This is a genomic window from Weizmannia sp. CD-2023 (genome assembly GCF_036225245.1).
In the GTDB taxonomy this organism is placed as follows: Bacteria; Bacillota; Bacilli; order Bacillales; family Bacillaceae_C; genus Weizmannia; species Weizmannia faecalis.
Map to the genome: position 1 here is coordinate 1 of NZ_JARTJQ010000075.1, position 55,424 is coordinate 55,424.

Consider the following 55,424-nt stretch of genomic DNA (forward strand, 5'->3'; position numbering starts at 1 on the left):
GTCGATGAAGGGTTGCGGACGCTCATGGATTTCCGCTACAAGCGCCATTTTAAAGCGGACCATGGCGAAAACGGCATGAGCAAAGGAAAACACGGCCGCGGGGCGAAAGACATGATTGTCAAGGTGCCGCCGGGAACGGTCGTCATTGATGATGATACAAAACAAACGATTGCCGATTTAACGCGCCACGGGGAACGGGCAGTGATTGCCAAAGGCGGGCGCGGCGGCAGGGGCAATATCCGCTTTGCGACACCGGCCAATCCCGCTCCGGAAATTGCCGAAAACGGCGAACCGGGCCAGGAACGTTATATTGTTCTTGAATTAAAACTGCTTGCTGATGTCGGCCTTGTTGGTTTTCCGAGCGTCGGGAAATCAACCTTGCTTTCCGTTATCTCTTCGGCACGCCCGAAAATTGCGGAATACCATTTTACGACGCTTGTGCCGAATCTCGGTGTAGTCGAAACGGAGGACGGCAGAAGTTTTGTCATGGCCGATCTGCCGGGGCTGATCGAAGGCGCGCACGAAGGCGTCGGGCTCGGCCACCAGTTTTTGCGCCATATCGAACGGACGCGGTTGATCGTCCACGTCATTGACATGGCGGCGGTGGAAGGGCGCGACCCGTATGAAGATTATTTGACGATCAACAAAGAACTGAAAGCTTATCATGAACGCCTTTCTGAGCGCCCGCAGCTCATTATTGCCAATAAAATGGACCTTCCGGGCGCGGAAGAAAATCTGGCGGCGTTTAAAGAGAAGCTGGGCGATGTCGCACGCGTCTTCCCGATTTCCGCGGTGACGCGCAAAGGATTAAGGGATGTTTTGTTTGCGATTGCCGATCTGCTCGATGAAACACCTGCCTTCCCGCTTCATGCTGGCGAAGAACCGGATGCGGAACCGTCCCGTGTATTGTACAAGCATGAAAAAGAAAAGGCCGATTTTACCATTACACGCGATCCGGACGGCAGCTTCGTCATCCACGGGGAAAAAGTCGAGAAGCTGTTTAAAATGACAAATTTCAGCCATGACGAGTCTGTCCGGAGATTTGCCCGCCAGCTGCGCGGAATGGGCATTGATGACGCGCTCCGTGCACGCGGCGCGAAAAACGGCGATACCGTCCGCCTTTTGGATTTTGAGTTTGAATTTGTAGATTAACCGTGCTGGGCCGGGGAATCCCGGCTCCCGAGTGGAGGAAAGGGCACTTTGGAAAAGAAAGCAGAGCATAAGTTTATCTTGGTGCGTGAGGATGTTTTGCCGGAAGCGATGATCAAAACACTTCAGGCGAAAGAACTGCTGGAAAGGGGACAAGCGGTATCGGTCGGGGACGCGGCGAAAAAAGCGGGCTTAAGCCGCAGCGCTTTTTATAAATACCGCGATACCGTTTTTCCGTTCCATTCGGTTGTAAAAGAAAAAATTGTGACCTTGTTTTTTTATTTGGAAGACCGGTCCGGGACATTATCCGAAATTTTAAGGATTATTGCATCTTACTCATGCAATATTTTAACGATTCACCAGACGATTCCGATACAGGGGCGGGCAAATGTCACCGTTTCGCTGAATGTGTCCGGGATCAACAGGAGTTTAAATGATCTGCTGGAAGAACTGCAGGCATTTGAGTTTGTCAATAAAGTAGAAATATTAGGGTCCGGAGCCTAGAACTCCGGCCGGCGGGGGAGAGGAAATGAAAGCAGCTTTTTTCGGGCCGGAAGCGACGTTTACCGATATCGCGGTCCAGTCAGTGTTCCCGGAGGCCAGCCGGGTTGCGTATAGGACGATTCCGGAATGTCTGGAAGCCGTGAAGACAAAACAGGTGGATATGGCGGTTGTTCCGCTTGAAAACGCCCTGGAAGGTTCGGTAAATTTAACGGTCGATTACTTGTATCATGAAGAACTGCCGCCGATCCGCGCGGAAATCATCGTGCCGATCGAGCAGCATTTTATGGTTCATCCTGCAAATGCCGGCGCCTGGCGGGAAACGGAAAAAATCATTTCCCATTCCCATGCGCTTGCGCAGTGCCACCAGTTTCTGCGCCGGGAATTCCGGCATGCGGAAGTGGAAGCAATGGGCTCTACGGCCGCTGCTGCGAAATATGTAAGCGAACACCCGGAACTGAAATGGGGGGCGATCGCCAATGAAATGGCAGCGGAATTGTACGGCCTTGAAATCGTCAGGCGTGCAATCCATGATTATCCGTTTAACCATACGAGATTCATTGTCCTTTCAAATGAGGAGCTTCATATCGAAAAAACGCCTGATTTCCTGAAATCGACGATCATGGTCACACTGCCGACGGACAAGGCAGGATCGCTACACCAGGTGTTGTCTGCCTTTGCCTGGCGAAAGATTAACTTGAGCAAGCTTGAATCGCGGCCGTTAAAGACGGGGCTTGGAAACTACTTTTTTATGATTGACCTGAACCACTCCTTAGAAGAAAAGCTTGTCCGCTTTTCGCTTGAGGAAATCCACGCGCTCGGCTGCACCGTGAAAGAACTCGGGACCTATTATAGGTATATGGCGGATAAATGATGATCGCTTCTTCAAGAATGTTAGGATAAGCCCGGCTGGAACCCGGGCTTATTATTTTTTGCAAAACAAGCTTTAAACCCAGGTTTTTAGGCCGGATGGGTGATGAAAAAGAGCTGTCCTTTATGTTTAGGGCAGCTCTTTTTCATTTTCTGCAAATAAAATGCCAGCTTCTTTCAGCGCCTGTTCCGCTTCTTCAACCTGCCGCCCGCTTGCGGCTTCCACCGTATGCAGGTGGATGCCGCCTGTTAATTCGGATAAGTAGCTGGCATTTGTTTCTTCAATGCGGCGGATAAACCGGGCCACTTCTGCGCGGGTGGAGACCATGATCGAGGCGGTCAGATCGCCGTATACCGGATGCTCCACCTTGACATCTTTTACGGTCACCCCGTGGTCCACGAGCAAATTCAGCTCATGTGCGACCTGTTCGCGACTATGCATGCAAACAAGCGTTTTCTCCACTTTGTTTTCCGCACCGGCGGGGTGTATGTACAAATATCCCTGGCTCGTTGCCAGGATCGGTTCGTTTTTCGCTTTCAGGAGCGTAATATCATTTACTATAATCTGCCGGCTTACATTTGTCCTTTTTGCCAGTTCCCCGCCCGTAATCGGCTCCCGGCTATTCTGCAGCCATTCGAGGATCAAATGCCGCCTTTCATCCCCAAGAATTTTTTTCTTCTCTGCCAACAGCGTTTCCCCCCATTCATTCGGCCTCATTCGGATTTTATCATACGAAGGCGCCGGGATGAAAGAATCAACCCTTTAAAGGGCATAAAGGACGCGGGACGTTCATAAGTTTTTATGTAAAATCAATCGCATTTTGCCCGGCACCACATAGAATGTATGGACTTAAGCCTTGAGGAGGGGAAATGTGTGAAAATCCATATCGTGCAAAAAGGCGATACGCTCTGGAAAATCGCCAAAAAATACGGCGCCGATTTTGACGAATTGAAAAAATTGAATGCGCAATTATCCAATCCGGAAATGATTATGCCCGGCATGAAAATTAAAGTTCCGACAACGGGCGGCATGGTAAAAAAAGAGACACATACAGGCCATGCAGGTTATACGGGCCACGCGGGTGCAAAAGAAATGCCGCTCGTGACCCATCCGTACGAGCAAATGCCCGAGGCCAAGATGCCCGTCGCAAAAGAAATGCCGGTACCAAAAGAGGTGCCAAAAGCGCCAGCACCGAAAGAAACACAGGTGAAAGAAAAAGTGGTTGAAAAAAAAGAAACGATTTATAAGCCGGTGATGCCGCAACCGGTCATTCCTGAAATTGACATCCATAATTACTATGTGACCAATATGGCTGAAATCGAAACCCATACAGCTGCATCGCCGCCGAAGCACCATGAAAGCGAATCGTCGGAAAGCGTGCACTACACCATGCCGGTAAAGGAAGAGTGCCCGGAAATGTATGTACCGTATAATCCGTGTCCGCCCGTGATGCCGGTATACGATTGCGGCTGCGGGGGAGGGGACATGCACGCCGGATTTTTCCCGCCTCCTTACAGCATGCCATATCCGCAAGTCCCATATCCGATGCCGTACCCAATGGCCTATCCGCAAATGCCGGCGATGGCCGCGCCAACAGGGTTCACGCAAATACCGGCGATGGCCGCGCCGGCAGGGTTTATGCCGCAGCAGCAGCCGGCATGGCATGAGGGGCAGCAAGTGATGCCAGGTTATGAATGGGAAGAAGAATCCTCTTCGTCTTCTCCTTATCCGTATGGCCCCGGTATGCAGGCGGGGGTTTCTGCGCAACATCCTGCCGCCGCGCCGCAATGGGGAGCGCAGCAGGCTCCTTTATACGGCGCTGCTTCAGAAAGCTCCGCCTATATGCCGCAGTACATGCCGCCGCAAACGATGCCGCAGTACGCCCCGTATCCGCCGCACCAGCAGCCATGCGGGTGCCAGGAGCAACCTTACGGCGGCGTGCAGGAACCGTACGGGATGGCGCCGCAACCGTACGGCATGCAGGAACCATTTGGTGGCATGCCGCAACCGCCATACGGGATGTCGCAACCACCATACGGCATGCAGGAACCGTACGGGATGCAGGCCCCGTTCGGATATGACCGGGGCGAAAAAACGGACCAGCCGCAGGAAAAACGGGATCCTTCCGGCGAAGAAGAAAAATAATGGGCGGCCGGAGACAAGAGGGAGACGAAACCAAACGTCTCCTTCTTTATGCGGAAAACAGACTGCAGGAACCGATTGTTGACTGGCGCAGGTTGCGTGACCGGGTATGGCTTATCGGAACAAAGACAAAGAAAGTGATCATGAAGCAATATGGTTCCGATACGCGCCTTAAACGGCAAATGCTGCTTACATCGGAACTGCGGAAAAGCGGTTTCACCCAAACTTGCCGTTTTCTGGAAGATGACAACGACAGCCCCTTTCAAGGCAAAGCTTTTGGGTTTATGGCATACATTGAAGAAGACCCGGCCGGTTTTACCTTCGGGACGGAAGCAGACATCCGCGCCGCTTTCCGCCTGTTAAAACAGTATCACGAAAAGACCGCGCACTTTCCGCAAGCCGTAAAAATGGAATTTCCGCGCTTTTTCCAGCTGAGAAAATGGCAGGCGCGGTACCGGACATTTCTGGAAAACAAAGAACAAATTGTCCGGTATTTGCCGGAAACGTATTTTGCCGCGTACGAAAGATGGGCAGCCGAGGCGTTAAACCGGCTTGAGAAAAAACAGCATTTGCTTCACCGTCCGCCGTATTGCATCACGCACGGTGATGTTGCCCACCATAATTTTTTGCGTGCGAAAAACGGGGAACTGTATTTGATTGATTTTGACCTTGCCCGCCTTGCCCCGGCCTGGACCGATGATCTCCAGTTTTGCAACCGGGTTTTGCCCGCTGCTTCATGGTCGCTTGCTGCTCTTGAAAAGTGGGGAATGCTGGACGGTGCGCCGGACAGGGAAACTTTTCTTGAGGCGCTCCTTTACCCGACGGATGTTTTAAGAGAGTGGAACCGGTTTGTTGGAAGCGGCAAAAAAGAAAAAGAGCAGTACTGGCCGCATCTTTCCCTGCTTTCCATCGGGCAATTCGGGGAACGCGCCCGCTTTCAAAAAGAAGTAAAAAGGCGTTTGCAAGCATAACGGAAAAACCTGGACGCTTACGGCCAGCATAATGCTTTTCATCCTCCTTTCGGGCGAGTATGGTATAGTAATAGGGGACTGTATCAGCGATGTCAGAAAGGAGTGATGGCCATGTCCGGCCATTCCAAATGGAAAAATATTCAAGGCAGAAAAAATGCGCAAGATGCAAAGCGCGGAAAAATCTTTCAAAAACTGGCAAAGGAAATTTATGTAGCGGCGAAAAACGGGCCTGACCCGGAAGCGAACTCAAGCCTCCGCCTAGTCATTGAAAAGGCAAAGGCCGCCAATATGCCGAATGACAATATTAAACGCGCCATCGAGAAAGCAAGCGGCAGCCAAAACGCCGAACATTACGAGGAAATCACATATGAAGGGTACGGGCCGGGCGGCGTTGCCGTCATGGTCAAGGCTTTAACCGATAATAAAAACCGGACCGCTTCCAATGTCCGTGTTGCGTTTTCGCGCAACGGCGGAAATCTCGGCGAAAACGGATGCGTGTCTTTCCTGTTTGACCGCAAAGGCTATCTTGTCATTGAGCGGGAAGGGCTCGAGATAGATGAAGACGGAATGCTGCTTGCCGCGATTGAAGCAGGCGCCGAGGAAATGGAAACGAGCGATGAAGTGTTTGAAATTTATACAGATCCGGAGCAATTCATGGATGTGAAGAAGAACCTCGAGGAACAAGGCTTTACGTTTGCCCGAGCAGAAATTACCATGGTGCCGCAAAACACAATTGCTTTGGATGAAGCGCAAAAAGAAAAGATGGAGCGATTGCTGGACAGGCTGGAAGACGATGACGATGTCCAGGAAGTTTACCATAACGCCGAATGATAATGTCCCAGTCACTTTCCGCACCCGGTCCGGCCGGGTGCGGAAAGTGACTTTTTTGCAGCAAAGCCGGTTAGCCCTGTATCCAACCGGTTACACTGTGGAGAGGGCCCTTGCTGTTTTTAAACCGGCGCACTACGAGAGAGGACCATGCTGTTTTAGACCGGTGCACTGCGGAAAGGGGACCATGCCGTTTTTAAACCGGCTGCACTGTGGCTAAAGAATCGTGCCGTTAAAACCCGGACGATGGTTTCGGCTGGAAATCCGGGAAGGTCGTTAAGAGGCAGCGAGTATTCGAAAAAAAGTGAGCCCGGTATGCCACACGGACACGGATCTGTCTCCGGATGCAGGCGTTTCCTTTCGCCATGGAAACAGGAAAAGCGCCCAGCCTTAGGAATCATCCGGCCGGAAAAAAAGGAGGGACCGGACATTCGTTCCCAAAACGGTTGCATTCTGTGGTACAATATGGGATAGCAAGTTTTTGAGGAGCGTGTGGGAAGGTTGTACGAATATATTAAAGGCATCATTGATTCCGTGAGCCCGGATTACATTGTCGTGGAAAACGGGGGGATCGGCTACCGGCTGCTGGCGCCGAACCCGTATATTTTTTCAAAAAGCATCGGACAAGAACGAAAAATTTTTACATACCAGCATGTGCGCGAAGATCTGATCGCGCTTTACGGTTTTGAAACGGCGGAAGAACGGGCGCTGTTTCAAAAGCTGCTCAATGTTTCCGGCATCGGGCCAAAAGGGGCGCTTGCCATTCTTGCGTACGGGCAGCCGCAGCAGGTTGTTGACGCCATTGAGAATGAAAATGAATCTTTCCTTGTCAAATTCCCCGGTGTCGGCAAAAAAACGGCAAGGCAGATGATTCTTGATCTGAAAGGAAAGCTGCAAGGCCTCGTGCCGGAGATGCCGGACGAGGCAGGCGGGGAAAAAGCGGTGCCTGCATCCACCAACCAAAACCTCGAAGAAGCGATGCTCGCTTTGGCGGCGCTCGGCTATTCGGAAAAAGAAATCGCGAAAGTGGTGCCCAAACTTCCGGAAGAAGTGCTTTCTGCGGATGAATATATTAAACTCGCTTTAAAAGCAATGGTAAAATAATGGAGGAGGGGAGAGCATGGAAGACCGCGTAGTTTCCGGCGAGGCAAATGAACAGGAAGTTTCCTTTGAAATGAGCCTCAGGCCGCAAACCCTTGCGCAATATATCGGCCAGGATGAAGTGAAGCATAATTTAGCCGTGTTTATTGAAGCGGCGAAAGGGCGGCGCGAAACACTTGACCACGTGCTGCTTTATGGTCCGCCGGGGCTTGGCAAAACGACGCTTGCCACCGTGATCGCAAACGAAATGGGCGCGAACATCCGGACGACTTCAGGGCCTGCCATCGAGCGGCCGGGCGATCTTGCCAGCGTGTTAACCGCGCTTGAGCCGGGGGAAGTACTGTTTATTGACGAAATCCACCGCCTGCCGAAAGCGATTGAAGAAGTGCTGTACCCGGCAATGGAAGACTTTTGCCTTGATATCGTGATCGGCAAAGGATCGGGTGCCCGCTCCATCCGCCTTGACCTGCCCCCATTTACCTTGATCGGGGCGACGACGAGGGCCGGTTCGGTTTCAGCACCGCTGCGCGACCGGTTCGGGGTGATCAGCCGGCTCGAATATTATAACGAAGCGCAACTGGCGGAAATTGTGCTGCGGACAGCCGGCATCCTCGAGACGGCGATTGAGCCTGAGGGGGCAGCGGAAATTGCAAGGCGTTCGCGGGGCACGCCGCGGATTGCGAACCGGCTGTTAAGAAGGGTGCGCGACTTTGCCCAGGTCAAAGGAGACGGAAAGGTCACCCTTGAGATCGCCAATTATGCCCTTGAACTTTTGCAAGTTGACAAACGCGGGCTTGACCATATTGATCATAAGCTGTTAAAAGCGATCATAGAGCGCTTCCGGGGCGGTCCTGTCGGGCTCGACACGATTGCGGCCAGCATCGGGGAAGAAAGGGAAACGATTGAAGATGTATATGAGCCATATTTGCTGCAAATTGGCTTTTTGCAGCGCACGCCGCGCGGCAGGGTAGCGACCCCGCTTTGCTATGCACATTTTCATATGGAGGTACCGGAATGAGCGGATTTGGAAAAGTGCTGATGACGATCGCCGTGATTCTTTTTGCTATCGGCCTGTTGATGCAGTTTACGAAAATCGGCCGGCTGCCGGGCGATATCCTCATTAAAAAAGGGAACACAACCTTTTATTTTCCAATCGCAACATCGATCCTTTTAAGCGTGATCTTAAGTGTGTTATTATATATCATTGGACGGTTCAAGTAGCCGCAAATGGAATTCAAAACGAAGGGGAAGCAACAATGAAACTCGATTTATTTGATTATGACCTGCCGGAAGAGCTGATTGCCCAAACGCCTTTAAAAAACCGTTCGGACAGCCGGCTGATGGTGCTGGATAAAAAAACAGGGGAAATTGAACACAGCGTATTTAAAAACATTACGCAATACCTGCGCCCGGGGGACTGCCTTGTCCTGAACAATACAAAAGTATTGCCGGCAAGGCTGATCGGCATAAAAGACGAAACAGGCGCAAAAATTGAGGTGCTGCTTTTAAAACAGCTCGAAGGAGACCGGTGGGAAACCCTTGTCAAACCGGCAAAACGTGTGAAAACAGGGACGGTTGTCCGGTTTGGCGATGGAAAGCTTTCCGCCGTTTGTGCGGAGGAGCTGGACCATGGCGGCCGGGTAATGAAATTCCGGTACGAAGGGATTTTTTACGAAGTGCTGAATGAACTCGGAAAAATGCCGCTGCCGCCCTATATTAAAGAACAGCTCGAGGACCAGGACCGCTACCAGACCGTGTATGCAAAAGAACCGGGTTCTGCCGCTGCGCCGACGGCCGGGCTCCATTTCACGGAAGCGTTATTGAAAAAAATTGAAGCAATGGGCGTGAAAATAGTCTATATTACGCTCCATGTCGGCCTTGGCACCTTCCGTCCCGTCAATGAGGAAAATATTGAAAACCATGATATGCATGCGGAATTTTACCAGGTATCAGAAGAAGCGGCCCGCACGATTATGGAAGTAAAAGAAAACGGCGGCCGTGTGGTCTCTGTCGGCACCACCTCCACCCGCACACTTGAAACGGTGGCAAGCGCCCATGGTGGAAAAATTGCCGCCTCAAGCGGATGGACGGATATTTTTATTTATCCGGGTTATCAATATAAAGCAATTGATGCCCTGATCACCAATTTCCACCTGCCGAAGTCGACGCTTATTATGATGGTAAGCGCATTGGCAGGGAGGGAAAATATTTTGCATGCCTACGAGACGGCGGTAAAAGAAAAATACCGTTTCTTCAGTTTCGGGGATGCGATGCTGATTAAATAGTGGAAGGAGCGCATCACTTGGCTGCCATTACTTATGAACTGATCAAAACGGAAAAACATACAGGCGCCCGCCTCGGAAAACTCCATACGCCGCATGGCACCTATGATACCCCGATGTTCATGCCGGTCGGAACGCTCGCCACGGTGAAGACGATGTCGCCGGAAGAATTGAAAACAATGGGGGCCGGCACCATTTTGAGCAATACATATCATTTGTGGCTGCGCCCCGGGCATGATATTGTTAAAGAGGCAGGCGGGCTGCACAAATTTATGAACTGGGACCAGGCGATCCTGACCGATTCAGGCGGGTTCCAGGTCTTCAGCTTGAGCAAGATCCGTGATATTACGGAAGAGGGCGTCCATTTTCGGAACCATTTAAACGGGGACAAGCTGTTTTTGTCGCCGGAAAAATCAATGGAAATCCAGAATGCACTTGGTTCTGATATCATGATGGCATTCGATGAGTGCCCGCCGTACCCTGCTTCTTATGAATATATGAAGCAGTCGGTGGAAAGGACATCGCGCTGGGCGGAACGCTGTCTTCGTGCGCATCGGCGTCCGGATGTGCAAGGATTATTCGGGATCGTACAGGGCGGAGCGTATGAAGATTTGCGGCTTGAAAGCGCAAATGCCCTTGTTTCGCTTGGGTTTCCGGGCTATGCGATCGGCGGCCTGTCCGTTGGCGAGCCGAAGGACGTGATGAACCGGATGCTCGAATTTACAACACCGCTACTTCCGGCGGACAAGCCACGTTATTTGATGGGGGTCGGTTCGCCCGATTCTTTGATTGACGGCGCCATCCGCGGCATTGACATGTTTGACTGTGTGCTGCCAACCCGGATTGCAAGAAACGGCACGGTGATGACATCAGCCGGCCGGCTCGTTGTCAAAAACGCGCAGTACGCCCGCGATTTCCGCCCGCTTGATGAGCATTGCAACTGTTATACATGTCGGCACTATTCACGCGCTTACATCCGGCATTTGATTAAATGTGGCGAAACTTTCGGAATTCGTCTGACCACTTACCATAATTTATATTTTTTGTTAAAATTAATGGAAAATGTAAGGCAGGCGATCCGCGAAGACCGGCTGCTTGATTTCAGGGAAGAATTTTTTGAGCAATACGGATTTAACCGTCCGGATGCAAAAAATTTCTAATACAAGCAACTAAAGAAGGGAGGATTCAGATGGCGTGGGCTCAGTTACTGCCTTTGGTGATTCTGTTTGTCCTGTTTTATTTCCTGCTCATCAGGCCACAGCAAAAGAGGCAGAAAAACATCCAGCAGATGCAGAGCAATCTGGCGAAAGGGGACAAAATTGTCACCATCGGCGGCTTGCATGCAACCGTGGATTCGATTGATGAAAATAAAGTCGTCTTAAGATGCGATAACGGCACGCGGCTGACGTTTGACCGCTCGGCGATCCGTGAAGTAACGGAATCCGTTGCAGCGAAAAAAGCAAAAGTCGAAAGCCAGAAAGCAGACAAAACAGTGGCAGAAAAAAATGCCGGAGAAACGAAATAAAAAAAGCGCCGTGTAATGCGGCGCTTTTTTTCAGGATTCCCGTGACCTTCCTGAGAAGAGGTTGACCCCTAAAATGCCCCCCATTGCGGCGACAACAATATAGCAAGCATGGTAAATGGCTTGTTTCACCGTAAAGAGTTCATCATAACCAAGGTACTGGACGAGAAAAACAATCGCTGTGTAAAGGATCCCCGTCAAACTGCCGAGGAGCCACCCTTTCTTTTTTCCTTTTCCGCCGCCGACGAGCCCCCCGAGAAATAAACTGAAAAAAGAAATCATCGTGACCGCCGTATGCAATGCATGCTCCGTCATATCCGAAAACCGCAGAATCAGTGAAATCACGAGGCTTGATATGGCAAGCAGGACAAAAATGACGCCCAGCCCGTAAACAAGGCCGATACTGTATTTTTGCGCTCCGATTTTCATTCTCCCCCTTTGACAAGCTTTTTCCTCAGTACAAGCATATGCCTGGAAACAGCAAAAAGAACCGGGCAAAAGATTTTTAGATAGTTTTTTCGCAGGCTGCGCATACTAAACATGATTTTGACCTTGACCGAACGGGGGGATTGGCGTTGGAAAATTTATTGATTATTTTTTTTCGGACACTGCTCATGTATGTTGCCATTCTTGTTATTTTCCGGTTAATGGGAAAAAGGGAGATTGGCGAACTGAACGTTTTGGATCTTGTTGTGTTCATCATGATCGGTGAAATGGCGGTCGTCGCCATTGAAAATCACAGTGAGCCCGTTGTAAATACCCTTTTGCCAATGGTTGTCCTGCTCGGCATCCAAATCGCGCTGGCACTTTTCTCGCTCCGCAGCAGCCGGATCCGCAAGCTGATTGACGGCAAGCCGAGCATTCTCATCAATAAAGGAAAAATCGATGAAAAGGAAATGCGCAGGCAACGTTACAATTTTGACGACCTTTTAATGCAGCTCCGTTCAAAAGATATTGACAATATTGCGGATGTGGAATTTGCGATTTTGGAAACTTCCGGGCAGCTGTCAGTGGTGAAAAAAAACAAAAACAAAAACAAACCGGCATCCTATACGGAACCGCTCATTGTCGGAGGGAAGATCCAGCAAAGCAATTTAAAGAAAAGCAACAAAACCGAAGCGTGGCTGCGCAGCGAGCTGCAAAAAAGAGGATACGGGGATATCGCCCGGATTTCGTTTTGCAGTTATCAGGATGGCGCGTTTTATATTGATCTGGATGATGTGCAATAAGCCCGGCCGGAACATGCAGGGCCTATTGCTTTTTTATAACCATTTTTTGAGGATCGGAATATACATGAGATCGGACCGGCGGATCAATTTTGTCATCATAAGCAGCAGCGTATAGACGGCCACGGTCAAACAAATGCCCGCTAGAAGCCGCAGGAAAGATGCGTCGTGCGCCATCATACCGGTGAACCACCAGTGCCCGACCGCGCCGGAAACGACCGAAACGGCCAGAAGCTTGGCCCAGTCGTGAACATACAGGGTAAACTGGATTTTTTTCAAAACGGTTGCAAAATGAAGAAATGTCACAAGCACCATTCCCGCCATGATGCCGATCGCGGCGCCGTTGATCCCGAACTCCGGGCGGGAAGCAAGGACAAAAATGGTGCCCAGTTTCACGACGGCTCCGATGATGCTGTTGATCATCGCCGCTTTTGCCAGATCCATTGCCTGCAGTGCGGCCTGGAGCGGCGCCTGGCATGCCTGGAAAATAAAAAATGGCGCCATGATTTTGATAAACTGTGACCCGTTTGCCGTCCCGTACATCGCCTGCATGAGCGGTTCTGCAAAGACATACAGGATGACAACCGAAATGCCGCCGGTTAAAAGGGAAAAACGCAATGCCTGCTGGAGCCTGTGTTCAACAAGTCTGGCATTTTTCCGGGAATTTGCTTCGCTGATTGCGGGCACAAGGGCGGTTGACAAGGAAACCGTGACAAAAGACGGGAGCATCAACAACGGCATCGCAAAGCCGGTTAAAGAACCGTACTGTTTTGTCGCAAGATGTGAAGCGACACCGGCAAGAGCAAGGCAGTGGGAGACGACAATCGGCTCGAGGAACCAGGAGAGATTGCCGATCAGCCGGCTCCAGACGGTCGGAACCGCCACGCGCATCAGTTCGTAAAACGTGTCTTTCCCCGATTTTACGGCTTTGAAAAAATGTTTGCGGACGCGAATCTGCTTTTTCAGTTTAAACATCGTAAACATATAAAGAAGGGATGACAGTTCTCCCAATATCGATGCAAACATCACCCCTGCTGCCGCATATTCAATCCCGTACGGCAGAAGCAAATTGGCAAAAAATGCGATCAGCATAATCCGCACACTTTGCTCGATGACCTGCGAGACGGCATAAGGCTTCATGTTTTGCTTCCCCTGGAAATAGCCGCGCAATACAGCGGAAACCGCCACAATCGGGATAATCGGCGTGATGGCGGCAAGCGGGTAATAGACGCGCGGATCTGTGAATAAATGATCAGCCAGATACGGCGCGAGTAAAATCAGCCCGGGCGTAAAAATGGCCGATAGCGAAATGGTAACCGTTAGGGAGATGACAAGAATTTTTTTAATTTTCGCCCTGTCCCCGACGGCGTCTGCTTCGGCAATACATTTCGAGATCGCGACCGGCAGTCCGAGCTGGGTTACCGTAATGACGAGCATTAAGGTCGGAAAAGCCATCTGATGGAGCCCGACACCCGTTTCCCCGAGCGACCGGGCAATGACAATCCGGTTGATAAAACCAAGCACCCTTGTTACAAAGCCTGCGGCGAGCAATATAATCGTTCCCCTTAAAAACTTGGACATTCTGTTAACCTGCCTTCTCAAATCCGCAATTTTCCTATACAATGATGTATATGCACGGTAATGGACAAGAATACATCAATGCCTAAGGAAAGGGGCAGAGCGTGTGAAGGACCGCCATCCTTATGAAAAATACTATAAAAAACTTGAACCTGCCGTAAAAAGCAAGGCGGAAGAACTGGCCGTCTTTGGCTACGGCGCGATTGAAGCGAGGGATGTCTGGGAATATTTAATCCGGAAAGTGTGGAAAAATCCGGATCCGGCGCATGTCCGTATGTATGCGCTTGTTTCCGACGTTTTATCGGTTAAGCCCGGCGATTTGATGAGTTTTAAAACCGTGGAAGCTTACCGTTCGCCAAACTGGTTTGCAGAGCTGGACGAAAAGGAGCTGGATGCGCTTTTTAACGGGGACAAGACGGAAGAATAAGCGGGCAAATAAGCAAAAACGGCTGCATGCGGAATAATAAGAAAAATTGACACGCTTTTTGCCCTGCATCATAATAGAAATGATTCACGGGCGCATGTATTTTTTGGCATGTGATATGTTTTGATTCGCTAGGAGGCTGTACATAATGGTGAAAAGGAGCCGCATCGTTGCCTTCTTTCTCATTGTCCTGCTGTTTGCGGGATTAATAGGGGGAACGACGGATAAAATTGTCAAAAAAATTAACCTTGGCCTTGATTTACGGGGCGGGTTTGAAGTGCTTTACAAAGTGGAACCGGCCAAAAAAGGGCAGAAGATCGATAAAGCCGCGCTTGCGGATACGGCTGCCGCATTGGACCGGCGGATCAATGCGCTTGGCGTCAGCGAACCGCAGATCTCGGTCGAAGGCAATAACCGGATCCGCGTCCAGCTTGCCGGCGTGAAAGACCAGAACGAAGCGAGAAAGATGCTTTCGACAACTGCCAATCTGACATTCCGTGACGTCAATGACAAAGTGATGATGGACGGGACAGACCTTGTGCAGGGAAAAGCGAAACAGTCATTTGACCAGAACGGCAAACCGGATGTTGTCCTGCAGTTAAAGAGCCGGAAAAAGTTTGCCGACGTCACGAAAAAAATTCTGGCGATGGCACCGAATAACCAGCTTGTCATCTGGATGGACTTTCAAAAGGGCGATTCCTATAAAAAAGAAGTGGCGAAGAAGAATCCAAAATTTTTGTCCAATCCGAGTGTGAATTCTGTTTTAAACACAGACCAGGTTGAAATTACCGGGAACTTTACGGTAAAAGAAGCGTCCAATCTTGCAGACCTTTTGAATGCAGGAGCGCTTCCGGTGAAGCTGCACGAAATCTATTCGACCTCTGTCGGCGCATCTTTCGGACAGGAAGCGCTGCATGACACGATTCTTGCCGGGATTATCGGCGTTGCAGCCATTTTTCTCTTTATGATCGGCTACTACCGTTTTCCTGGTTTTATCGCATGTATTACGCTGTCCGTTTACATTTTCCTGATTTTGCTCATTTACCGTTTAATGGGCGCGGTTCTGACGCTTCCCGGGATTGCTGCGCTTGTTCTCGGGGTCGGGATGGCGGTCGATGCCAATATTATTACCTACGAGCGGATTAAAGAGGAACTGCGCGTCGGAAAAAGCGTGAAATCCGCATTCCGGGCAGGGAACAAGTCATCGTTCGTGGCCATTTTTGATTCCAACTTAACGACGATTCTTGCGGCGGTCATCCTCTTTTATTTCGGGACAAGCTCGATCAGAGGCTTTGCAACAACTTTGATTATCAGTATTCTGCTCAGCTTCCTGACGGCGGTTTACGGCTCGAGATGGCTGCTCGGCCTCTGGGTGAACAGCAATTTCCTGAAAAAGCGGCCGCACTGGTTCGGCGTGAAAAAATCGGCGATCCACAATATTGCTGAAAACATTGATACGCATGATTTGAAAACGAAATTTGACTGGTACGACTTTGTCAAGCACCGCAACATTTTCTTTACGATTTCAGCTGTGCTGATCATTGGCGGGTTTATTCTCCTGTCTATTTTCAAATTGAATCTGAGCATTGATTTTTCGAGCGGGACGCGCATTGAAGTCAGTTCAAATCAAGCACTCAGCCAGCAGGAGATTCAGCGCGACCTTGACCATCTGCATTTGAAATCAGAAGATATTGTGATGCAGGGGACCAACCGGCATCATGCCGTGATCCGGGTGAAAGGCTCGTTCAGCGATAAAGAGAAGAGCACGCAAATCAACCAGTATTTTACAGAAAAATACGGGAAGAGCCCGAGCATCAGCTCCGTTTCGCCGACAGTCGGGAAAGAGTTGGCCTTAAGCGCCGTGTATTCTTTGCTGTTGGCGGCAGTCTGCATCATTATTTACGTGGCCTTCCGGTTTGAATGGAGAATGGGGGTTGCCTCCATCGTCGCACTCTTCCATGACGCCTTTTTCATGATCGCCTTTTTCAGCATCACAAGGCTTGAGGTCGATGTCACATTCATTGCGGCGGTCCTGACGATTGTCGGTTATTCCATCAACGACTCGATTGTCACATTCGACCGGATCCGCGACAATTTAAACCGGCGGCGGAAAATTAAAACCGCGAAGGAAATTCATGATATTGTCAACGCCGGGATCCGCCAGACACTGGCCCGGTCGGTCAATACCGTTTTGACCGTGCTGATGACGTCCGTGGCCCTGGCCATTTTCGGCAGTGAATCGATCCGCAATTTCTCGATCGCGCTGATTGTCGGGTTGATTACCGGAACATACTCGTCTATTTTCATTGCCGCACAAATCTGGTTTGTACTGAAAAAACGGCAGCTGAAAAAACATGGCGCCATCGTCATTCAAAAAGCGCGGCGTACCCGCGCGGATGAACCGCAAGTATAAGAAAAATGCAGGCGAAATGCCTGCATTTTTTGTAATGACAGTTTTCCGCCGAAACGTTATAATAAAGTATTGTGAAAGAGGTGGAGATATGCTGCAGTCAAGAACAAGATGGCGGGTGCCGGAAATGGAACCAAAAGCAGCCGCAACGATCTCGCAACAATTGAACGTTTCGCCACTTGTTTCAAAATTGCTTGTAAACCGCGGCATAACGGATGTTGAAGAAGCGCGGTCTTTTTTATTCCATGAAGGGCTAGCGTATTATGATCCGTTTTTGCTGCATGATATGGAAAAAGCAGCGGCCCGCATCCGCGAAGCGATTAAAAAAGAAGAACCGGTTCTCGTCTTCGGCGATTACGATGCGGACGGCGTAACGAGTACTGCCATCATGATGGCCGCTTTAAACGATCTTGGCGCCCATGCTGAATTTTATATCCCGGACCGGTTTAAAGAAGGGTATGGGCCAAATGAAGCGGCTTTCCGCCGGGCGGCTGAAGAGGGTTTTCAGCTAATCATTACCGTTGATACCGGTATTGCCGCTGTCCACGAAGCGGAAGTGGCCCGCGAACTCGGGATCACGCTCATTATTACGGACCATCACGAACCTGGGCCGGTATTGCCGGAAGCCTTTGCCATCGTCCATCCGAAGCATCCGGAAAGTACATACCCGTTCCGGGAACTGTCGGGCGCAGGCGTCGCTTTTAAAGTCGCCCATGCGCTGTACGGCAAAGTGCCGGAACAGCTTGAAGATTTGGCCGCTATCGGGACGGTCGCGGATCTTGTGCCGCTTCTGGACGAAAACCGGCTGATTGCCATAAACGGCATCAAACGGTTGAGAACGACAAAGCGGGCGGGGCTTGTGGCGCTGTGCCGGTGTGCGGATATCCGCCAGGAAGAGATCAATGAAGAAACCATCGGCTTTGTGCTCGCCCCCCGCTTAAATGCAGCCGGGCGCCTGCAGCATGCGGCACCGGCAGCGGAACTGCTAATGACCGAAGACACAGAAGAAGCCGGGATGCTCGCTGAAACGATTGACGGGCTCAATAAAGAACGGCAAAAAATCGTAAACGACATGACAAATGAAGCAATCGAACTGGTGGAAGAAGAAGTGGAAAAGGGGGCGCGTGTCCTTGTTGTCGGGAAAGAAGGCTGGAATGCCGGCGTAATCGGCATTGCCGCCTCGCGCCTTACAGAACGCTTTTACCGGCCTGCGATTGTGCTCAGCTTTGACCCGGAAACAGGGCTGGCAAAAGGATCGGCGCGCAGCATTGACGGCTTCCATATGTTTAACGAATTATCGAAATGCAGGGATATTTTGCCGCATTTTGGCGGGCATCCGATGGCGGCGGGGATGACGCTTTCTTTATCCGATGTGGAGGAACTGCGGCGCCGGCTGAACGAACAGGCCGCGGCATTGCCGGACGAGATGTTTGTGCCGGTTACGAACATCAGCGCTGAAATTTCCATAGAAGAAGCGGGGATGGAAGCGATCCGCGAAATGGCATTGCTCTCGCCGTTTGGCACGGCGAATCCGAAGCCGCTTCTGTTGCTGGACGGGGCCGAATGCCCGCAAATCCGGGCGATCGGCGCAGACGGGAAACATTTGAAATTGACGCTTTCTAAAAACGGCACAACGCTCGATGGGATCGGCTTCGGGCTCGGGCATCTTGCCCCGCATATTTCCCCTTCTGCCTGCATATCGGTTGTCGGGGAGCTGTCCATCAACGAATGGAACAATATCCGTAAGCCGCAAATGATGGTGAAGGATATCAAAATCACAAACTGGCAATTGTTTGATTTCAGGGGCAACAGGCCTTTAAAGCAATGGGCACGGTACGTCCCGGAAGAAGACCAGGCTTTTGTTGTCTTCCAAAAAGAAACATTGCGGAACCTGCCGCTGCCGGATTTTTCCGTCCGCCTTGTGTCGGTTGCGACAATGGAAGAGGCAAGGGCATTTGATCCTTCAAATAAAAACATTGTGTTTCTGGATCTTCCGAAAGGCCCGCGGATGATGGCGGCACTGCTTGAGGGCGGTTCGCCGGCCAGGATTTATGCGTATTTTTACCATGCCGGGAACCACTTTTTCAGCACGTTCCCGACACGCGAACATTTTAAATGGTTTTACGCTTTTCTTGCAAAAAGGAAAACGTTCAACCTAAAGCAGCACGGGGATGAGCTGGCGGCTTATCGCGGCTGGTCGAGAAATACCATCGATTTTATTTCGCAGGTGTTTTTTGAACTTGATTTTGTTACAATAAAGGATGGATTTATTTCCCTGAAAGCAGCCAAACAAAAACGCGATTTAAAGGAATCTCTTACGTATCAAAAAAAACTGGCACAATATCAAATGGAAAAGGACCTGCTGTACTCATCTTTCCAGGAGCTGAAGATGTGGTTTGACCAAATGATCAAGCCTGCTGTACAGTATGAGGAGGAAACAGCAAAATGGATTTAAAACAATATATTGCACTCGTCCCGGACTGGCCTAAAAAAGGCGTGATGTTTAAGGATGTGACGCCTTTGATGAATAACGGGGATGCGTTTAAATATGCGACGGACCAGATCGTCCAGTATGCGAAAGACAAACAGATTGATCTCGTGGTCGGCCCTGAGGCGCGCGGCTTTATTATCGGCTGCCCGGTCGCATACGAACTTGGCGTCGGCTTTGCCCCGGTCCGCAAAGAAGGCAAACTGCCGCGGGAAACGATCCGTGCGGAATATGATCTCGAATACGGAAAAGCGGTGCTCACGATCCATAAAGATGCGATCAGGCCGGGCCAGCGCGTTTTGGTTACGGACGATCTTTTGGCAACAGGCGGCACGATGGAAGCAACCGTCCGGCTCGTTGAAGAACTGGGCGGGGTTGTAGCCGGCCTTGCTTTTTTAATTGAATTGAATTATTTGCACGGCCGCGATAAACTGAAGGGCTATGATATCCTCACCCTGATGGAATACGAGAATGAATAAATTGTAAGGAAATCGGCAAAATTGTCGGTTTCTTTATTTATCCTTCATCCGGATGAAATGACGGGCCGGTTTTGTCCGTACTGGGAAAAACCGGCTGTTTTCGCCAAATTTCTTCCATTCTGTGTCATTTACTTTACAATCTTCTTTTTTTTCATGATAATAATGTCAATATGATATTGCAATCATCAATTCATATATTCCAGTTTAAAGGTGATTTTTTTATGGCGAATGACCGAATAATGACCGCCGAGGACGTCATTGACAGGACAAAACAATATTTAAACGACGAACATGTTGAAATGGTGCGGCATGCCTGTGCGTTCGCCAGTAAAGCGCATGAAGGCCAGAAGCGCAAATCGGGGGAGCCGTATATCATTCACCCGATTCAGGTTGCCGGGATACTGGCGGATTTGGAGATGGATCCTTCAACGGTTGCAGCAGGTTTTCTGCATGACGTTGTGGAAGATACAGATGTGACACTTGACGAGCTTCGTGAAGAATTTAACGATGAAGTGGCGATGCTTGTTGACGGGGTGACGAAACTCGGGAAAATTAAGTATAAATCGCATGAAGAGCAGCAGGCGGAAAACCACCGGAAAATGTTTGTCGCGATGGCGCAGGATATCCGCGTCATTTTGATCAAACTCGCGGACCGGCTGCACAATATGCGTACATTGAAACATCTTCCCCCCGAAAAGCAGCGGCGGATCGCGAATGAAACGCTCGAAATTTTTGCGCCGCTCGCCCACCGCCTCGGCATTTCCGCCATCAAATGGGAGCTTGAGGACACCTCGCTCCGTTATTTAAATCCCCAGCAATATTACCGGATTGTGAATTTGATGAAGCGGAAGCGCGCCGAGCGTGAACAGTACCTGCAAAATGTCATTGAAGAAGTGAAGGAACGGCTTGCGGATATCCATATCAAATCGGAAATTTCTGGCAGACCGAAGCATATTTACTCGATTTACCGGAAAATGGTCCAGCAGCATAAGCAATTTAACGAAATTTATGACTTGCTTGCCGTAAGGATTATTGTCAAAAGCATCAAAGACTGCTATGCCGTGCTCGGTGTCATCCATACATGCTGGAAACCGATGCCGGGCCGGTTTAAAGACTATATTGCGATGCCAAAGCCGAACATGTACCAGTCGCTCCATACGACGGTGATCGGGCCAAAAGGCGAACCGCTTGAAGTGCAGATCCGGACGTTTGAAATGCACCGCATTGCCGAATACGGGGTTGCTGCACACTGGGCATATAAAGAAGGCAAAACGGTCAATGAGAAAACGTCTTTTGAGAAAAAATTGTCATGGTTCCGCGAAATTCTCGAATTTCAAAATGACACCAATAATGCGGAAGAATTCATGGAATCACTGAAAATCGACCTGTTTTCCGATATGGTGTTTGTCTTTACGCCAAAGGGGGACGTCATTGAACTGCCGTCCGGGTCCGTCCCGATTGATTTTGCCTACCGGATCCACTCGGAAATCGGCAACAAGACAATCGGCGCGAAAGTCAACGGCAAAATGGTGACGCTCGATTACCAGTTAAAAACTGGCGATATTGTCGAAATTCTCACTTCAAAACACTCATACGGGCCGAGCCTCGACTGGGTGAACCTTGCCCAGACATCTCAGGCGAAAAACAAAATCCGCCAGTTTTTCAAACGCCAGCGGAAAGAAGAAAATATTGAAAAAGGCCGCGAAATGGTGGAAAAAGAAATCCGGGCGATGGAATTCGGCGTAAAAGAAGTGATGACCGCCGACAATATCAAACGAGTTGCCGAAAAATTTAATTTTGCCAATGAAGACGACATGTACGCTGCTGTCGGGTACAACGGGATTACCGCAAGCCAAATCGCCAACCGGCTGACAGAAAAATGGCGGAAGCAGCGGGACTCCGAAGAAGCGATTAAGGAGATTGTCTCCGAGCAGAAACCGGCCGCAAAGCACCGGAAAAAGGATGCAGGCGTAACCGTGAAGGGCGTCGACAATTTGCTGATCCGCCTTTCGAAATGTTGCAATCCAGTGCCGGGTGATGAAATTGTCGGTTTTATCACAAAAGGCAGAGGCGTTTCCGTCCACCGCGCTGACTGTCCAAACGTGCAGAACGAAGAGGCGCAAAGCCGGCTCATTCCGGTCGAATGGGAGACGGATGCGGCCGACCGGAAAGAGTATAATGTCGACATTGAGATTACCGGATACGACCGCCGCGGCCTGCTCAATGAAGTTCTGCAGGTGGTCAATGAAACGAAAACGAATATTTCGGCCGTCAGCGGGCGCAGTGACCGCAACAAAATGGCCACGATTATCATGTCAATTTCCATTCAGAACATTAGCCATTTGCACCGAGTCGTGGAAAGAATTAAACATATTCCGGATATTTATTCAGTCAGAAGGATCATGAGTTAAAGGAGTCAGAAAAATGCGGGTTGTTTTGCAGCGCAGTAAGGAAGCGTGCGTCACTGTTGGCGGGGAAGTGGCAGGAAGCATTACAAAAGGCTTTGTCCTCCTCGTCGGCGTAACGCACGAAGATACCGAAAAAGATGTAGTCTATCTCGCCGAAAAAATCGTCCATCTCCGTGTGTTTGAAGATGAACAGGGAAAAATGAATTTGTCGCTTTTGGATACCGGAGGGGAAATCTTGTCGGTTTCCCAGTTTACTTTGTACGGCGATTGCCGGAAAGGGCGGCGCCCGAATTTTATGGCGGCGGCAAAGCCCGGACAGGCAGAACAGCTTTACCATCTGTTTAATCAGAAGCTGGAAGAAAAGGGTGTCCATGTCGAAACCGGCAGATTCGGGGAGATGATGGATGTCCGGCTGACAAATGACGGGCCGGTTACGCTCATTTTGGAAAGCAAATAAACAGCCAAAACCCCGAAAAAACCGGGGTTTTTTCTTTTCACAAAATAAAAACGTTTCCAAAAAAGTTTTAGTGTAATATAGTTGACAATTGTACTTTGGATATGCAAAGATAGATAGCGTTAATAATTCGGATGCGAATTATTTCGTAAAGAATCATTTAAGGGTTAAAGGAAGGGGGATACATGGAGAACGGTTCATATGAATTGTTAAAATCGCTTTTCAGGCTGAATAAAGCCATTTTACGTTTGGCCGAAAAAGAGGCGGAACAGCATGGCTTGACCGCGATGCAAATGTTTGCGCTAAAAGCCATCGCGCTTCATCCCAATATGCGATTAAATGAGCTGGCGGAAAGCCTCTATTTAACGAACAGCACAGTCAGCGGCATTGTTGACCGGCTTGTCCAGCAGGAATTTGTCAACAGGGTATCATCCAAGGATGACCGGAGAGCCGTTGTCCTCTGTCTGACCGAAAAGGGGAAAAGCAGGCTCAAAGCGTTTATGGGCGGCAATACAGTACTGAAACAAAAAATGTACCTGATTACAGAACGTTACGGAGCGGAGTTGGAAAATCTGTTAAGGCTCCACAACGAAATGCTGGAAATTTTAACATCTGAGGAGGAGTAAACTTTTTATGAGCGCAAGACGGATGATTTTGATCAATATTATTATTCTTGTTATTCTCGTTGGCGGCGGTTTTACCGGATATTATTTTTACAACCGCTCGGTCAGCTATGTCACAACCGATAACGCCTATATTGACGGCCAGTCGGTCACCATCGCTTCTCCTGCAACCGGCAAACTCGTTTCATGGGACGGTAAGGAAGGCAAGGCATTTACCAAAGGGGATAAAGTCGGTACCGTTGAAGTACAAAACGGCGCCAATACGGTGAAAATGGATATTAAAGCGCCGGCAGACGGCACGATCGTGAAAAATTCCGCGGTTGCGAATACGTATGTGGCAGCCGGTACAACACTTGCACAAAGCTATGATTTGGACGACTTGTATGTCACTGCTGAAGTAAAAGAAACAGATCTTAATGACGTGAAAACCGGCCAGGACGTTGACGTGTACGTGGATGCCTATCCGAACACCAAACTGACAGGAACCGTCGATTCAATCGGAAAAGCGGCTGCCAGCACGTTCTCCCTTATGCCGACAGACAGAAGCTCAGGCAATTATACGAAAGAAACACAGGTCATTCCTGTTAAAGTCAAACTTGACAGCTATGGCGGGCTGGACCTGGTTCCGGGCATGAACGTGACTGTGCGCATTCATAAGTAGGTGAATCCGATGGGAAAATTTATCGCAGGTTATGTTCTTTTATCGATCATTGTCCTTCTTATCCTGAATCTCATATTAAGGAACAGGGGAAGGAAGAAAAAGATGGAAAGCCCGCTTCTTGACAAGCGGGCGCCGGAAATGGAAACAATGCCTGCGCCGCCTGAAAAAGCGGAAACGCAGGTGCCGGCAAAAACAGATGAAGGATTGGCGGCAGAGCCTGAAAAAATGGAAACGCGCCGCGCTCGTACGGACGACGAAAAACGCCCGGCAGAAGCACCCGGGCGAGCTGCTGTTCCCCCGGAAGTGGAGGAAGAACACGGCAGGGGGAAAATTGTTTTTGCGATGATGCTCGGGGCATTTGTGGCGATTTTGAACCAAACGCTTTTGAATGTCGCCATTCCGCATATTATGAACGACTTGAATGTGACGGCGAATACGGTGCAATGGCTGTCAACCGGATATATGCTTGTAAACGGGATTCTTGTTCCGGTTACGGCATTTATGATCAGTAAATGGGGCACGCGGAAAATGCTGATTACAGCCGTTTCCCTCTTTACGGCCGGATCGGTTTTGTGTGCCATTTCGACAAACTTCTCGATTCTGATGCTCGGGCGCATTGTCCAGGCTTCCGGTGCCGGGATCATCATGCCGTTGATGATGACGGTGTTCTTAACCATCTTCCCGCCTGAAAAACGCGGCAGCGCGATGGGGATGATGGGGGTTGCCATGATTTTCGCCCCTGCGATCGGCCCGACATTGTCAGGGTGGCTGGTCGGCCATTACGACTGGCATATTCTGTTCTGGATTGTCATTCCGTTCGGCGTGATTGATATTTTTGTCACTTTGGCATGGATGAAAGATGTCATGAAAACGACAAACCCGAAAATCGATATTCCGGGTATTATCTTCTCCACGCTCGGTTTCGGCTTTTTGCTGTACGGATTCAGTGAAGCCGGGAATGACGGCTGGAGCAGCAAACAGGTTGTCATTTCCCTGATCATTGCCGTTATCTCGCTTGTTTTGTTCGTATGGCGGGAATTAACGACGGAAAAACCGATGCTTGATTTGCGTGTATTCAAATATGATATCTTTGCTTTAACGACGATTGTCAGCATGGTGGTGAATATGGCGATGTTTGCCGGGATGATTTTGCTGCCGATTTATTTGCAAAACATCCGCGGGTTTACTGCGCTTGATTCCGGTTTGCTGATGCTGCCGGGGGCGATCGTCATGGGGATTATGTCGCCGATATCCGGCTGGCTGTTTGACAAGTTGGGGGCAAGACCGCTCGCTGTCTTCGGCTTGATTATCACCGTCTGGACAACTTACGAATTTACGAAGCTGTCGATGACGACCTCCTACGGCCACTTGTTATTCTTGTATGTTTTGCGCAGCTTCGGGATGTCTTTCATTATGATGACGATCATGACCGAAGGGATGAACCAGCTGCCGATTCATATGACCAGCCACGGGACGGCTGCGGCCAACACCGCCCGTACGGTTGCCGGAAGTCTCGGAACGGCATTTCTCGTAACCGTCATGTCCACCCGTGCCGATTTCCATACGGCAAACTACGTCAATGCCTTTGCAAATATCAACCCGTATGTGTCTGCTAAAATCGCGGCCATCGGGCAGGGCCTGGCCCATGCTTCCGGGCTGCCTTCTCAGTACGGGCAAGTGCTCGGCTCCTCTATTGTGTATCAAAAATCGGTTGTGAATGCGACGATCAGCGGCATAAACGATGCCTTTTTCGTCGCGACCGGGATCGCAGCGTTTGCGTTAATTTTGTCGTTCTTTATCAAACGCGCAATGCCGCAGCCAAATATTAAGAAATAAAAAAATGCCGGGGATGCCCCGGCATTTTTTTACTGAAAATAAGCTTTTAACCCGTTATAAATGCCGGCCACTGCCTTCGTTTGAAAAGACTTCTCCACGATATGCTTTTCTTCAGCCGGACTGCTCAAATAACCGAGTTCAAGCAAAATGGCAGGCTGGGTATTTTCACGGATAACATGGAAATCCCCGAATTTTACGCCCCTGTCAACGGTGCCGAGCCGGCTTGTGATCTGGTTATTGACAAGCCTTGCGAAATCATAGTCCTGCGCATGATAATAATACGTCGTATGCCCGCGCGTATGGGAATCTTCAGCGCTGTCAAAATGAATGCTGACAAAAGCATCGGCATGATTTGTATTGCTGATGGCGGTTCTTTCCGACAAAGATACGTACGTATCGCTGTTCCGGGTTAAAATGACCCGGGCGCCCGCTTTTTTCAGCTTTTCGTACAGGGCATTCGCCGTTTTCAGCGTTACCAATTTTTCGAGCGTGCCGTAAGCGCCGGTTGTGCCATTATCCGTTCCGCCGTGACCGGGGTCAAGCACAATCGTCTTTCCCTTGATTCCTTTTTTTACAGCCGTATCACTTTTTTGGGCGGCTTTTGCCGAAATATAGGCTGAAGTGCCGCTTTCCAGCCTGATTTTATACCAGCCGTCCATTTCTGAAACGACGGGAAAACGGTCTCCGGCCTTGGCGGTTCCCACCGTGTCCGAGCCGGATTGTGGCCTTTTGTAAAGGTTTGTGCCGGAATGGAGGGTCACTTCTGCTTCACTGCTGCGCTTTGCCTGGCTTTCGCGCGTCACATAGAAGCCTGCGACCCATCCGTGCGTGCCGTCTTCCAGTTCAACTTCATACCAGCCGTGGTCGGTTCCGGTAATTTCAAGTCTCGTCCCGTACGTTACTGTCGCTACCGTTCCGCTTTGAAGCGAAGGAGACCGGCGGATATTTAGGCTTGTGGCGGCAACAATTGCGGCGCTTACGTTGTTTTCCGCCATTTTCCCGGCGTTTTTGTTTTTTTCCGTCTGTACATACTGGCTGTCTGCCCAGCCTGAAACATTGCCGCTTTCAATATAAACCCAGCCGCCTTCTGCCCTGGTAACCGTGACTACGGCATTTTTTTCAAGCGTGCCAACGATTGCGGCAGACTGGTCCGGCGCTTTTCTGATGCGCAGGCGGTCAGCGGTGATTTTTCCTTGTTTTCCTTGTTTTGATTGTTTTGCGGAAGGGGTGCCTGTTTCCACAAGCCAGCCCGCAATCCAGCCTGTATTTCCTTGCGGGAGGCGGATTTGAAACCAATCCCCGTCCTTTTGAAGAACCGTGTACGTGTCGTTTTCGGCTGCTTTGCCTGCGATCGGGTAGGACACCCCGGGCCCGCTGCGGATGTAGACAGCCGCATGCGTCACCGTTACCGTCCCGGCCTCTTCCGCCCCCGCATGGATCACGCCGGGTGCAATCAGAAAAAAGAGCACCAGGAAAAACAGCCGGAAAAAAAGTTTTTTCACATCTCCACCCCTCATCCCTGTCCGGAAAATTGTCCACTATTTGTTATTCGCGCTCCGTAAAAAAACTCCTTTTTGCGGGTAAGAAAAAATAAAAAAGGGAAAAATAGAAATGATGGAACGAGAAGGAGTGAACGGCATTGAGAGCAGCGGATAAAAATAGGACAGCCGGTAATGCATTTAATCAAATTTACGGCGTTAATTTCCAGGATCCGGGAAGTGCCGGGCAGGAAGCGTTCAACGCTGAATCAGCGATTGAAACTGGTCTTTCAAAAGGGGACCTGAAACTTTTGAAAAAGAAACTGGGGCGCTCATAATGAAAGACCCGATCCGCGGAAAACGAACTTTTTCAGGCGCTGAACGCAGATCGGGGAAAAACTTTGCCGGCAGCCTTGACAACAGCCGGTGCCACGCGTAACATAATAAAAATAGATGGTAAAATTGGCAAAACCGATGACAAAGAAGAGTAATTAAGATCCGTGTGAAAAGAGAGGAAATGTCCCGGGCTGAAAACATTTCTGCACAACGGCTTAATGAACGAACACTTTGTAGGTTCTGTCCTGAACGGAAATCCAGTAGGGACGGGCGTTACAGGCGTTAACTGTAAAAGTGGAAGCAGACGCTTCAATTAGGGTGGCACCACGGGAATTCAACTCTCGTCCCTTGTTTATAAGACAAGGGACCGGGGGTTTTTTATTTTACATAAACATTGATTGAGAAGGAGGATACTCGTCTTCATATCAACATTTTTAGGCATGCAGGATGAAAATGAAAACCCATCATTTTTCAGCAATAGAAGGAGGAGTACGCCATGACCGTTCAAATTCCGCGCGGCACGCAGGACATCCTGCCCGGCGAGGTGGAAAAATGGAATTATATTGAGAACACTGCAAAAAAAATATGTGAAAACTATCAGTACCGGGAAATCCGGACACCGATTTTCGAATATACCGAGCTTTTCCAAAAAGGGGTCGGGGACACGACGGATATTGTCCAAAAAGAAATGTACACATTCAATGACAGGGGTGGGCGCAGCCTGACACTGCGGCCGGAGGGGACAGCGCCTGTCGTCCGTTCCTTTATCGGGCATAAAATGTTCGGAAACGCGGTTCAGCCGGTCAAACTGTATTATAATGGCCCGATGTTCCGCTATGAACGGCCGCAAGCAGGGCGCTTCCGTCAGTTTGTCCAGTTCGGCGTTGAAGCGCTTGGAAGCGAAGACCCGGCCATCGATGCCGAGATCATTTCGCTCGCAATGGACATTTACAAACAGCTTGGTTTAAAAAATGTCAAACTTGTGATCAACAGCCTCGGCGATAAAGAAAGCCGGCTCAGGCACCGGGAAGCGCTTATTAGTCATTTCAAACCGCATATCGGGGAGTTTTGCGCGGACTGCCAAAAACGCCTTGAACAAAATCCGCTGCGTATTCTCGACTGCAAAAAAGACCATGATCATCCGCTTATGAAAACAGCGCCATCCATTTTGGATTATTTAAATGATGCATCAAAAGCCTATTTTGATAAAGTTTTACAGTTTCTCGGCACGCTCGGCATCCCATATGAAATCGACCCCGGGCTTGTGCGCGGCCTTGATTACTATGTGCATACGTGCTTTGAAATTATGAGCAATGCGGAAGGATTCGGCGCAATCACCACCCTTTGCGGCGGTGGGCGTTACAATGGCCTCGTTCAGGAAATGGGCGGGCCGGAAACGCCGGGGATCGGGTTTGCCTTAAGCATTGAACGGCTGCTTGCCGCACTGGACGCGGAAGGCATCGAACTTCCTGTCGGCCACAGGACGGACTGCTATGTGGTCGCGATCGGTGAGGAGACGAAACCGGCTGCTTTTAAATTGCTCCAGGCATTAAGAAGTGCCGGGTTCTCAGCTGACCAGGATTATTTGGGGCGCAAAGTGAAAGCACAGTTTAAAGCGGCGGACCGGGTGAAAGCCGCATTTGTTGCGGTCATCGGCGAAGAGGAGCTGCGGGCCGGGAAAGCAAGCGTCAGAAATATGGCGACAGGCGAACAAAAAGAACTGCCGCTTGAAGGATTTATTACAGCTTTTAAAGATATGGCAAACAGGGGGGAAGCATGATGGAAGGACGTTCTTACTATTGCGGTGATGTGACGGAACAACAGATTGGCGAAAAAGTGGTACTGAAAGGATGGGTGCAGAGAAGGCGCGACTTGGGCGGCCTCATTTTTATCGATTTGCGCGACCGCGCCGGCATTGTCCAAGTTGTATTTAATACGGCGGTCTCTGAAGAAGCTTTTAAACTTGCGGAAAAAGTCCGGAACGAGTATGTGCTCGAAGTAGAGGGGAAAGTCATCGCCCGTTCCGAAAATACGGTAAATCCGAACTTAAAAACGGGCAAAATTGAAATTCAGGCTGACCGCCTTGCGATCATCAACAACGCAAAAACCCCGCCGTTTATGATTGAAAACGAGACGGATGTAGCGGAAGACGTGCGCCTGAAATACCGTTACCTCGACTTGCGGCGCCCGGTCATGTTTGAAACGATGAAAATGCGCCATGCGATTACAAAATCGATTAGAGGCTTTCTCGATGAAGAAGGGTTTATCGATGTTGAAACCCCGGTTTTGACAAAAAGCACCCCGGAAGGCGCCCGCGATTATCTCGTGCCGAGCCGGGTGCACCCTGGCGAATTTTACGCCTTGCCGCAGTCGCCGCAATTGTTTAAGCAGCTTTTGATGATATCCGGTTTTGACCGCTATTACCAGATTGCCCGCTGTTTCCGTGATGAAGACTTGCGTGCAGACAGGCAGCCGGAATTTACGCAAATTGATATTGAAACGAGTTTCATGAGCCAGGAAGACATTTTGACCATGACAGAAAAAATGATCAAACGGCTGATGAAAGAAGTGAAAAACATCGATATTGAAACGCCGCTGCCAAGGCTGACCTACGAGGAAGCCATGAACCGGTACGGATCGGATAAACCGGACACCCGCTTCGGCATGGAACTGGTGGACGTCTCCGAAATCGTCCAAAACGCCGGTTTTAAAGTGTTCGCGTCTGCCGTTACCTCGGGCGGGCAAGTAAAAGCGATCAATGCAAAAGGGGCGGCAAGCAAATATTCAAGAAAAGACATCGACGCGCTCGGCGAATTTGCCGCACGTTACGGCGCGAAAGGCCTTGCCTGGCTAAAAGCGGAAAACGAAGGGTTAAAGGGCCCGATCGCAAAATTTTTTACAGAAGCGGAACAATCGCAATTAGCGGCCGCTACAAATGCAGAAACGGGCGATTTGCTGCTGTTTGTAGCGGATAAAAAATCAGTCGTTGCCGATGCGCTCGGGGCGCTAAGAAACAAGCTCGGCAAAGAACTCGGCCTGATTGACGAGTCAAAATTCAACTTCCTGTGGGTAACGGACTGGCCGCTTTTGGAATATGACGAAGAAGCAGGGCGTTATACGGCAGCACACCATCCGTTCACGATGCCGTTTGAAGAAGATATTGAGAAGCTGGAAACCGACCCGGCAAGCGTAAAGGCGCAGGCCTATGATATTGTATTGAACGGGTATGAACTCGGCGGCGGATCGCTCCGGATTTATAAACGGGATGTCCAGGAAAAAATGTTTAAGGCGCTCGGCTTTTCAAAAGAGCAGGCACAGTCCCAGTTCGGCTTTTTGCTTGATGCGTTTGATTACGGCACGCCGCCGCACGGGGGCATCGCACTCGGCCTTGACCGGATTGTCATGCTCCTTGCCGGCCGCAGCAACTTGCGCGACACGATTGCATTTCCGAAGACAGCCAGCGCCAGCTGCCTGCTGACGAATGCACCGGGTGCGGTCAGCGAAGCGCAGCTGGATGAGCTGCAATTGAAATTAAAAGCAAAAAAATGAGATCGAAACCCGGAAAAGGGGCGGCATAAAATTTTTCCAGCCGCTTCGCGAAGAAACGCGTCCGCTGCCGCTATCCCGTAAGAACGGGAAAAATGCGGACCGCCTGCGAGCCTTTTTTCGTTTGAAAACGGGTGAAAAAAATGCTATGATATAAACAAGTTGAATGAGTCCTGGGGTGTTCGTATATGTTCCTATCGTTTTGACCGAACACTTCATTATCGGGGGCCCGGAGTCACCAGACGGCGTGCATGCCCTTTGCGGGGACGCATAAAGCCTGGTGCAGGGCACCCACCTGCTCGAGAGCGGGATCAAAACAGAGGATTGCAAGAACGGCACGTCCGGGGCTCATTCTACTCCTTTCCCTCTTTAGAAAAAGAGGGTTTTTATTTTTGGAAAAGAAGGAATTTTTGTGTGTTTTTCGTTTTTTGATCGCGCAAACCGTTTCCTTGGCAAAATGATGCCGGTTTTTATCCCGGGAAGCTTGATCATCGGGATGGTGCTCGGGCACCGGCTGACAGGCCTTTTATTTTTAGTACCGTGGCTGTTTGCTTTTATGACTTTTACGGGGAGCATCGGCTCAACCTTTAAGCAGCTTGGGGCGGTTGTCCGCCATCCGTTCCCGGTTTTGCTTGCTTTAGGGGTGCTGCATCTATTCATGCCCTTGTTTGCGTACGGAACGGGGCATTTACTCTTTCCCGGGCACCCGCTGACAACAACCGGGTTTTTGCTTTCGGCCGCCATTCCGACAGGTGTGACAAGCTTTGTATGGGTCATGATGCAAAAAGGGAATATCCCGCTTGTTTTAACGGTCATTTTGATAGATACCCTGCTTTCGCCGGTTGTTGTGCCGCTTACTTTGCTCTTGTTTGTCGGTAAGAATGTACATATTGAGGTTTGGCCGCTCATGCAAGATCTTTTTACGATGATCGTCATCCCGTCTTTGCTCGGCATCCTGTTCAGCCAGTTTACACAGCTCGAAACCCAGCGGAAGGCTGCTTCAGTGCTTTCTCCGTTTTCCAAAATCGGCATGTTTCTTGTCGTCATGATCAACGGCGGGGTCGTATCGCCGTACCTCAGGGGAATGGATGCCCATGTGCTGTTTATTATCCTGACTGTGCTGTTCATTTCGGCTTGCGGCTATTTATTAAGCTGGCTGATCGGCGCTTTGTTCCATCTTGACCGCGGCATGATCGTGACCTTAACATACAGCGGCGGCATGCGCAATATCAGTGCCGGATCTGTCATCGCAGTCACCTTTTTCCCGGCCCAGGTTGTGCTGCCGGTCATCTCCGGCATGCTTTTTCAGCAGGTGCTGGCCTCTTTTTTCGGAACATTGCTTTCAAGCGTATACAGGGATAAAAAAACGGAAAAGCCGGCGGCAAGCAGCTGAACATAAAGGTTTGCTTTCCGGGCCGTTTTTGGATAATCTAGGAAAGAAATGAGTATGTTTGGAGATGAGAAAATTGCTGCATCAGTTTTCACGGAATGAATTGGCAATCGGGCAGGAAGGGCTGCAAAAGCTGAAAAACAGCACCGTTGCTATTCTCGGTGTCGGCGGCGTGGGTTCGTTTGCGGTTGAAGCTTTGGCTCGGTCGGCAATCGGAAGGTTAATCCTTGTTGACAAAGATGATGTTGACATTACAAATATTAACCGCCAGATTCCGGCGCTGCTTTCCACCGTTGGGCAGGCGAAAGCCGATTTGATGAAAAAACGGATTGCCGATATCAATCCGGATTGTGACGTGATTTCTTTAAAAATGTTCTATACGGAAGAAACGGCTGAACAGTTTTTCTCTTATAAGCCGGACTATGTGGTGGATGCAAGTGATACGATTATTTACAAAGTGCATGTAATGAAAGAATGCCTGAAACGGAAGATCAAAATGATATCCAGCATGGGGGCGGCCAATAAAATGGACCCGACACGCCTCCGCATCGCAGACATTTCCGAAACGCACACCGATCCGATTGCCCGCGTTGTGCGCCTGAAGCTGCGCAAAGAAGGCATCAAAAAAGGCATTCCGGTCGTGTTTTCCGACGAAAGCCCGATCGTCATCCGCGAAGAGGTCCGCAAAGTGGTCGGTAATGATGAAGCCGAAACCCGCAAAGCGCAAATGCCACCATCATCCAATGCGTTTGTTCCGTCCACTGCAGGGCTGTTTATGGCAAGTTTCGTTGTCCGCGACATTTTGAAAGACATCCCGGTAAAAAGGGTAAAAGATGAACATTGAAAAAAAGAAAGCATCTGGGATGCTTTCTTTTTTTACGGCTTATGGTTCCGCTCAATTTTTTCATAGACTTGAGCAAGTGCCTGCTCAAATTTGCCCGTTTTTTTCGGATCATAATAATGGGCAAATTTTAGGGTGTCCGGAAGATATTGCTGTTTGACCCAGCCGTTTTCAAAGTCATGCGGGTATTTGTAACCGATGCCCCGTCCCAGCTGTTTTGCGCTTTTATAATGGGCGTCTTTCAGATGGGCGGGCACTTCGCCGCTTTTTCCGGCACGGATATCGGAAAGGGCGGCATCAATTGCCATGATCGCGGAATTCGATTTCGGCGACAGGCATAATTCGATGACCGCAGCTGCAAGCGGGATGCGCGCTTCCGGAAACCCGAGCCGTTCTGCCGCTTCGATGGCGGCAAGGGTGCGCGCGCCGGCCTGCGGGCTTGCAAGGCCGATGTCTTCGTAAGCAATCACAAGGAGTCTGCGCGCAATGCTCGGCAAGTCCCCGGCTTCGATCAGCCGGCCCAAATAATGGAGGGCGGCATTGGCATCGCTGCCGCGAATCGATTTTTGAAAAGCGCTCAGCACATCGTAGTGCGCGTCGCCGTCCTTATCATGGGCAAGGCTTTTTTTCTGCAGGCATTCTTCGGCAATGGCAAGCGTAATGTGGATCACGCCGTCATCATCAGGTTCGCTTGAAATCACGGCCAGTTCCAGCGCATTTAACGCGCTGCGCACATCGCCGTTCGATCCTTGCGCAAAATGGTTGAAAGCCGCTTCATCTATTTTCACTTTGTATTTGCCAAGGCCCCTGTCCGCATCATCAAGGGCACGGGTAAGCGCCGTCTTGATCTCATCAAGCGATAAAGGGAAAAGCTCAAAAATCTGGCAGCGGCTCCGGATCGCCGGGTTAATGGCATGGTACGGGTTGCTCGTTGTGGCCCCGATCAGGACGATCATGCCGGACTCAAGATACGGCAACAAAAAATCCTGTTTTGCTTTGTCGAGCCGGTGGACTTCATCGAGAAGCAAAATGACTTTTCCACTCATTTTTGCTTCGGCGGCGACAATCTCCATATCTTTTTTATTGTTCGTCACGGCATTTAACGTACGGAATGCATATTTGGTGCTTCCCGCAATCGCGCTGGCAATCGACGTTTTCCCAACGCCCGGCGGCCCGTACAAAATCATGGAAGAAAGCTGGCGCGCTTTGACCATCCGGTATATGATTTTATTTTTGCCGACGAGATGCTCCTGTCCGATCACTTCATCAATCGTGCGCGGCCGCATCCGGTAGGCAAGCGGTTCGTCTTTCATTTTAATCGCTCCAAACCTGTTTTCGTATCCTTATCTTAACAGATTTCACGGACATGCGGGAAGCAATCAGGTTTTTCGGGCGTAGGTTTAAAGGGAATAGCATTGATGGGGGCTTTTTGTATTTTTCAGTTTTCCCGGCTGTACATTGTTGCTTTTTTGATATAATGATTGTAGGCTAGGAAAATGGGCGCCATAAACGGCTGCGGAAAAAAATGAAATCCGGCCGTGCGTGGTTTTTGTATGATTTGACATAGGAAGGTGAACGCGGTGAGACTGAAAAATAAAGTTGCGGTCATTACAGGCGGCGCTTCCGGAATCGGGGAAGCGACGGCCTGGCTTTTTGCGAACGAGGGTGCGAAAGTCGTCATCGGGGATGTGGCGGAATCCAAGATGGAAATTGCCGACAAAATCAAAGAAACCGGTGGGGAAGCGCTTTTTGTTCATTGTGATGTTTCCGATTATTACAGTGTCAGGCATTTAATGGAGAAGGCGACGGATACTTACGGGAAGCTTGACATTCTGGTTGCGTGTGCCGGGATTCCGGAAAAGCACGGGCCTGTTCATGAACTCGACCAGGACTACTGGCAAAAAGTATTGGACATTAACTTAACCGGTGTCATGCTTTCCAATAAATATGCGATCCCGTACATGCTGAAAAACGGAAAAGGCGCGATTGTCAACATGGGCTCTTTTATGGCCCACGTCGGGATTACCAACAGTGCGGCCTATTCCGCCGCCAAAGCTGCGGTTGTGAATTTGACGCGGGCGGAAGCTGTTACGTATGCCAAACAGGGCATCCGCGTCAACAGCGTTTCTCCGGGTACAACAGAATCGCCGGCACTGAAATATTTCACAAAAGAACAAATTCAGGAAACCATTGACCACAATCCGATGAAAAGACTTGGCAAGCCGGAAGAAGTGGCGAAAGCCGTTTTGTTCCTTGTAAGCGATGACGCATCGTTTATTACCGGCACGGATCTCCATGTGGACGGGGGTTATACGGCACAATAAAAAACACCATCCGGGGAAAACCGGATGGTGTTTTTTCGGATGAAGTTGATTTTTGAAAGAACCAGGCCCCCTTCAAATTGTCTTAATCCATAATGATTGTCGCCTGATGGTATTTATCAGAAAGGCAAAATGTCGGGACCCATGAACTTGGACATGCTTTAGGCTTGAAACATCATACGAGCAGTGACATGATGTATAAATACGAAACCATCAGAATAACATTAAACGATAATGAAAACGCATTCAAACCTTGTCGGCTAAAAGAACCTAAAATCAAAGGAGGGATTTAGAATGAGTTTTTCACAGAAAAAAACATTGCTTCCATTGGTGGTTGTTCTGGTACTGATTGCTGCAATGGCGATGGGGGCGTGCTCTCATCATGCTGCAACCAATAAAACGAGCAAACATCCTAAAAAAGTGCAGATGGACGGTACTTTTTCAATTAATAGGGATCATCCTGAAGAAACTGTCGGGGACGCCGATTATGTATTTTTAGCACGCGTTGAGGAGAAAACAGGTACGGCATATAAAAATACAACACAAATTGAAACAGAAGAGGGTACGAAGGAAATTTCCACACCCTATACCAATTACAAAATAACAGTATTGGAAAATATGAAAGGTGAACTAGAGACTGACAAACCGATTCCTCTTCAAAAAGCTGGCGGCATTTCGAAAGATGGGAGTTCAATCGTAACATTTGATGATGATGTGCTTCCTGAAGTTGGCCAATCTTATGTATTTTTAGCATATGCACAAGATGATGGTTCTTTACTTGTTTCAGGCCCCAACTCAAATACAGAGGTTTCAGGAATTGACGATACGGACACAAGTGACACAATCGAATCCTCTTCTGTTAATCATTCTTCCGTCATGAAAACGTATAAAAATGAATTGAAGCACCAAATAAAGTCAGATAGAAAACGAAGTGTTTCCAAATATGACAAAACCAAAGATTAAAAGATGATTTTATTATGAAACTTGCGAAAAAAATGCAAAAATTAGCCTTAATCAAACATAACAAAATACCCTCTATAGCCTCCATGAATGACAGGGGGCTTTTTCCTGTTTTCAATGATGTTTTTCAAGTTAAAGCAGCATTCACACGCCGCTCTTGTTTCGCATTAAGCCGATAAATATGCTATAATATGTTAAGTTTGGATCAGTCTGTTCGTTCATTTATATGAATGGGCTTATTTTTTTACGCGCTCATCTGCCGTTTTTGGCTTAACAATTTTTTTCGGGAATAATCGGAAAGAGGTGGAATGAAATGAAAATCTCAACGAAGGGCCGCTACGGGCTGACCATTATGATTGAACTGGCAAAGCGGTACGGCATGGGGCCGACTTCCCTGAAATCCATCGCCCAGAGCCAGAATTTGTCCGAACATTATCTGGAGCAGCTGATTTCGCCGCTCCGTAATGCCGGGTTTGTCAAAAGCATCCGCGGCGCTTACGGCGGCTATGTTTTAACGCGAAAACCTTCACAAATCACAGCCGGTGATGTGATCCGTGTGCTGGAGGGACCGATTACACCGGTAGAGGGCATTGAAGACGAAGAACCGGTGAAACGCCAGCTCTGGATCCGGATCCGGGACGCGGTCAAGGATGTTCTTGACAGCACAACCATTGAAGACCTGGCCAAATACCGGGAAGATACAGAACCGGATGCCTACATGTATTATATCTAAATTGATATGGGGTGCGAAAAGTGGAAAAAATTTATTTGGACCATGCGGCCACTTCCCCTGTCCTTCCGCAAGTTACAGAAAAAATGATGCAAGTGCTTACCGGCCATTTCGGGAATCCGTCGAGCATTCATGCATTCGGCAGGGAAGCGCGTCGCATTTTGGACGAAGCGCGCCAGGTGATTGCAGACAGCATCGGCGCGCAGTTTAATGAAATCATTTTTACAAGCGGCGGAACCGAAGCGGATAATTACGCGATTCTCGGTACGGCAGAAGCAGCCGCTGAAAAGGGAAAACATATTATTTCCACGGCAATCGAACATCATGCCGTTTTGCATCCGCTGGAATACCTGGAAACAAAAGGGTATGACGTCACGTATTTGCAGCCGGATGAAACAGGGCGGATTAAGGCGGAAGACGTGCAAAAAGCGCTTCGAGATGATACCATTCTTGTCAGCGTGATGTATGGAAATAATGAAGTCGGAACGATCCAACCAATCGCCGAAATCGGTGAGCTGCTGAAAAACCATCCGGCCGTTTTTCATACGGACGCCGTCCAGGCTTACGGAAATGAGAAGATCGACGTAAATGCCCTGAACGTGGACATGCTTTCCGTTTCGGCCCATAAAATCGGCGGGCCAAAAGGGGTCGGATTTTTATACGTTCGGAACGGAACAAAATTGAAAAACCGCAACTTCGGCGGCGCCCAGGAATTAAAACGCCGCCCCGGAACGGAAAATACGGCGTCCATTGCCGGTTTTGCCGAGGCCGTCAAATGGGCGCAGCAGGCGCTTGTGGATAAACCAAAGCAATACAGCGCTTTTAAACAAAGATTTATGGAAATTTTAAAGCAGGAAAAAGTGGAATTTCAGCTGAACGGCAACGCGGAGGCGGCCCTTCCGCATGTGCTCAACTTAAGTTTTCCGAAAACGGATGTGGAATCGATGCTTGTCAATCTGGATCTTGCCGGGATTGCGGCCTCGAGCGGTTCTGCCTGCACAGCCGGGTCGATTGAGCCTTCCCATGTCCTTGTTGCCATGTTCGGGCGCGATTCGGAACGGCTCCGTACCTCCATCCGTTTCAGTTTCGGGATTGCCAATACGATGGAGCAAGTGGAAGCGGCCGCCCGTAAAACGGCAGAAATCGTCCGCAAGTTCCAGCAACAATAGAAAAGAGGAGGCATTATGAAAAAAGCACCAAAAGATACAAGAGTGGTTGTTGGCATGTCGGGCGGCGTTGATTCTTCTGTTGCCGCCTATTTGCTTAAACAGCAGGGCTATGATGTGATCGGCATTTTTATGAAAAACTGGGATGATACCGATGAAAACGGCGTCTGCACGGCAACGGAAGACTACAATGATGTCATCCGCGTCTGCAACCAGATCGGCATTCCGTACTATGCCGTTAATTTTGAAAAACAATATTGGGATAAAGTGTTCACATATTTTCTTGATGAGTACCGCGCGGGAAGGACGCCGAACCCGGATGTGATGTGCAATAAGGAAATCAAGTTCAAGGCTTTTCTTGAACATGCTTTAAACCTCGGTGCCGATTATCTTGCGACCGGCCATTACGCACGCGTGACTCACCAGGACGGCGAATATAAAATGCTGCGGGGCGTTGATGGAAATAAAGACCAGACGTATTTTCTCAACCAGCTCGGGCAGTACCAGCTTTCGCGCGTGATGTTCCCGATCGGGGATCTGGAAAAACCGCGCGTCCGCGAAATTGCGAAAGAAGCCGGGCTTGCCACGGCAAATAAAAAAGACTCGACCGGCATCTGCTTTATCGGCGAACGCAATTTCAAAGAATTTTTAAGCCATTATCTGCCTGCGCAAAAAGGGCTGATGAAAACGCTCGACGGTAAAGTGATGGGCGAACACGAAGGTTTGATGTACTATACGATCGGCCAGCGCCACGGCCTTGGGATCGGCGGTTCCGGCGAGCCATGGTTTGCTGTCGGCAAAGACCTGAAAGAAAATGTTCTTTATGTGGAACAGGGATTCCACCATCCGGCCCTCTACTCCGACTATATGACCGGCGTGAAAGCAAACTGGGTATCGGGCAAAAAGCCGCCTGAAGTATTCCGGTGCACCGCGAAGTTCCGCTACCGCCAGCCGGATCAGAAAGTAACGGTCCAGCTGCTTGGTAATGATGAAGTCAAAGTCATTTACGACGAACCGGTTCGTGCCGTCACCCCCGGCCAGGCTGTTGTTTTTTACAACGGTGAAGAATGCCTTGGCGGTGCCACGATCGATAAAATTTATAAAAACGAAGAACAGCTCATGTACGTCGGCTGATCTTACAGGAGCCATGCACACAATTGTGGGCATGGCTCTATTTATGGACAAAACAGTGAAATGTTGACCAGGGGAAACGTGATCGCCGGAAACAAGGAAACGGGGAAGCTCGCCATGATCGCAGTACAGGTTTTTTCGTGAAACAGGAAAGGGCAGTACTCCTTCACACAGCGTGAAAAGACCCGCTCCATTTGCATACAGCTGTAAAAATCACCTCATCTTTCACACAGCCTGCGAAGACGATGATCTGGACCGGGTGGGGGAAGTGCAAAAGCATGCCCTCACAAAATGTCGGGGTTCGTTTAAAAAGTGAAGCGATTCATTTTATGTTATAATACTCGTATCATTAATCAGGAGTGTACGAAATGAACAAGCATGAACGCGGTATGAAAGCCTTGCAGGATAAAAAATATGATGAAGCGCTGAAATGGTTTAATGAAGCGATCGAAGACAATCCGGACGATCCGGTCGGCTATATCCATTTCGGCGATGTGCTGCTTGCTGCAGGCGAGCGGGAAAAGGCGCAGAATTTTTACCGGAAAGCGCTGGCATTGAAAGAACTTCCCACCCCCTTTTACAGCCTTGGCACAATCCAATACGAAGAGGGGCATTATGAAGCGGCTGCCGGCTGTTTTGAAAAAGCAATCCAGCTCGGGCTCAAGGACAAAGATACGTATTTTATGCTCGGCATGTGTTTTATGATGCTCGGCAATCCGCGCTTTGCCATGCCGTATTTGCAAAGGAGCGTTGAACTGGATGAAGGGGATACGGAAGCGAGATTTCAGTACGCGCTCTCCCTTATCAAATCCAATTTCGCGGACGAAGCGCTGAAACAATTTCAAAAAGTGCTGGAACAGGACCCAAAACATACGGATGCTTTATACAATACAGGCGCGATTTATATGCAGTTCCTTGGCGACCTGGAGAAAGCGGCCGGCTACTTCAAAAAAGCGGTGGAGATTCAGCCGGGCCATCTGCTTTCGGGATACGGCTTGAAAATGGTTGAAAAACTGAAAGACATTGAAACGCTGTAAGGTGATGAAATTGGAAAAACAGCATGCGATGGATTTATTCCAGGACGAGGAAAATTTTATAAAAGGAAAGCATCTCGCGACCATCTTCCATAACGAGCAAAATTTGTATTCCGTCATCCGTGTGCGGGTGGAAGAGACCAATACCGGGCTGGAAGATAAGGAAACGGTGATTACCGGCTATTTTCCGCGCATCCATGAACAGGAAACGTACACCTTTTTTGGAAAAATGCAGGAACACCCGAAATTCGGCCCCCAGTTCCAGGCAAATCGCTTCCAAAAAGACATCCCCAATACAAAGCAGGGCGTTATTGAGTATCTTTCCAGTGATTTATTTAACGGCATCGGCAAAAAAACGGCGGAGCGGATCGTTGGCGTGCTCGGTGAAAATGCGATCAGCAAAATATTGGAAAATCCCGCCGCCCTTGACGAAGTACCGAAACTGGCACCGGAAAAAGCGCAGCTGATCCGTGATACGTTAGTTGAACATCAGGGGCTTGAACGTGTTATGATCGGGCTTGCGCAATACGGTTTCGGGCCGCAGATTGCGATGCGCATTTACCAGGTTTACGAGGATGAGGCGCTCGAAAAAATTGCGCAAAATCCATACCAGCTCGTTGATGATATTAAAGGCATCGGTTTCGGGCGGGCCGATGAACTCGGCCGGCAGCTCGGCATCAGCGGGACGCATCCGCACCGCATCCAGGCCGGCTGCTGTTACATGCTGGAAATGGAAAGCATGCAGCACGGTCATGTGTACGTCCTGAAAGAAGAACTTGCACAGGATGTCAAAGCCCTTTTGGAAGAATACCAGCATGTTGAAATCCCGATGGACTTGATTGAAAATGAGCTGGTGAAACTTCAGGAAGAGAGCAAAGTCATCATGGAAGAAGACAAAGTCTATCTTCCGTCCCTCTATTTTTCGGAAAAAGGAATCGTTTCCAATATTGAGCGGATTATGTCGCAAACCGAGTATGCGGAACAGTTCCCGGAATCTGAATTCCTGCTTGCTTTAGGCAGTCTTGAGGAACGGATCGGGGTCGAGTATGCCCCGTCGCAAAAGGAAGCCATCCAAAAAGCGCTGATGAGTCCGATGATGATTTTAACGGGCGGGCCCGGCACAGGGAAAACAACGGTCATTAAAGGGATTGTGGAACTGTACGGTGAATTGCACGGCGTCTCGCTTGACCCGCAAACCTATAAAAAAGATGAGGTATTTCCGATTGTTCTCGCGGCGCCGACAGGGAGGGCCGCGAAAAGAATGGCGGAGTCAACTGGTCTGCCGGCGATGACGATCCACCGCCTGCTCGGCATGACCGGCATGGAGGACCTGGACGATTCAGAGGAACGGCAAGTAGAAGGCAAGCTTGTCATCATTGATGAAATGTCGATGGTCGATACATGGCTTGCGAACCAGCTGTTAAAGGCGCTGCCGGATGAAATCCAAGTCATCATGGTTGGGGATGAAGACCAGCTGCCGTCCGTCGGTCCAGGCCAGGTGCTGAAAGATTTATTGAAATCGAACGCCATCCCGGTTGTCAGGCTGACAGACATATACAGGCAGAAAGATGGTTCTTCGATTATTGAACTGGCCCACCATGTTAAAAATGGCCGTATTCCGGAAAATATTTTTCAAATGCAGGCAGACCGTTCGTTTATCCGCTGTTCTTCCGGGCAGGTGGCGGAAGCGGTGGAAAAAGTGGTGAAAAGCGCGAAACGGAAAGGCTATACGGCAAAAGACATTCAGGTGCTGGCGCCGATGTACAGGGGGCCGGCCGGCATTGACCGTCTGAACAGCCTGTTGCAAAATATTTTTAATCCGAATGAGAACGGGGCCCGCAAAGAGCTGAAGCACGGGGACGCGGTTTACCGGATCGGCGATAAGGTACTGCAGCTTGTCAACCAGCCGGAACACGGGGTGTATAACGGCGATATCGGCGAGATTGTCTCGCTTTTTACCGCAAAAGAAAATACGGAAAAACAAGATATGCTCATCGTTTCTTTTGATGGGATTGAAGTGACGTATACGAAGCCAGATTTCAATCAGATTACGCTTGCGTATTGCTGTTCGATCCATAAATCGCAAGGAAGCGAGTTTCCGGTCGTAATTTTGCCGGTTGTCCGCAGCTATTACCGGATGCTGCGCCGAAACTTGCTGTATACGGCGATTACAAGGAGCAAAAAAATTTTAATTCTGCTTGGCGAAGAACCGGCTTTCCGGATGGGTGTGGAAAGGGAAGATGACCAAAAGCGGAAGACGACACTGTGTGAAAAACTGGCTGAAGCATTAAAAACGGCACAAAAAGAGGCAGGGACGGAGACAGCCCTGTCCTTAACAGAAGAAAATTGGGACCGGGTCGACCCGATGATTGGCATGGCGGGCATTACCCCGTACACGTACGCAGAAGAAGGACAGACTGCGTCCCAACCGGATTAAGCAACCAAAAAGCAGCGGCAGGCCCCGCTGCTTTTTGGTTTGGCTCAAGGATCAAGTTTTCTGGCAGGTTGGACCTGGCTGATTTGGACACTTTTATCCCCGGCGTTTTTAAACTTAAAGATGGATATGGCCGTTAATAGGGCTAAAACGATGACGCAGGCAATCATACTGATCCGGTTTTGGGCACTTAACATAAAGGCGCCGGTTATGATGATTAAAATGGCCGCTGCCGCAATGGTGACGTAAGGGAAGCCCCATAATTTGAAACCCGGAGAAACAGGGTACGAACGGCGAAGTTTTAGCTGTGACAGGCAAATAAAAATCCAAACCATTGAGACGACAAAACCGGGAACCGCCATTAGGATTGCAAACACTTGGTCTTGTGCAATAAAGGCGATCATCGCTGCAATGATTAACATAGTTGCAGTTAAAATTAAACTGTATAATGGCACACCTTTTTTTGTAACATACGAAAAAGACTTCGGTGCTTCCCCTTCCAGGGACAGGGAGTGCAGCATCCTTGTACAGCCGTATATGCCGGAATTGGCTGCAGATAGTACCGCTGTAATTAAAATAAAGTTCATCAAGTGGGCTGAACCCTGAAGGCCTGCAATCGACAATACTTGGACGAACGGGCTCGCATGGTGGCTGATTTCATTCCAGGGCACCAACCCGCAAATCACGAGAATGGGAGCGGTGTAAAATAAAACAATCCGCCAAACAAAATTTTTAATTACCTTGGGCAAAATGCTTTCCGCGTTTTTTAATTCTGTTACGGTTAAACCGATGAGTTCAGAACCGCCAAATGAGAACATGACGATTAAAAGCGCTGAAAAGATAGACATGATTCCTTTCGGGAAAAACCCGCCATGTGCCGTAAAATTTTGTAAATAGCCGGTTTCATTGCTCGGGATAAGGCCGAATAAAATACATCCCCCTAAAAGGATAAATACAATAATCATCGTGATTTTAATGCCTGCAAACCAAAATTCAAATTCCCCGTAGTTCTTCACATTCATCAAATTGATGCCAATCACAAGGGCGGCACAGCCCAAACTCAATGCCCATAGCGGAATATTTGGCAGCCAGTATTGCAAAAAGCTGCCAGCCACAACGATTTCAATACAGCATACCGATAACCACATGAAACAGTACAACCATCCCATTACAAACGATGCACGCTGGCCAAATGCTTTTCGCACAAATCCTTTCATGTTTGTGTCCGGATAGGCGATCGCCATCTCTGCAATTGCCCCCATCACAACGAGCAGTAAAAGCCCGCCAATGATGTAGGAAAAAATGACGCCTGGCCCGGCCAGTGATACCGTTTCAGCGCTCCCTTTAAAAACGCCGGTACCAATCGCTCCCCCCATTGCCATTAAACTAACATGGCGCGGCAACAGTTTCTTTTGCAGTGAAGTAGACTCCATTCCTTGATCCTCCTTTGTTCGGTATCTGAGTTTTATGAATTTTTGTATTGCCAGCTCCCTATGTCAATTCGATCAGCCATAATTTCGGGTTTTCAATTAACTGTTTAAAACGGTTTGTAAAAGCAACCGCTGTGGCGCCATCCGCAACGCGGTGGTCGAAAGACATGGACAAGGTCATGATCGGGCGAATGGCAATCTCATCGTTATCCATCACGACGGGCCTTTTCTTTGTCTTATGAAAAGAAATAAGCCCGGTTTCAGGATAGTGAATGATTGGTGTGGCGCCTATGCTTCCTAATGGGCCGACATTGCTGACCGTAAACGTACTGCCTTTCAATTCAGACGGCCCGAGTTTGTTCTCTTGTGCTTTCCGGGTTAATGTTTTTAATTTTTCGTGAATTTGCCGGACGGTTAACCGGTCCGCGTGATGAATCACAGGCACAATCAGCCCCTCTTTTGTATCGGTTGCAATGCCGATATGGTATTCCTTTTCAAGCCGTATCACTTCGTTTTCCTCGTCCAGCTTGGCGTTGAAAACAGGGTATTCCTTTAAAGCTATTATAATCGCTTTAATAAAGAAAGCAACGGCTGAGATACGGATGCCCATTTCTTTTAACGCCTCCCGATAAGCGAGGAGTTCTGTTAAATCTGCCTCTTCAAAATGGGTCACATGTGGGATGGTATAAAGGGATTGTGTCATTTTCTTTGCAATCTGCTTCCTCCTGCCCCTGAAAGGAATCACATCCGGTTTTGCTTCAAAAATATCCTTTGCTTCATGCAGCTGTATAGGTTCAGCATTTTCATTTATTGCTTGATTGGCAGGCGTATTGGATTCTTTGAGATCGTTTTTGTAATCCTGCTTTTGCACAAAATGGTAGACATCTTCGACCGTGATGCGGCCGTTTTTGCCGGTGCCGGGAATTTCGTAAATATCCACCCCCAGTTCCCGTGCCACTTTTCTTGTATAAGGCGCGGCCATAATGAGTTTTCTTTTGCCCGTTTGGCGTAGCGGTGCGGCTGTTTGATCAAAAGCCGGTTTATCCTGTTTCTTTTCGGTGCTTGCTGCTTTGATATTGTCCGGTTCCACGATGAGAAGGGTGGTGCCGACGGGTACTGTGGAACCGCTGCCGACCACAATCTTCTTTACTTTTCCTGAGGCAGGAGAAGGGAGTTCAGCCACCATTTTATCGGTTTGGACCTCTGCAAGGGGCTGGTCCGCTTTGACCGAATCCCCTTCTTTTACAAAATAATGGATAATCTCTCCCTCTGTCATGCCTTCACCAATATCATGAAGCTTCACTTCTACCAATGTCATCTCCTCCTAAAAATACATGGCTTTTTCGATTGCTTTGAACACTCTTTGAGGGGTTGGCAAATAATGATCTTCTAATGCAAATAGCGGAACGGGTACATCAAATCCGGTCACACGTTCAACCGGGGATTTCAAATAGAGAAACGAAGTATCGTTAATGATGGAAATGATATCATTTCCGACCCCACCGGTTTCATGGGCCTCATGTACAATGACTGCACGCCCTGTTTTTTGGACGGAGGCTGAGATGATGTCCTTATCAAGCGGGTAGAGCGTCCGCAAATCAATGACATCGCATGTAAAACCGGATTGTTCCGCCAATTCAGCTGCTTTTTGTGCGACCGGTACCATCGCGCCCCATGCAAAAATGGAGATGTCATTGCCATCTTTCAGTTTTTTTCCTTTTCCGATTTCAATGGCATACTTTCCTTCAGGGACTTCTTCACGGTTTGCACGATACAATTTTAATGGTTCTAAAAATAAGACGGGATCGGGATCTTCAATGGCTGCGATCAACAACCCCTTTGCATCGTACGCGGAAGAAGGGCAGACAACTTTCATGCCGGGAATATGGGTGAACAGCGCTTCCACACTGTCTGAATGAATTTCGGGCGCCCGGATGCCCGCGCCGTATGGGGCACGAATCACCATCGGAACGGAAAACTTTCCCATCGTTCGCATCCGCATCCGGGATACGTGCGAAATGATTTGCTCGAATGCCGGATAAATAAAGCCGAGGAACTGAATCTCCACAACAGGTTTAAACCCGTTCACCGCCATGCCGGTGGCGCTGCCGATAATGCCCGCTTCACTCAAAGGGGTGTCGATGACGCGGTCCGGGCCGAATTGCTCTTGCAAACCGTCTGTTGCCCGGAATACGCCTCCGTTTTTGCCGATATCTTCCCCGAGCAAGAGCACCTGCCCATCTTCTTGCAACATTGTGAAGAGCCCGTCTGTAACAGCCTGCACAAGCGTTAACGCCTTCGTTTTTACAGTTAGCTCCATGGGCCTTTCCATCGATAATGCCATGTTAAACTCCCTCCCCGCTGAATTGAAGATATTGTGCTTTTTGGTTAGCAATATTCCAAGTAGGCTGATCAAAAACATGGTCAAATAAATCATGGACATTCGGTTTTGGAAAATTTTCCATTTCCTTTACAGCTTGTTCTACCTCATTCGTGATTTCTTCTGTAACGCTTTTTGCCCAATCTTCATCCCAAAAGCCGTTTAATTTCATAAACCGTTCCACGCGAAGGATAGGGTCCCGGCGCTTGCCAATTGCTTCACTTTCCGGCTGGTCGCGGTACTTTCCTGGGTCATCTGCCGTTGTATGGGCACCGGTTCTCCATGTCACGGCTTCAATCAGTGCTGGCCCTTCTCCACTGCGCGCCCGGTCAAGCCATGCCTTTGCCTGGAAATAGACCGCAAAAATATCGTTGCCGTCAACGCGGATACCCGGTATATCATAGGCTACTGATTTTTGGGCAATCGTTTTGGAATTCATTTGTTTTTTAACGGGCACTGAAATGGCAAAGCCGTTATTTTGATTAAAGAAGAGGACAGGCGCTTTAAATACACTTGCGAAATTCAGCCCTTCATGAAAATCGCCTTCTGAAGTGGCACCGTCGCCAAAATAGGCAATCACTGCATTGCTGGTTCCTTTCCATTTTTCTGCGATGGCAGCCCCGGCAGCATGCGGGATTTGCGTGGCAATCGGAACGGCAGGGGGAAATATCTTTTTCCCTTCTTCAGGCACACATCCTTCCACACGACCATTCCAATACAGATAGGTGCGTGCCATTCCGGCGCCGAACGTTAATGCGGCACCATGGTCCCGATAAGTAGGGAAAATCCAGTCATCTTTTTCTAACGCCAGTGCACTTCCAACCTGGGAAGCTTCCTGCCCCTCAAAAGGTGCATACGTCCCCAGTCTGCCCTGGCGCTGTAAACTTACAGCTTTCCGGTCAAAGTGGCGGATGCGCACCATATGATAGTAAAATTGTTTGGCAAGTTCCTTTGTCATTTGGCTGCTGAATTGATCATTTACGAGCCGGCCGTTCTCATCCACGATTTGAAATATTGGAAATTCCATTCTCCCAACACCTCCAAAAAATATTACTTGCGGATATCCCATTTCGGACGTTTGCTGTGCGTGAAAAAGCTGTTTTGCTTTTTGCGTTCTTCTATCCGTTTTTCACAAAGGCGGTTTGCGGCTTGTGAGGTGGTGATATTGTCCATCTCTGCTTGTTTAAACACTTCGATTAATGACGTGTAAATGGATTTTGTTTTTGTGTACACCCGTTCTTTTTGATAGCCGTACAGTTCGTCGGCGACTTGGATCAACCCGCCGGCATTCACAATATAATCAGGAGCGTATAAAATGCCTTTGCGTTTCAAGGCTTCACTGTGCTTTTCCGATAAAAGCTGGTTGTTGGCAGATCCGGCTACCGCTTTTACTTTTAATTGATGGATGGTGTCATCATTGAGGATTCCGCCAAGAGCACACGGGACAAAGACATCAGCTTCAGCCGCATAGATCTCATGGCTTTTCACAACACGCACGGCGCTTCCCAACTGTTTTGCACGTGTCAAAATGGCCTGGACGGCTTCTTCATGAATATCGCTCACATATAAATCCGCACCCGCTTCCAGCAAATGTTCAGCCACTTTAAAGCCCACTTTTCCGAGCCCCTGCACCGCATACGCTTTTCCAGCAAGATCCGCCGATCCAAAAACGGCTTTATTCGCTGCTTTTATTCCGTAAATGACGCCAAGCGCAGTTGGAACGGATGAATCACCGCCACCGCCGTAGCATTCCGGGATGCCTACGATACACCGGGTTTCTTTGGCGGCATGGATAAAATCGTCCATGGAGGTCCCCATATCCGTTCCTGTATAAAAACGACCGTTCAAGGAATCAACAAACTGGCCAAAAGCTCTGAACATGGCGGGGGTTTTATCCTTTGACGGGTCGCCGATCAACACTGCTTTTCCTCCGCCAAAATCGACATCCGCCGCTGCACATTTATAGGTCATCCCTTTCGATAACCGCAACACATCTTCCAACGCTTCATCCAGCGTCCGGTACGGCTGCATGCGGCAGCCTCCCAATGCCGGCCCGAGTGTCGTATTATGGATTGCGATAATGGCTTTCAAACCTGTCGCAGGATCATTACAAAAAACAATTTGTTCATGTTCCTGCATTTTATCGAGCAATGTTTCCGTTGTTTGCATATGCGGTTTGATTACATTCATTTCAGATTACCTCCATTTGCACTGTGGATATAGTGATAAAAGTTTAAAAGAAAAGGTTTCCTGCACTTATTTTGACAGCGTTTACATTTCACCGGACCGCCGCCTAAAAATCATTGCAATTGAATACTTTATTGCACCAGAAACGATGTGCTAGAATGAAAGCGGTAACATCATGTGAAATCTAAAAATTTATAAGATTTTGTGTCTGAATCCATCATAAACGATGGCAAAAAGAAACGAAATAACAAACTGTATCAATTTCGGGTGTAAACCTTTCTATTTTGAATAAGTTTTCGTATCGCAAACTGCATTTTGCAAAGGGGGCTTTTTCATGGACCAGTTGGACATTCGTCTTCTTGAAATGCTGCAAAAGGACGGGCGCATGACTTTAAGTGATTTATCGAAGAAATTGTCCCTCAGCCGCCCGAGCATTTCGGAGCGGTTGAAACGGCTACAGGAGAAGGGGATTATCGAAGGATTCAGCGCAAGGGTATCCCCGAAAGCTGTGGGCAGGGAAGTGGTTGCTTACATGCAGGTAAGTGAGATCAAGATGTCCACTTATACAGAATTTGAGAAATGGATTGTGCAGGTTCCCGAAATTGTTGAATGCCATCGCTTGACAGGCGCTGTCAGCTATTTGCTGAAAGCTGCTGTTACCTCTATGGACCATCTGAGCAAGCTGATTGACCGGCTAACCCCTTATGGAAACATCAACACATCGATCGTACTGTCATCACCGGTCGCTTTTCGCTGTATGACGCCGGTTCCTTTTGAAGAAAAACAAAAAAATTAGGGCTTGCGAAACCCCGGTTTAAACATCCCGGCAAGCCCTTATTGCTGTTTCTTTCCCGTTTCCGGACGGATTTCCTCTGCGGTTTCCGTGCCGTACCGGAGGGTTTGTGCTTTGCTCCGCCGCGGAACCCCTTTTTGGAGCACATAGTCGGTTAAATATTGGTGATAAAAATGTTCGAATACGCTGATGACGACGGCAGCACCGATCGAAACCTGAAGCCCCGGCAAATGGTTGTGGGCGAAAAACCGAGTCATCCCCCAGATGACAGAAAATGCAAGCCCAAAGTCTAAGATCAGTACAAACCAGTCCGCTGTGCGCGGAAGAAGGCCAAGATCAGCCAAAAAATAAGAAATCACGCTAAGCAAGAGCGCTGTAAACAGCACACCGAAAAAAGACATGCCGTAAATGAAGCCGAGCACCAAATACAAAAAAATAAAATGCCCGGCGATTTTAATCAAAAGCGGTTTAATGTTTTGCATACATGTCACTTCCTGCTGTTGGTTTCCTATATTTTTTCCGGAATGGACGATCATACGCTGGGAACCGTTTCCTTGCATGCTGTCAGTCCGCTCCGGCAAACTATATATGCCGGTTTGACGTATGCTTTTTGGAAAAATTGGGCATATTGGTAAGCAAAAATGGACCTTGAAAGCGAGGTGCTTACCATGCAATGCCCGAATTGCCGAAGCAAGGACATCGGAAAAATCGGCGTGAACCAGTATTACTGCTGGAACTGTTTTATTGAACTATCGGTTGCAAAAAATACAATCCATACGCATCAGGTGGAAGAAGACGGCACATTGAGCTCTTTGGATGATTTGTTTGAGGAAGAAGCACGCAAACTCAGCTGAATGGAGGGAATGGGGAAATGAACAAAATGATGATAGCTGCAGTCGGTTTTGGTGCGGGAATGGCCGCTGCCCAAATGGCGAAAAATGGCTTCGCGGACAGGCGGCAGATGCGGAAAATGGCAAAGCGGGTGCGCAAGGCATTCCGTTAAAACCGCCTATCCGATAAAAACCCCGGTCTCGTTTCCCTGGCCGGACGCCAACGGCCGAAAGGGAACGCGCGGATGCATCTTGCCAAATGGCGGATATCCCTGTCCCGCTGCATCCCTTTTCACGAAGCCCGGTGTTCTCGTTCATAAGGTGTTTGCGCCCTCCGTATTTCGGTTGTCCGAAAGGTTGCTGCATTGGACCGGTGATAAAAATCCTCATAAACTTCCCTCTTTCGCAAACACTTGAAGGAGGGAGGTTTTTTTATGCAACGGTTTCGCGGTACATGGCTGTATAAATTGTTTTGGTTGTTATTTATTCTGATTATTTTATATGTGCTGCTTTTACTCAAGCCTTTTTGGGCGCCCGTATTGCGCGTCGTACTGGCGGTATGCCTGCCGCTTTTAATCGGCGGTTTTATCGCTTACATCCTCCACCCGCTTGTTGAATTTCTTTATAAAAATGGGCTGCCGAGAGGGCTTGCTATCCTGATTATCTATATTTTGTTTTTTGGCGGCACCGCTTACGGCATTTACAGAGGGCTGCCGCTTGTGATCGCCCAAATGAACGATCTGTCGGAACATCTGCCGCAGTTTGCAGACCAGTACAGGGACGGCGTTGTTTACTTGCAAACATCGATGAAGCACTGGCCGGACGGGCTTCAGGACCAGATTGACGAGCGCATTGAACGCTTTGAATTATGGCTCTCTGCAAATGTTTCAAATTCAATCAATATGCTGATGCAACTTGTCAATTACGCCATTGCGCTTGCCGTCATTCCGTTTATTTCATTTTACCTTCTGAAAGATTTTGAACATGTCAAAAAAGCAGCACTGGCATTGACGCCGGAAAAATGGCGGCCGTCCGCTGCAGCATTTATTCGCGATGTCGACCGGTCGATCGGCGGCTATCTCCGCGGCCAGCTTTTGGATTGCCTGTTGATCGGCTTTCTTTCTTTTGTCGCATTTGCCATCCTTGGCATGAAATACCCGATTCTACTCGGCATCATCATCGGGGTCACCAATGTCATTCCGTATTTTGGCCCTGTTTTGGGCGCCATTCCCGTTTCGGTTATTGCGGCGACCATTTCATTAAAATTTGTCCTTTATGTGGTCATCATTGTGTTCGTCCTGCAATTTATTGAAAGCAATATCCTTTCCCCTTTTATTGTCGGGAAATCTTTGCATCTTCACCCGCTGTTTATCATCATCGCCTTGATCGCGGGAGAGGAAATCGCGGGGATCGCAGGACTGATTCTCGCTGTGCCGGCGCTTGCCGTGCTGAAAGTGGCCATCATCCATGCTCGCAAAACTTTGCGCTTTTCAGGCCGCACGAATCAAGTTGACAAACCGGAGTAAACTTTTTTATAATTTACCCATGAACATACGTGTCCTGTGGGCAAAATAGGCTTCCGGACAGGGATTTTTGTCCGGGCTTGGGAATTGCGCAGCACAGGCCGTTCCTATTGATAGAACTGCATATCAAAAAACGAAGAAAGATCGAGTATGTTATCGCCCATTTTAAACCGTGATGTACGGCCCAGAGAGGAATTTCCGCGGCTGAAAGAAATTCCAAAATGAAGGATAACAGAACGCTAATCCGGAGTGCAGCCAAACCCTGCCGTTTTGCCCCGTTACAGGCACCCAAAGAGAAGGGCGTTTTTTGCCTTTAATCAGGGTGGTACCGCGAGCAAGCCTCTCGTCCCTGTCCGGGATGGGGGCTTTTTTGCGTCCGGGGGGTTCCGGTTTTCATAAATAAACAGAGGAGGTTTTCTCATGAAGAAAAGATCAAGTGCGGAAATCCGCAGCATGTTTTTGGACTTTTTTAAGGAAAAAGGGCATAAAGTCGAGCCGAGCGCTTCACTGATCCCGGTCAATGACCCGTCGCTACTTTGGATTAACAGCGGTGTGGCCACTTTAAAAAAATATTTTGACGGCACGGTCATTCCGGAAAACCCGCGCATTGTCAACGCGCAAAAAGCAATCCGGACAAACGATATTGAAAATGTCGGAAAAACAGCGCGCCACCATACATTTTTTGAAATGCTCGGCAACTTTTCGATTGGGGATTATTTCCGTGAAGAAGCGATTGCCTGGGCATGGGAGCTGCTGACTTCCGACAAATGGTTCGGCATGCCAAAAGAAAAACTGTATGTCACCGTTTATCCCGATGACCTGGATTCGATTGCATGCTGGAAAAAAATCGGGGTGTCCCCGGATCATATTATCCCGCTCGAGGGCAATTTCTGGGAAATCGGCGAAGGGCCATCCGGGCCGGATACGGAAATTTTCTTCGACCGCGGGGAAAAATACGACCCGGAACGGTTAGGAATCCGGCTCCTTCAGGAAGATATGGAAAACGACCGCTATATTGAAATCTGGAATATCGTGTTATCCCAGTTTAATGCGATACCAGGGGTTCCGCGCAGCGAGTATCCGGAGCTGCCGAAGAAAAACATTGATACCGGAATGGGCCTCGAACGGATGGCATGCGTGCTGCAAGGGGTCGATACCAACTATGACAGCGACTTGTTCATGCCGATTATTCAAGAGGTCGAAAAAATCTCCGGTAAAAAATACCGTGCCGGAAACAAAGAGGCGGATACAGCATTTAAAGTGATTGCCGACCATATCCGCACCGTTGCCTTTGCGGTTGCGGACGGGGCGCTGCCGTCAAACGAAGGCCGCGGCTATGTTTTACGCAGGCTTTTGCGCCGGGCGGTTCGATACGCCATTCAGCTCGATATTCACGGCGCTTTTATGTACAAGCTTGTGCCGACGGTCGGCCGGATTATGAATTCCTATTATCCGGAAGTGGAAAAAAATGCCGATTTTGTGCAAAAAGTGGTTCGTTCCGAAGAAGAACGTTTCCAGGAAACGCTGAACGAAGGGCTTTCCATTTTGGAAGAACGGATCAGGGCGGCAAAGAAAAACGGCTTAGAACAGCTGCCGGGTGAAGATATTTTCATGCTTTACGATACGTACGGCTTCCCTGTTGAACTGACAGAAGAGTATGCGCACGACCAGGGGCTCCGTGCCGACCATGAAGGCTTTGAAAAAGAAATGGAGCGGCAGCGTGAACGCGCACGCAACGCCCGCCAGCAGGCAGAATCGATGTCCGTCCAAGGCGGCGTGCTCGGCAATATTACAGTGAAAAGCGAATTTATCGGTTATGACCGCCTTGAGGGGACGGCCCATGTCGCTGTCCTTTTAAAAGACGGTGACATCACGGAGTCGGCTGCCAGCGGAGAGGAAATCCAGTTCATTTTAGATCAAACCCCTTTTTACGCGGAAAGCGGCGGCCAGATTGCCGATCATGGCACCTTGACAGCAGAAGGGCTGAAAGTGGAGGTCACAAATGTGCAGAAAGCGCCGAACGGCCAAAATTTGCATCAGGGCGTTGTCGTATCAGGCACCATCAAAACCGGCCAGGAAGTATTTGCACAGGTGGACGGAGCAAAACGCCGTGACACGGAAAAGAACCACTCTGCTACCCATCTGTTACACCAGGCATTGAAGGATGTGCTCGGCGTTCATGTCAACCAGGCGGGATCGCTTGTCGAACCGGGACGCCTCCGTTTTGACTTCTCGCATTTCGGGCAGGTGACAGAAGAAGAACTCGAAAAAATTGAAACGATCGTCAATGAAAAAATTTGGGCAAGCCTGCCGGTTACAACGGATTTGAAAAAACTGGACGAAGCGAAAGCGATGGGCGCGATGGCGTTGTTTGGCGAAAAATACGGGGAGATCGTCCGCGTCGTTCAAATGGGCGACTACAGCCTGGAACTGTGCGGCGGCTGCCATGTTTCGAACACAGCCCAGATCGGCCTGTTCAAAATTGTTTCCGAATCCGGAATCGGTGCAGGGACAAGGCGGATTGAAGCGGTGACGGGAAAATATGCTTACGGATTGATGCAGGAACAGCTCCACCTTTTAAAAGAGGCAAGCGCCAAATTAAAAGTAAAACCAACAGAATTGCCGGACCGTATCGACGCCCTCCAGCAGGAATTGAAAGAAGCGCAGCGTGAAAATGCATCCCTGGCCGCAAAACTCGCCAATATCGAAGCCGGATCGCTTGTGGACCGCGTAAAAGTAGTAGACGGCATAAATGTGCTCGCGGCGAAAGTCGAAGCCGGCGACATGAACCAATTGCGCAATATGGCGGACGATTTAAAACAAAAACTCGGAAGCGGCATTATTGTCCTCGCTGCGGCGACAGACGGAAAAGCCAGCTTCATTGCTGGCGTCACCAAAGACCTTGTCGAAAAAGGGTACCATGCCGGGAAGCTAGTAAAAGAAGTGGCATCGCGCTGCGG

Annotated in this window: 49 protein-coding genes, 1 other RNA gene, 2 pseudogenes and 1 other annotated feature; of the genes and pseudogenes, 41 read left to right on the top strand and 11 right to left on the bottom strand. The window is 49.2% G+C overall.

Features of this window, described 5'->3' with window-relative positions; translation table 11 throughout:
• From obgE to pheA, 3 genes are all read left to right on the top strand, one after another.
• Window positions 1–1,152 (top strand): GTPase ObgE (obgE, locus tag P9687_RS10700; RefSeq protein ID WP_328228894.1); only part of this gene is annotated, 1,152 nt, incomplete at its 5' end.
• A 48-nt stretch (window positions 1,153–1,200) separates the two neighbouring features.
• A complete protein-coding gene (locus P9687_RS10705) occupies window positions 1,201–1,653 on the top strand; it encodes an ACT domain-containing protein (RefSeq protein WP_014097873.1) in 453 nt (150 codons plus the stop codon).
• 25 nt (window positions 1,654–1,678) lie between these two features.
• On the top strand, window positions 1,679–2,524 hold the full coding sequence (gene pheA / locus P9687_RS10710; RefSeq protein WP_014097874.1) for a prephenate dehydratase: 846 nt from the start codon (window positions 1,679–1,681) through the stop codon (window positions 2,522–2,524).
• 126 nt (window positions 2,525–2,650) lie between these two features.
• On the opposite strand, the gene P9687_RS10715 is transcribed toward pheA, so the two are convergent.
• Window positions 2,651–3,208, bottom strand: coding sequence for a transcription repressor NadR (locus tag P9687_RS10715; protein WP_035188243.1), 558 nt, complete (start codon window positions 3,206–3,208; stop codon window positions 2,651–2,653).
• A gap of 186 nt (window positions 3,209–3,394) precedes the next feature.
• Between P9687_RS10715 and safA the strand changes: the two are divergent.
• The 9 genes and pseudogenes from safA to yajC form a co-directional block, all read left to right on the top strand.
• Window positions 3,395–3,542, top strand: a pseudogene (gene safA / locus P9687_RS17340) (SafA/ExsA family spore coat assembly protein); the annotation flags it as partial.
• Window positions 3,543–4,665: 1,123 nt separating this feature from the next.
• Window positions 4,666–5,634 carry an aminoglycoside phosphotransferase family protein gene (locus tag P9687_RS10725; protein ID WP_035188240.1) on the top strand — a complete coding sequence of 323 codons (969 nt, stop codon included), beginning with the start codon at window positions 4,666–4,668 and terminating at the stop codon, window positions 5,632–5,634.
• 111 nt (window positions 5,635–5,745) lie between these two features.
• Entirely contained in the window at window positions 5,746–6,465 is a 720-nt protein-coding gene (locus P9687_RS10730; RefSeq protein WP_035184508.1) for a YebC/PmpR family DNA-binding transcriptional regulator, read from the top strand.
• 498 nt (window positions 6,466–6,963) lie between these two features.
• Entirely contained in the window at window positions 6,964–7,566 is a 603-nt protein-coding gene (gene ruvA, locus P9687_RS10735) for a Holliday junction branch migration protein RuvA (protein WP_046720699.1), read from the top strand.
• A 16-nt stretch (window positions 7,567–7,582) separates the two neighbouring features.
• On the top strand, window positions 7,583–8,581 hold the full coding sequence (gene ruvB, locus P9687_RS10740; protein ID WP_014097880.1) for a Holliday junction branch migration DNA helicase RuvB: 999 nt from the start codon (window positions 7,583–7,585) through the stop codon (window positions 8,579–8,581).
• Window positions 8,578–8,784 (top strand): DUF2905 domain-containing protein, encoded by a 207-nt coding sequence (locus P9687_RS10745; protein ID WP_014097881.1) that lies wholly within the window; start codon window positions 8,578–8,580, stop codon window positions 8,782–8,784. The genes ruvB and P9687_RS10745 overlap by 4 nt, the downstream gene beginning before the upstream one ends.
• Window positions 8,785–8,819: 35 nt before the next feature.
• Window positions 8,820–9,848, top strand: coding sequence for a tRNA preQ1(34) S-adenosylmethionine ribosyltransferase-isomerase QueA (queA, locus tag P9687_RS10750; RefSeq protein WP_029141942.1), 1,029 nt, complete (start codon window positions 8,820–8,822; stop codon window positions 9,846–9,848).
• Window positions 9,849–9,865: 17 nt separating this feature from the next.
• Window positions 9,866–11,005, top strand: coding sequence for a tRNA guanosine(34) transglycosylase Tgt (tgt, locus tag P9687_RS10755; protein WP_014097883.1), 1,140 nt, complete (start codon window positions 9,866–9,868; stop codon window positions 11,003–11,005).
• A gap of 29 nt (window positions 11,006–11,034) precedes the next feature.
• The gene (gene yajC / locus P9687_RS10760; protein WP_014097884.1) at window positions 11,035–11,370 is read left to right on the top strand and encodes a preprotein translocase subunit YajC; all 336 of its coding nucleotides are present in this window, start codon (window positions 11,035–11,037) and stop codon (window positions 11,368–11,370) included.
• 30 nt (window positions 11,371–11,400) lie between these two features.
• On the opposite strand, the gene P9687_RS10765 is transcribed toward yajC, so the two are convergent.
• Entirely contained in the window at window positions 11,401–11,796 is a 396-nt protein-coding gene (locus tag P9687_RS10765; RefSeq protein ID WP_014097885.1) for a TIGR04086 family membrane protein, read from the bottom strand.
• Window positions 11,797–11,942: 146 nt separating this feature from the next.
• On the opposite strand from P9687_RS10765, the gene P9687_RS10770 reads away from it, so the two are divergent.
• Complete coding sequence (locus P9687_RS10770; protein ID WP_014097886.1) at window positions 11,943–12,596, top strand: DUF421 domain-containing protein; 654 nt, start codon at window positions 11,943–11,945, stop codon at window positions 12,594–12,596.
• A 33-nt stretch (window positions 12,597–12,629) separates the two neighbouring features.
• Here the strand turns inward: P9687_RS10770 and spoVB are convergent, their stop codons facing one another.
• Window positions 12,630–14,174, bottom strand: coding sequence for a stage V sporulation protein B (gene spoVB / locus P9687_RS10775; protein WP_046720700.1), 1,545 nt, complete (start codon window positions 14,172–14,174; stop codon window positions 12,630–12,632).
• A 103-nt stretch (window positions 14,175–14,277) separates the two neighbouring features.
• On the opposite strand from spoVB, the gene P9687_RS10780 reads away from it, so the two are divergent.
• The 9 genes from P9687_RS10780 (at window position 14,278) to P9687_RS10820 (ending at window position 25,954) form a co-directional block, all read left to right on the top strand.
• Window positions 14,278–14,598, top strand: coding sequence for a post-transcriptional regulator (locus P9687_RS10780; protein WP_017551048.1), 321 nt, complete (start codon window positions 14,278–14,280; stop codon window positions 14,596–14,598).
• A 145-nt stretch (window positions 14,599–14,743) separates the two neighbouring features.
• A complete protein-coding gene (secDF, locus tag P9687_RS10785) occupies window positions 14,744–17,008 on the top strand; it encodes a protein translocase subunit SecDF (RefSeq protein WP_035188234.1) in 2,265 nt (754 codons plus the stop codon).
• 88 nt (window positions 17,009–17,096) lie between these two features.
• Window positions 17,097–19,460 (top strand): single-stranded-DNA-specific exonuclease RecJ, encoded by a 2,364-nt coding sequence (gene recJ, locus P9687_RS10790; RefSeq protein ID WP_035188232.1) that lies wholly within the window; start codon window positions 17,097–17,099, stop codon window positions 19,458–19,460.
• The gene (locus P9687_RS10795; protein ID WP_014097892.1) at window positions 19,451–19,972 is read left to right on the top strand and encodes an adenine phosphoribosyltransferase; all 522 of its coding nucleotides are present in this window, start codon (window positions 19,451–19,453) and stop codon (window positions 19,970–19,972) included. The genes recJ and P9687_RS10795 overlap by 10 nt, the downstream gene beginning before the upstream one ends.
• A gap of 221 nt (window positions 19,973–20,193) precedes the next feature.
• Complete coding sequence (locus P9687_RS10800) at window positions 20,194–22,383, top strand: RelA/SpoT family protein (protein WP_046720701.1); 2,190 nt, start codon at window positions 20,194–20,196, stop codon at window positions 22,381–22,383.
• 13 nt (window positions 22,384–22,396) lie between these two features.
• Window positions 22,397–22,837 carry a D-aminoacyl-tRNA deacylase gene (gene dtd, locus P9687_RS10805; protein ID WP_035188226.1) on the top strand — a complete coding sequence of 147 codons (441 nt, stop codon included), beginning with the start codon at window positions 22,397–22,399 and terminating at the stop codon, window positions 22,835–22,837.
• Between the two features lie 182 nt (window positions 22,838–23,019).
• Window positions 23,020–23,460, top strand: a complete 441-nt coding sequence (locus P9687_RS10810; protein ID WP_035188223.1) for a MarR family winged helix-turn-helix transcriptional regulator — start codon at window positions 23,020–23,022, stop codon at window positions 23,458–23,460.
• 7 nt (window positions 23,461–23,467) lie between these two features.
• Window positions 23,468–24,118 carry an efflux RND transporter periplasmic adaptor subunit gene (locus P9687_RS10815; protein ID WP_014097896.1) on the top strand — a complete coding sequence of 217 codons (651 nt, stop codon included), beginning with the start codon at window positions 23,468–23,470 and terminating at the stop codon, window positions 24,116–24,118.
• A 9-nt stretch (window positions 24,119–24,127) separates the two neighbouring features.
• A complete protein-coding gene (locus P9687_RS10820; RefSeq protein WP_035188220.1) occupies window positions 24,128–25,954 on the top strand; it encodes a DHA2 family efflux MFS transporter permease subunit in 1,827 nt (608 codons plus the stop codon).
• Window positions 25,955–25,983: 29 nt separating this feature from the next.
• On the opposite strand, the gene P9687_RS10825 is transcribed toward P9687_RS10820, so the two are convergent.
• Window positions 25,984–27,456, bottom strand: a complete 1,473-nt coding sequence (locus P9687_RS10825; RefSeq protein ID WP_061565553.1) for an N-acetylmuramoyl-L-alanine amidase — start codon at window positions 27,454–27,456, stop codon at window positions 25,984–25,986.
• Window positions 27,457–27,593: 137 nt separating this feature from the next.
• Here P9687_RS10825 and P9687_RS10830 point away from each other — a divergent pair, with 137 nt between their 5' ends.
• The 6 genes from P9687_RS10830 (at window position 27,594) to P9687_RS10855 (ending at window position 33,548) form a co-directional block, all read left to right on the top strand.
• Window positions 27,594–27,770, top strand: coding sequence for a hypothetical protein (locus P9687_RS10830; RefSeq protein ID WP_168986061.1), 177 nt, complete (start codon window positions 27,594–27,596; stop codon window positions 27,768–27,770).
• 127 nt (window positions 27,771–27,897) lie between these two features.
• Window positions 27,898–28,120 (top strand) — a binding site (T-box leader).
• Between the two features lie 144 nt (window positions 28,121–28,264).
• On the top strand, window positions 28,265–29,548 hold the full coding sequence (hisS, locus tag P9687_RS10835) for a histidine--tRNA ligase (protein WP_061565554.1): 1,284 nt from the start codon (window positions 28,265–28,267) through the stop codon (window positions 29,546–29,548).
• On the top strand, window positions 29,545–31,317 hold the full coding sequence (gene aspS, locus P9687_RS10840) for an aspartate--tRNA ligase (protein WP_081106217.1): 1,773 nt from the start codon (window positions 29,545–29,547) through the stop codon (window positions 31,315–31,317). Before hisS ends, aspS begins: the two co-directional genes overlap by 4 nt.
• Before the next feature lie 164 nt (window positions 31,318–31,481).
• Window positions 31,482–31,666: non-coding RNA, 6S RNA (ssrS, locus tag P9687_RS10845), on the top strand.
• A gap of 105 nt (window positions 31,667–31,771) precedes the next feature.
• Window positions 31,772–32,707, top strand: a complete 936-nt coding sequence (locus tag P9687_RS10850; RefSeq protein WP_043052560.1) for a bile acid:sodium symporter family protein — start codon at window positions 31,772–31,774, stop codon at window positions 32,705–32,707.
• 73 nt (window positions 32,708–32,780) lie between these two features.
• Entirely contained in the window at window positions 32,781–33,548 is a 768-nt protein-coding gene (locus P9687_RS10855; RefSeq protein ID WP_061577089.1) for a tRNA threonylcarbamoyladenosine dehydratase, read from the top strand.
• Window positions 33,549–33,580: 32 nt separating this feature from the next.
• On the opposite strand, the gene P9687_RS10860 is transcribed toward P9687_RS10855, so the two are convergent.
• Window positions 33,581–34,858 carry a replication-associated recombination protein A gene (locus P9687_RS10860; protein WP_061577088.1) on the bottom strand — a complete coding sequence of 426 codons (1,278 nt, stop codon included), beginning with the start codon at window positions 34,856–34,858 and terminating at the stop codon, window positions 33,581–33,583.
• A 267-nt stretch (window positions 34,859–35,125) separates the two neighbouring features.
• Between P9687_RS10860 and P9687_RS10865 the strand changes: the two genes are divergently transcribed.
• The 8 genes and pseudogenes from P9687_RS10865 (at window position 35,126) to recD2 (ending at window position 43,324) form a co-directional block, all read left to right on the top strand.
• Window positions 35,126–35,869 (top strand): SDR family NAD(P)-dependent oxidoreductase, encoded by a 744-nt coding sequence (locus tag P9687_RS10865; protein WP_014097906.1) that lies wholly within the window; start codon window positions 35,126–35,128, stop codon window positions 35,867–35,869.
• A gap of 140 nt (window positions 35,870–36,009) precedes the next feature.
• A pseudogene (locus P9687_RS17345) lies at window positions 36,010–36,159 on the top strand (hypothetical protein); the annotation flags it as partial.
• A gap of 1 nt (window position 36,160) precedes the next feature.
• Window positions 36,161–36,829 carry a hypothetical protein gene (locus P9687_RS10870; RefSeq protein WP_064505180.1) on the top strand — a complete coding sequence of 223 codons (669 nt, stop codon included), beginning with the start codon at window positions 36,161–36,163 and terminating at the stop codon, window positions 36,827–36,829.
• Between the two features lie 310 nt (window positions 36,830–37,139).
• Complete coding sequence (cymR, locus tag P9687_RS10875) at window positions 37,140–37,559, top strand: cysteine metabolism transcriptional regulator CymR (protein ID WP_014097908.1); 420 nt, start codon at window positions 37,140–37,142, stop codon at window positions 37,557–37,559.
• 20 nt (window positions 37,560–37,579) lie between these two features.
• Complete coding sequence (locus P9687_RS10880; protein WP_035188214.1) at window positions 37,580–38,725, top strand: cysteine desulfurase family protein; 1,146 nt, start codon at window positions 37,580–37,582, stop codon at window positions 38,723–38,725.
• 15 nt (window positions 38,726–38,740) lie between these two features.
• Window positions 38,741–39,856, top strand: coding sequence for a tRNA 2-thiouridine(34) synthase MnmA (gene mnmA / locus P9687_RS10885; protein ID WP_168986058.1), 1,116 nt, complete (start codon window positions 38,741–38,743; stop codon window positions 39,854–39,856).
• Window positions 39,857–40,221: 365 nt separating this feature from the next.
• Window positions 40,222–40,890 carry a tetratricopeptide repeat protein gene (locus tag P9687_RS10890; RefSeq protein ID WP_061577086.1) on the top strand — a complete coding sequence of 223 codons (669 nt, stop codon included), beginning with the start codon at window positions 40,222–40,224 and terminating at the stop codon, window positions 40,888–40,890.
• A 10-nt stretch (window positions 40,891–40,900) separates the two neighbouring features.
• Entirely contained in the window at window positions 40,901–43,324 is a 2,424-nt protein-coding gene (recD2, locus tag P9687_RS10895) for an SF1B family DNA helicase RecD2 (protein WP_014097912.1), read from the top strand.
• A gap of 44 nt (window positions 43,325–43,368) precedes the next feature.
• Here the strand turns inward: recD2 and P9687_RS10900 are convergent, their stop codons facing one another.
• From P9687_RS10900 to P9687_RS10920, 5 genes are read right to left on the bottom strand one after another with little or no spacing between them, the layout of a single operon-like run.
• The gene (locus P9687_RS10900) at window positions 43,369–44,754 is read right to left on the bottom strand and encodes an amino acid permease (RefSeq protein ID WP_061577085.1); all 1,386 of its coding nucleotides are present in this window, start codon (window positions 44,752–44,754) and stop codon (window positions 43,369–43,371) included.
• A 58-nt stretch (window positions 44,755–44,812) separates the two neighbouring features.
• Entirely contained in the window at window positions 44,813–46,063 is a 1,251-nt protein-coding gene (locus P9687_RS10905; protein WP_201029379.1) for a dihydrolipoamide acetyltransferase family protein, read from the bottom strand.
• A gap of 12 nt (window positions 46,064–46,075) precedes the next feature.
• Window positions 46,076–47,095, bottom strand: coding sequence for an alpha-ketoacid dehydrogenase subunit beta (locus tag P9687_RS10910; RefSeq protein WP_429892890.1), 1,020 nt, complete (start codon window positions 47,093–47,095; stop codon window positions 46,076–46,078).
• A gap of 1 nt (window position 47,096) precedes the next feature.
• Window positions 47,097–48,158: a pyruvate dehydrogenase (acetyl-transferring) E1 component subunit alpha gene (gene pdhA / locus P9687_RS10915; protein WP_061086591.1), complete on the bottom strand. Its 1,062-nt coding sequence runs from the start codon at window positions 48,156–48,158 to the stop codon at window positions 47,097–47,099.
• A 23-nt stretch (window positions 48,159–48,181) separates the two neighbouring features.
• Window positions 48,182–49,321: a Leu/Phe/Val dehydrogenase gene (locus P9687_RS10920; protein ID WP_061086592.1), complete on the bottom strand. Its 1,140-nt coding sequence runs from the start codon at window positions 49,319–49,321 to the stop codon at window positions 48,182–48,184.
• A 331-nt stretch (window positions 49,322–49,652) separates the two neighbouring features.
• Here P9687_RS10920 and P9687_RS10925 point away from each other — a divergent pair, with 331 nt between their 5' ends.
• Window positions 49,653–50,114 (top strand): Lrp/AsnC family transcriptional regulator, encoded by a 462-nt coding sequence (locus tag P9687_RS10925; protein WP_035188198.1) that lies wholly within the window; start codon window positions 49,653–49,655, stop codon window positions 50,112–50,114.
• A gap of 38 nt (window positions 50,115–50,152) precedes the next feature.
• Here the strand turns inward: P9687_RS10925 and P9687_RS10930 are convergent, their stop codons facing one another.
• A complete protein-coding gene (locus tag P9687_RS10930) occupies window positions 50,153–50,593 on the bottom strand; it encodes a YndM family protein (protein ID WP_014097917.1) in 441 nt (146 codons plus the stop codon).
• 159 nt (window positions 50,594–50,752) lie between these two features.
• Between P9687_RS10930 and P9687_RS10935 the strand changes: the two genes are divergently transcribed.
• The 4 genes from P9687_RS10935 to alaS form a co-directional block, all read left to right on the top strand.
• The gene (locus P9687_RS10935) at window positions 50,753–50,965 is read left to right on the top strand and encodes a hypothetical protein (RefSeq protein WP_035188196.1); all 213 of its coding nucleotides are present in this window, start codon (window positions 50,753–50,755) and stop codon (window positions 50,963–50,965) included.
• Window positions 50,966–50,982: 17 nt separating this feature from the next.
• The gene (locus tag P9687_RS10940) at window positions 50,983–51,114 is read left to right on the top strand and encodes a DUF3918 family protein (RefSeq protein WP_080746274.1); all 132 of its coding nucleotides are present in this window, start codon (window positions 50,983–50,985) and stop codon (window positions 51,112–51,114) included.
• Window positions 51,115–51,375: 261 nt separating this feature from the next.
• A complete protein-coding gene (locus P9687_RS10945; protein WP_046720707.1) occupies window positions 51,376–52,467 on the top strand; it encodes an AI-2E family transporter in 1,092 nt (363 codons plus the stop codon).
• 417 nt (window positions 52,468–52,884) lie between these two features.
• The coding region (gene alaS, locus P9687_RS10950; RefSeq protein WP_328228895.1) for an alanine--tRNA ligase at window positions 52,885–55,424 on the top strand (2,540 nt) is incomplete at its 3' end.

Excerpts from the sequence above, each read along its gene's own strand:
- pheA (WP_014097874.1), top strand. The coding sequence starts at position 1,679 with ATGAAAGCAGCTTTTTTCGGGCCGGAAGCGACGTTTACCGATATCGCG.
- P9687_RS10725 (WP_035188240.1), top strand. The coding sequence starts at position 4,666 with ATGGGCGGCCGGAGACAAGAGGGAGACGAAACCAAACGTCTCCTTCTT.
- P9687_RS10730 (WP_035184508.1), top strand. The coding sequence starts at position 5,746 with ATGTCCGGCCATTCCAAATGGAAAAATATTCAAGGCAGAAAAAATGCG.
- ruvB (WP_014097880.1), top strand. The coding sequence starts at position 7,583 with ATGGAAGACCGCGTAGTTTCCGGCGAGGCAAATGAACAGGAAGTTTCC.
- P9687_RS10745 (WP_014097881.1), top strand. The coding sequence starts at position 8,578 with ATGAGCGGATTTGGAAAAGTGCTGATGACGATCGCCGTGATTCTTTTT.
- queA (WP_029141942.1), top strand. The coding sequence starts at position 8,820 with ATGAAACTCGATTTATTTGATTATGACCTGCCGGAAGAGCTGATTGCC.
- yajC (WP_014097884.1), top strand. The coding sequence starts at position 11,035 with ATGGCGTGGGCTCAGTTACTGCCTTTGGTGATTCTGTTTGTCCTGTTT.
- P9687_RS10765 (WP_014097885.1), bottom strand. The coding sequence starts at position 11,796 with ATGAAAATCGGAGCGCAAAAATACAGTATCGGCCTTGTTTACGGGCTG.
- spoVB (WP_046720700.1), bottom strand. The coding sequence starts at position 14,174 with ATGTCCAAGTTTTTAAGGGGAACGATTATATTGCTCGCCGCAGGCTTT.
- secDF (WP_035188234.1), top strand. The coding sequence starts at position 14,744 with ATGGTGAAAAGGAGCCGCATCGTTGCCTTCTTTCTCATTGTCCTGCTG.
- recJ (WP_035188232.1), top strand. The coding sequence starts at position 17,097 with ATGCTGCAGTCAAGAACAAGATGGCGGGTGCCGGAAATGGAACCAAAA.
- P9687_RS10795 (WP_014097892.1), top strand. The coding sequence starts at position 19,451 with ATGGATTTAAAACAATATATTGCACTCGTCCCGGACTGGCCTAAAAAA.
- P9687_RS10800 (WP_046720701.1), top strand. The coding sequence starts at position 20,194 with ATGGCGAATGACCGAATAATGACCGCCGAGGACGTCATTGACAGGACA.
- dtd (WP_035188226.1), top strand. The coding sequence starts at position 22,397 with ATGCGGGTTGTTTTGCAGCGCAGTAAGGAAGCGTGCGTCACTGTTGGC.
- P9687_RS10810 (WP_035188223.1), top strand. The coding sequence starts at position 23,020 with ATGGAGAACGGTTCATATGAATTGTTAAAATCGCTTTTCAGGCTGAAT.
- P9687_RS10815 (WP_014097896.1), top strand. The coding sequence starts at position 23,468 with ATGAGCGCAAGACGGATGATTTTGATCAATATTATTATTCTTGTTATT.
- P9687_RS10820 (WP_035188220.1), top strand. The coding sequence starts at position 24,128 with ATGGGAAAATTTATCGCAGGTTATGTTCTTTTATCGATCATTGTCCTT.
- hisS (WP_061565554.1), top strand. The coding sequence starts at position 28,265 with ATGACCGTTCAAATTCCGCGCGGCACGCAGGACATCCTGCCCGGCGAG.
- aspS (WP_081106217.1), top strand. The coding sequence starts at position 29,545 with ATGATGGAAGGACGTTCTTACTATTGCGGTGATGTGACGGAACAACAG.
- P9687_RS10850 (WP_043052560.1), top strand. The coding sequence starts at position 31,772 with ATGATGCCGGTTTTTATCCCGGGAAGCTTGATCATCGGGATGGTGCTC.
- P9687_RS10860 (WP_061577088.1), bottom strand. The coding sequence starts at position 34,858 with ATGAAAGACGAACCGCTTGCCTACCGGATGCGGCCGCGCACGATTGAT.
- P9687_RS10870 (WP_064505180.1), top strand. The coding sequence starts at position 36,161 with ATGAGTTTTTCACAGAAAAAAACATTGCTTCCATTGGTGGTTGTTCTG.
- cymR (WP_014097908.1), top strand. The coding sequence starts at position 37,140 with ATGAAAATCTCAACGAAGGGCCGCTACGGGCTGACCATTATGATTGAA.
- mnmA (WP_168986058.1), top strand. The coding sequence starts at position 38,741 with ATGAAAAAAGCACCAAAAGATACAAGAGTGGTTGTTGGCATGTCGGGC.
- P9687_RS10890 (WP_061577086.1), top strand. The coding sequence starts at position 40,222 with ATGAACAAGCATGAACGCGGTATGAAAGCCTTGCAGGATAAAAAATAT.
- P9687_RS10900 (WP_061577085.1), bottom strand. The coding sequence starts at position 44,754 with ATGGAGTCTACTTCACTGCAAAAGAAACTGTTGCCGCGCCATGTTAGT.
- P9687_RS10910 (WP_429892890.1), bottom strand. The coding sequence starts at position 47,095 with ATGGCATTATCGATGGAAAGGCCCATGGAGCTAACTGTAAAAACGAAG.
- pdhA (WP_061086591.1), bottom strand. The coding sequence starts at position 48,158 with ATGGAATTTCCAATATTTCAAATCGTGGATGAGAACGGCCGGCTCGTA.
- P9687_RS10920 (WP_061086592.1), bottom strand. The coding sequence starts at position 49,321 with ATGAATGTAATCAAACCGCATATGCAAACAACGGAAACATTGCTCGAT.
- P9687_RS10925 (WP_035188198.1), top strand. The coding sequence starts at position 49,653 with ATGGACCAGTTGGACATTCGTCTTCTTGAAATGCTGCAAAAGGACGGG.
- P9687_RS10930 (WP_014097917.1), bottom strand. The coding sequence starts at position 50,593 with ATGCAAAACATTAAACCGCTTTTGATTAAAATCGCCGGGCATTTTATT.
- P9687_RS10935 (WP_035188196.1), top strand. The coding sequence starts at position 50,753 with ATGGACCTTGAAAGCGAGGTGCTTACCATGCAATGCCCGAATTGCCGA.
- P9687_RS10940 (WP_080746274.1), top strand. The coding sequence starts at position 50,983 with ATGAACAAAATGATGATAGCTGCAGTCGGTTTTGGTGCGGGAATGGCC.
- P9687_RS10945 (WP_046720707.1), top strand. The coding sequence starts at position 51,376 with ATGCAACGGTTTCGCGGTACATGGCTGTATAAATTGTTTTGGTTGTTA.